This is a genomic window from Bordetella ansorpii (assembly GCF_900078315.1).
GTDB classification, from domain to species: Bacteria; Pseudomonadota; Gammaproteobacteria; order Burkholderiales; family Burkholderiaceae_B; genus Bordetella; species Bordetella ansorpii.
This window is the reverse complement of sequence record NZ_FKBS01000012.1, coordinates 1-41,449: the sequence shown is the minus strand read 5'-3', so window position 1 is coordinate 41,449 and position 41,449 is coordinate 1. Positions and strand designations below refer to the sequence as shown.

At 68.0% G+C, this 41,449-nt stretch carries 36 protein-coding genes; 16 read left to right on the top strand and 20 right to left on the bottom strand.

Going from position 1 to position 41,449, the window contains the following annotated elements; all coding sequences use genetic code 11:
* From A7W11_RS28510 to A7W11_RS05350, 4 genes are all read right to left on the bottom strand, one after another.
* On the bottom strand, nucleotides 1-1,872 hold a 1,872-nt coding region (locus tag A7W11_RS28510; RefSeq protein WP_218188573.1), incomplete at its 3' end, for a two-partner secretion domain-containing protein.
* 144 nt (nucleotides 1,873-2,016) lie between these two features.
* On the bottom strand, nucleotides 2,017-3,018 hold the full coding sequence (locus tag A7W11_RS05360) for a FecR family protein (protein WP_066409653.1): 1,002 nt from the start codon (nucleotides 3,016-3,018) through the stop codon (nucleotides 2,017-2,019).
* Nucleotides 3,019-3,134: 116 nt separating this feature from the next.
* On the bottom strand, nucleotides 3,135-3,644 hold the full coding sequence (locus tag A7W11_RS05355; RefSeq protein ID WP_066409649.1) for an RNA polymerase sigma factor: 510 nt from the start codon (nucleotides 3,642-3,644) through the stop codon (nucleotides 3,135-3,137).
* A 2-nt stretch (nucleotides 3,645-3,646) separates the two neighbouring features.
* Entirely contained in the window at nucleotides 3,647-4,366 is a 720-nt protein-coding gene (locus tag A7W11_RS05350) for an STN domain-containing protein (protein WP_066409645.1), read from the bottom strand.
* Between the two features lie 422 nt (nucleotides 4,367-4,788).
* On the opposite strand from A7W11_RS05350, the gene A7W11_RS05345 reads away from it, so the two are divergent.
* Nucleotides 4,789-5,274 (top strand): nuclear transport factor 2 family protein, encoded by a 486-nt coding sequence (locus A7W11_RS05345; RefSeq protein ID WP_066409642.1) that lies wholly within the window; start codon nucleotides 4,789-4,791, stop codon nucleotides 5,272-5,274.
* A gap of 220 nt (nucleotides 5,275-5,494) precedes the next feature.
* Here A7W11_RS05345 and ntrC read toward each other — a convergent pair whose 3' ends face one another.
* The 5 genes from ntrC to rdgB all read right to left on the bottom strand — a co-directional run bounded on the left by ntrC (nucleotide 5,495) and on the right by rdgB (nucleotide 11,694).
* Nucleotides 5,495-6,985 (bottom strand): nitrogen regulation protein NR(I), encoded by a 1,491-nt coding sequence (gene ntrC / locus A7W11_RS05340; protein WP_066409637.1) that lies wholly within the window; start codon nucleotides 6,983-6,985, stop codon nucleotides 5,495-5,497.
* Nucleotides 6,985-8,049 carry a nitrogen regulation protein NR(II) gene (glnL, locus tag A7W11_RS05335; RefSeq protein ID WP_066409633.1) on the bottom strand — a complete coding sequence of 355 codons (1,065 nt, stop codon included), beginning with the start codon at nucleotides 8,047-8,049 and terminating at the stop codon, nucleotides 6,985-6,987. Before glnL ends, ntrC begins: the two co-directional genes overlap by 1 nt.
* Nucleotides 8,050-8,245: 196 nt before the next feature.
* The gene (gene glnA, locus A7W11_RS05330; RefSeq protein WP_066409630.1) at nucleotides 8,246-9,658 is read right to left on the bottom strand and encodes a type I glutamate--ammonia ligase; all 1,413 of its coding nucleotides are present in this window, start codon (nucleotides 9,656-9,658) and stop codon (nucleotides 8,246-8,248) included.
* 173 nt (nucleotides 9,659-9,831) lie between these two features.
* Nucleotides 9,832-11,061: a radical SAM family heme chaperone HemW gene (gene hemW, locus A7W11_RS05325; RefSeq protein ID WP_066409627.1), complete on the bottom strand. Its 1,230-nt coding sequence runs from the start codon at nucleotides 11,059-11,061 to the stop codon at nucleotides 9,832-9,834.
* A gap of 9 nt (nucleotides 11,062-11,070) precedes the next feature.
* Complete coding sequence (rdgB, locus tag A7W11_RS05320; RefSeq protein ID WP_066409616.1) at nucleotides 11,071-11,694, bottom strand: RdgB/HAM1 family non-canonical purine NTP pyrophosphatase; 624 nt, start codon at nucleotides 11,692-11,694, stop codon at nucleotides 11,071-11,073.
* Nucleotides 11,695-11,804: 110 nt separating this feature from the next.
* Between rdgB and A7W11_RS05315 the strand changes: the two genes are divergently transcribed.
* Entirely contained in the window at nucleotides 11,805-13,634 is a 1,830-nt protein-coding gene (locus A7W11_RS05315; protein ID WP_412778702.1) for a GGDEF domain-containing protein, read from the top strand.
* A 51-nt stretch (nucleotides 13,635-13,685) separates the two neighbouring features.
* Here the strand turns inward: A7W11_RS05315 and A7W11_RS05310 are convergent, their stop codons facing one another.
* Nucleotides 13,686-14,300 carry a short chain dehydrogenase gene (locus A7W11_RS05310; protein ID WP_066409609.1) on the bottom strand — a complete coding sequence of 205 codons (615 nt, stop codon included), beginning with the start codon at nucleotides 14,298-14,300 and terminating at the stop codon, nucleotides 13,686-13,688.
* A gap of 193 nt (nucleotides 14,301-14,493) precedes the next feature.
* Here A7W11_RS05310 and A7W11_RS05305 point away from each other — a divergent pair, with 193 nt between their 5' ends.
* Nucleotides 14,494-15,273: an AraC family transcriptional regulator gene (locus tag A7W11_RS05305; RefSeq protein ID WP_066409598.1), complete on the top strand. Its 780-nt coding sequence runs from the start codon at nucleotides 14,494-14,496 to the stop codon at nucleotides 15,271-15,273.
* Between the two features lie 82 nt (nucleotides 15,274-15,355).
* Here the strand turns inward: A7W11_RS05305 and A7W11_RS05300 are convergent, their stop codons facing one another.
* Entirely contained in the window at nucleotides 15,356-16,972 is a 1,617-nt protein-coding gene (locus A7W11_RS05300) for a methyl-accepting chemotaxis protein (protein ID WP_066409592.1), read from the bottom strand.
* Between the two features lie 168 nt (nucleotides 16,973-17,140).
* Entirely contained in the window at nucleotides 17,141-18,064 is a 924-nt protein-coding gene (locus tag A7W11_RS05295; protein ID WP_066409589.1) for a LysR family transcriptional regulator, read from the bottom strand.
* A gap of 150 nt (nucleotides 18,065-18,214) precedes the next feature.
* Here A7W11_RS05295 and A7W11_RS05290 point away from each other — a divergent pair, with 150 nt between their 5' ends.
* The 4 genes from A7W11_RS05290 (at nucleotide 18,215) to A7W11_RS05275 (ending at nucleotide 22,792) form a co-directional block, all read left to right on the top strand.
* Entirely contained in the window at nucleotides 18,215-19,378 is a 1,164-nt protein-coding gene (locus A7W11_RS05290) for an acyl-CoA dehydrogenase family protein (protein ID WP_066409585.1), read from the top strand.
* 8 nt (nucleotides 19,379-19,386) lie between these two features.
* The gene (locus A7W11_RS05285) at nucleotides 19,387-20,784 is read left to right on the top strand and encodes an MmgE/PrpD family protein (RefSeq protein ID WP_066409581.1); all 1,398 of its coding nucleotides are present in this window, start codon (nucleotides 19,387-19,389) and stop codon (nucleotides 20,782-20,784) included.
* A gap of 221 nt (nucleotides 20,785-21,005) precedes the next feature.
* On the top strand, nucleotides 21,006-21,467 hold the full coding sequence (locus tag A7W11_RS05280; protein WP_066409577.1) for a DUF2844 domain-containing protein: 462 nt from the start codon (nucleotides 21,006-21,008) through the stop codon (nucleotides 21,465-21,467).
* Entirely contained in the window at nucleotides 21,464-22,792 is a 1,329-nt protein-coding gene (locus tag A7W11_RS05275; RefSeq protein WP_082887105.1) for a DUF3443 domain-containing protein, read from the top strand. The genes A7W11_RS05280 and A7W11_RS05275 overlap by 4 nt, the downstream gene beginning before the upstream one ends.
* A 116-nt stretch (nucleotides 22,793-22,908) precedes the next feature.
* Here the strand turns inward: A7W11_RS05275 and rph are convergent, their stop codons facing one another.
* On the bottom strand, nucleotides 22,909-23,652 hold the full coding sequence (rph, locus tag A7W11_RS05270; protein ID WP_066410128.1) for a ribonuclease PH: 744 nt from the start codon (nucleotides 23,650-23,652) through the stop codon (nucleotides 22,909-22,911).
* Nucleotides 23,653-23,768: 116 nt separating this feature from the next.
* Here rph and A7W11_RS05265 point away from each other — a divergent pair, with 116 nt between their 5' ends.
* Entirely contained in the window at nucleotides 23,769-24,716 is a 948-nt protein-coding gene (locus tag A7W11_RS05265) for a YicC/YloC family endoribonuclease (protein ID WP_066409574.1), read from the top strand.
* 344 nt (nucleotides 24,717-25,060) lie between these two features.
* Nucleotides 25,061-26,677: a methyl-accepting chemotaxis protein gene (locus A7W11_RS05260; protein ID WP_459562132.1), complete on the top strand. Its 1,617-nt coding sequence runs from the start codon at nucleotides 25,061-25,063 to the stop codon at nucleotides 26,675-26,677.
* Between the two features lie 79 nt (nucleotides 26,678-26,756).
* Here A7W11_RS05260 and A7W11_RS05255 read toward each other — a convergent pair whose 3' ends face one another.
* The 4 genes from A7W11_RS05255 to A7W11_RS05240 are packed head-to-tail and all read right to left on the bottom strand — an operon-like array spanning nucleotide 26,757 to nucleotide 30,860.
* Nucleotides 26,757-27,866 (bottom strand): VWA domain-containing protein, encoded by a 1,110-nt coding sequence (locus A7W11_RS05255; RefSeq protein WP_066409561.1) that lies wholly within the window; start codon nucleotides 27,864-27,866, stop codon nucleotides 26,757-26,759.
* Complete coding sequence (locus tag A7W11_RS05250; protein ID WP_082887103.1) at nucleotides 27,863-28,942, bottom strand: DUF58 domain-containing protein; 1,080 nt, start codon at nucleotides 28,940-28,942, stop codon at nucleotides 27,863-27,865. Before A7W11_RS05250 ends, A7W11_RS05255 begins: the two co-directional genes overlap by 4 nt.
* Entirely contained in the window at nucleotides 28,920-29,933 is a 1,014-nt protein-coding gene (locus A7W11_RS05245; protein WP_066409559.1) for an AAA family ATPase, read from the bottom strand. The genes A7W11_RS05250 and A7W11_RS05245 overlap by 23 nt, the downstream gene beginning before the upstream one ends.
* A gap of 12 nt (nucleotides 29,934-29,945) precedes the next feature.
* Nucleotides 29,946-30,860 (bottom strand): S1C family serine protease, encoded by a 915-nt coding sequence (locus A7W11_RS05240; protein WP_066409557.1) that lies wholly within the window; start codon nucleotides 30,858-30,860, stop codon nucleotides 29,946-29,948.
* Nucleotides 30,861-30,930: 70 nt separating this feature from the next.
* Between A7W11_RS05240 and A7W11_RS05235 the strand changes: the two genes are divergently transcribed.
* Entirely contained in the window at nucleotides 30,931-31,986 is a 1,056-nt protein-coding gene (locus A7W11_RS05235) for a VWA domain-containing protein (protein ID WP_066409555.1), read from the top strand.
* Between the two features lie 20 nt (nucleotides 31,987-32,006).
* On the opposite strand, the gene A7W11_RS05230 is transcribed toward A7W11_RS05235, so the two are convergent.
* Together A7W11_RS05230 and A7W11_RS05225 are read right to left on the bottom strand one after the other, a co-directional pair.
* Nucleotides 32,007-33,623: an FAD-dependent oxidoreductase gene (locus A7W11_RS05230; RefSeq protein WP_066409552.1), complete on the bottom strand. Its 1,617-nt coding sequence runs from the start codon at nucleotides 33,621-33,623 to the stop codon at nucleotides 32,007-32,009.
* Nucleotides 33,623-35,134: a polyamine aminopropyltransferase gene (locus tag A7W11_RS05225; RefSeq protein WP_066409550.1), complete on the bottom strand. Its 1,512-nt coding sequence runs from the start codon at nucleotides 35,132-35,134 to the stop codon at nucleotides 33,623-33,625. The genes A7W11_RS05230 and A7W11_RS05225 overlap by 1 nt, the downstream gene beginning before the upstream one ends.
* 86 nt (nucleotides 35,135-35,220) lie before the next feature.
* Between A7W11_RS05225 and A7W11_RS05220 the strand changes: the two genes are divergently transcribed.
* From A7W11_RS05220 to A7W11_RS05200, 6 genes are all read left to right on the top strand, one after another.
* The gene (locus tag A7W11_RS05220) at nucleotides 35,221-35,607 is read left to right on the top strand and encodes a DUF350 domain-containing protein (RefSeq protein ID WP_066409548.1); all 387 of its coding nucleotides are present in this window, start codon (nucleotides 35,221-35,223) and stop codon (nucleotides 35,605-35,607) included.
* A gap of 24 nt (nucleotides 35,608-35,631) precedes the next feature.
* Complete coding sequence (locus A7W11_RS05215; RefSeq protein WP_066409546.1) at nucleotides 35,632-36,654, top strand: SPFH domain-containing protein; 1,023 nt, start codon at nucleotides 35,632-35,634, stop codon at nucleotides 36,652-36,654.
* A gap of 10 nt (nucleotides 36,655-36,664) precedes the next feature.
* Nucleotides 36,665-38,152 carry a DUF4178 domain-containing protein gene (locus A7W11_RS05210; protein ID WP_066409545.1) on the top strand — a complete coding sequence of 496 codons (1,488 nt, stop codon included), beginning with the start codon at nucleotides 36,665-36,667 and terminating at the stop codon, nucleotides 38,150-38,152.
* Nucleotides 38,152-38,301, top strand: coding sequence for a hypothetical protein (locus tag A7W11_RS28345; RefSeq protein ID WP_173678808.1), 150 nt, complete (start codon nucleotides 38,152-38,154; stop codon nucleotides 38,299-38,301). The genes A7W11_RS05210 and A7W11_RS28345 overlap by 1 nt, the downstream gene beginning before the upstream one ends.
* A complete protein-coding gene (gene speD, locus A7W11_RS05205; RefSeq protein WP_066409544.1) occupies nucleotides 38,298-38,675 on the top strand; it encodes an adenosylmethionine decarboxylase in 378 nt (125 codons plus the stop codon). The genes A7W11_RS28345 and speD overlap by 4 nt, the downstream gene beginning before the upstream one ends.
* 564 nt (nucleotides 38,676-39,239) lie before the next feature.
* Nucleotides 39,240-40,394, top strand: coding sequence for a substrate-binding domain-containing protein (locus A7W11_RS05200; RefSeq protein WP_066409539.1), 1,155 nt, complete (start codon nucleotides 39,240-39,242; stop codon nucleotides 40,392-40,394).
* Nucleotides 40,395-40,481: 87 nt separating this feature from the next.
* On the opposite strand, the gene A7W11_RS05195 is transcribed toward A7W11_RS05200, so the two are convergent.
* Nucleotides 40,482-41,449: phosphate acyltransferase (locus tag A7W11_RS05195; protein ID WP_268874726.1), on the bottom strand; the 968-nt coding region annotated here is incomplete at its 5' end.

Here is a 41,449-nt window from a genome sequence, read left to right as displayed (position 1 = left end):
CCACGTCATGTTGATGCGGCCGGACTGCACGTCCAGCGTGCCGCCCGACAGGTTGATGATCGAGCCCGCCTGCGTCACCACCTCGCCGCCGTCGAAGCGCACGATGCCGCCCTGCGCCAGCCAGTGGCTGGCCGGCACCGAACGGTTGCTCAGGTAGCCGCCGACCTCCAGCAGGCCGCCCTTCGTGTACCAGCGCGCGCTGTCATAGCCGCCCGTGCCCGCCGGCACGTAGACCAGATCACGAATGTCCACCCACACATCGCTGTTGGCCAGCTTGCCGCTGTCGCGGTTGCCCGGCGCGTCGCGCTGTTCGTTGCCCTGGATGTTGATCTTGAGGTTGTTCGACTCCATGGCCACCGGCACGCCGATCGCGCCCGACACGTCGATCTGCGCGCCATCGCGCACCAGCGTGCGCGTGCCGGCGCGCGCGGCCACCTGGCCGCCCGTGGCCAGCGTCAGCGTGCCAGCCTGGAAATCCACCGAACCCGCGCTGTCGATCTGCACCAGCGACAGGTCGCGGCGATAGCGGTCCGCGGCCTGGATGTCGGCGCTGGACACCTGAGACGGCGCCAACAGGCTCTCGCGCTGGCCGTCCAGCGCCGTGGCCGTGCTGGCGTCCAGCAGAATGGCGTTGACCGCCCCCTCTCGCAACGTAATGGCGCTACCCGTGCCGCTGGCCGCCAGGTGGATCGTGCCCCGGGCATCCACCGAAGTCGTGGCCGCCAGCACGCCGGCCTGCTCGACCTGATTGGCGCTCAATGTCACGTCGCCCAACGGGGATTGGATCAGGCCGGTGTTGCGCACCGTCCCCATGCCCGACACCAGCACTTCGCTGCCGCGCGTGGTCGATTCCAGGTTCCCTTCGGACCCCTGGCCGCGTCGAATGACGAAGCTGTCGCCCGCCGCCAGCAGGGCCTGTCCACGAGGCGCGTGGATCGTGCCGGCCTGCTCCACTTCCTTGCCCAGCAGCAGCGTGTAACCGCCACCCTGCGTGACCGTCGTCGGCACGGCGGTGCGTATCTGCGCGCCCTGCTTCACCTCGATCTTGCCCAAGGCCTCGGTGAACGTGGACATGGTGCTGTCGAGGCCATAGATGCCGCGGTCGATGAACTGCTGGTCGCCGATCTTGGCCGCCGCCGCCACCAGGTTGCGCACGTCCACCTGCGAACCGCCGCCGAACACGATGCCGTTGCGGTTGACCACCATGACCGTACCGTCGCCACGGATCGCGCCCTCGATCTGCGAGGGCCGCGCCTGCGGGTCGTTGACGCGGTTCAGCACCGCCCAATCGGCCTGCTGGCGAAAATCCACCGTGGTGTTGCGGCCGACGTTGAAGGTTTCCCAGTTCAGGATGGCGCGGTCGCCGGTCTGCTGCACCGTCACCGTGGTCTTGCCGTTGGCCACGCTTTGCGCCGGCGCCTGCGCGTTGCGCCAGCCGGCGGTCAGCGCGTTGCCGTCGACCTTCAGGCCACCGTCGTGCAGGCCATCGGGCACGCCGCCACCCGCCGCCACCGCCGCGTCACGCGCAGCCGCCTGCGCGGCCTGCTGCGCGGCAATCGCCTGCGCCGCCACGTTCAGGTTGCCGATCGAGCGGTCCAGCTTCTGCCGCGCCGCCGCCTGCTGGGCCGCCGTGCCATTGCCCACGCCGACGCCGGCCGATTGCGCCCGCGCCCGCGCATCCGTGCTGAACCCCGCGCCCTTGCTGGAACCCGACGCCGCGAACCAGGCCTGCGCCTGCGCATCGCCGTGGCCGATGAAGCCACCCGCGGCCACCGCCAGGGCCAGCGCCCGCGCCACCGGAGCCAGGCGCAACGCGCCGCCTCCCTTCACTACGGATTGATGCTTCGCGTCACGCCCGACCATGCTGCCCATGTGCCTTTCCCGCCGAAAGTTGAGGCGGCCGATGCGGGCCGCCGTATCCATCCGGATCGTCAGCCCCACCCCACGGCGCCGGCATGTCGATCCCCTTACCTGGAAAGACACGCGGGCTTTCGCAAACCCGTAAACTTTTTTACGTCAGCTCAGCAGCAACACGCCCGCCGGCAGTTCACGCGCATGCAGTCCGAAGGTGTGCTGCAGTTGCAGGATGGCCTCGTCCAGCACCGCCGTGCGGAAACGGCCGGACACCGGCGTGTCGCGCTTGGCGTCGTTCATCAACACCACGCGGCCCGGCCGGTAGCGGTTGATCTCGTCCACCACCTGCGCCAGCGGCGTGCGATGGAACAGCAATTCGCCACGCCGCCACGCGGACACGTCATCGGGTTCGATACCCGCCGTGCCGCTGACGGAGTGATCGTCATAGACCAGTTGCTGGCGGGCCTGCAACGTGCGCGCGCCCAGCGGATGTTCGACACGCACCGCGCCGTCCAGGCAACTGACGCACACCTGCCCGTCCAGATAGCGCACCTGGAAATGCCCGGTCTCGGCCCATGCCTGGCCGGCCCCCGCCTGCACGCCGAAGGGCTCGCCCGTGCCGGCGAGGTCGATGGCCGCCTCGCCGCCCAGCAGGTCGATGCCCCGCGCGCCGTCGCCCTGCGCGCGCCGGATACGGGTATCCGTGTTCAGCACCACGTTGACGCGCTCGGCCAATGCCACCGCGCGCTGCTCGCCGGTGGCGGTACGGTAATCGGCGCCCCACAGCCCCGGCGCGGGCCACAGCCCCAGGGGCGGATGGAACACCGCCACGCCGGCAGCCGTGGCCATCGCGCCCGCCGCCGCGCCCAGGAAGGCGCGCCGGCCGCGCCTCTGCGGCCCATCCCGCAGGCGCTCGTGCCGCGCCGCGGCGCGCGCGTCGGTGCGCAGCAGTTCGCCGGCCACGGGTTTCATGGCATGCCATTGGCGCCTGGCCGCCTCGAAAGCCGCCGCATGCGCATCGCTGGCGCCTTGCCAGCGGCGAAACGCGCGCATTTCCGCTTGCGTGACCTCGCCCAGCACCAGGCGGTTGAGCCAGATGCCCGCTTCTTCACGCAACGCGTCGGGGTCGAGCCCCGCGCCGGGATAAGACGAGGATGCAGTCATGCGAGGGTTACCTTGGCCGGCGGCGCCGGCGGGCGTGCGTGGCGGATTCGATGCCGCCGCACGGAAATATTCGGGTTTTCATAAGGAAGACACATGAGCATGCTGAAACCCGCAAATTATTTTTTCGCGCCCAGGCGGGCGGCGAAGAAATCGTTGGCCCGCTTCAGCTCCAGCTCGACCGTGCGCAGCGACACGCCCAGGCGCTCGGCCACCTCTTTCTGCGTCAGCCCTTCCCAGCGCACCAGCAGCACCACGTCGCGGCGGCGCTGCGGCATGCGCTGCATGGCGGCCACCAGCTCGGCCACGTCCGAGCGCGCGGCGGCGATGTGCTCTGGTCCCGGCCCGGGATCGGCCATCTCCAGCACCGAGTCCAGTTCGCTCTGCGGCACCATGGGGCTCTGGCTGCGGATGTCGTTCAACGCCGAGTTGACGGCCATGCGCAGCAGGAAGCCGCGCGGATTGAGCACCGTGGACTGGTTCTCCAGCCGCTTCACGCGCAGCCAGGTATCGTGCAGCGCGTCGTCGGTCAGATCGGGGCTGCGCAGGAAACGCATCAGCCGGCGCCGCAGGTCGCCGTAGTTCTTGGACAGGAAGTCCAGCAGCAGGAGCCTGACTTCTTCGGACATGGCTAGCCGCGCGCTCCCGGGCAATGGCCGCGGTCGGCGCGGCCGGGCAGGATCAGCAGGGTGACGGGCTGGGCCAGTTCCGCAGGCGGCGGATGGCCGATGCGCACGCTGCCCAATGCATCCAGCAAGGCCGAGTCTCGCCGCGGATCGCCGGTCGAACCGATCAGCCGCGGATTGGCCAGGCGCCCGGATTGCGTGACCTCGAAACGCAGCACCGACTGGTAGTTCGACGCCGCCGTCAGCGGCCGGGCGCACAAGGCCACCCAGACGCGTTTCTGCAGCAGTTCGTCGTAGGCCGCCAGGCGCGCCTGCGCCACGGGATTGCGGCCGGCCACGTCGCTCGCCTCGTGCGCCGGGTCCGCGGGGCGGATGACGAAGGCGGCGACCTTGCCCGCCACGGCTTCCTGCGCGGCCAGGCCGGTGCCCGCCAGCATGTGGCGCAAGGCGCGCTGGGGCGTGTAGCGGCCGCGCAGCGGCGCGGACCTGCGGTCCGCGACCATGGCGCTGCTGAACAGGGCCGAACGGCCCGTCACGACGGCGAACTGATCCAGTGCGGTCTCCAGGGGCTGGGCGGGAATGTCGAAAAGGAAGAGCGCCTCATCGGCGGACTGCGCGGCATCGGCGATTGCGCCGCCCGCCGGCCATGCGCACACGGGTGCGGCCAGTCCGGCAACGCCCAGCGCCCACGCGGCGGCCCGATGACGGTTCAGGGGGGCGTGCATGCCTGCCGCGTTGACGCGCCGCGTCCTGCGGCGCCGATGAGCCAAGGGCATGCTGACGCTGCGAACGGTCGCACCGGCAATGTTCTTACCCCACCCTGAAAAACATCGCATTGTGCGGGCGAGTAATGACGGTTTTGTTACGGCTCGACGTGCGGCCATGCGCGAGCCCGAGTCCAGCCGATCCCGCGGGAGCCCCGGAAGGCTGGACCGTGCGCCGCGGCGCCAGGGCGTCCCGCGAGCCCTGTCCCCTCGCGCACGGCCCGCCCGTTACGGCATTGCCCCGCGTCATCGCTCCATGGACGGCCAGCCATCGTTTTGGGCAAGAACGGAAGAGAAACTTGCCTTCGCGGCGAACCCGACGCTTCCTACCATGGCTACGGTACGGCGCACGCCCGCGCCATCCCCCCCGAAGGAGATCCGGCATGGCAATTCGCACCTTTCCCCTGGCCCTGGCATCGGGCCTGATGCTGAGCATGGCGATGACCGTCACCGCCCACGCCGAACCCGCGCGCGGCGGCCAGGCGCAAGCCAACGAGAAGCTGGTCAGGCAAGCCTTCGAGCGCTGGCGGCTGGGACAAGGCACCGTCTTCGACCTGCTGCACGATGACGTGCGCTGGACCGTGGCCGGCAACAGCCCGGTCTCCGGCGTCTATCGCTCGAAGAAGGACCTGATGAATGCCGCGGTGGCCCCGATCACCGCGCGGCTGTCCACGCCCATCGTGCCGCAAGTGCAGCAGGTGCATGCCCTGGGCGACGCGGTCATCGTGGTCTGGCAGGGCCGCGCCACGGCCAGGGACGGCAGCACCTATGACAACCGCTACGCCTGGCACATGGTGCTGCAAGACGGCAAGATCGTGGACGTCCTGGCATTCCTGGACACCTGGCGGCTGGCCCGGTTGCTGGACTGAACCCGCGTGCGGTTGGCGCCGCGCACGCACGACGCGTTGCCCGCGGCGTCCTCGCTGGACGCCGCTGCTGCTCCATGGCCTCGTTGCCACTGGCCTGGGCGGCTCCGGCGCTGCCACCCGGTGCGCCGACAGCCCGCCGGATCACAGGCCGACGCCATGAAAAAGGCGGGCCCCGAAAGGCCCGCCCACACCAGAACGAACAGACGACCGGCGTGTACGCCTATTCGTCCTCGATGCCCAGTTCGCGCAGCTTGCGCGTGATCGTATTGCGTCCGATGCCCAGGCGCGACGCCGCTTCCACGCGGCGGCCGCGGCTGGCGTCCAGCGCGCTTTGCAGCAGGATCTTCTCGAACTGCCGGGTCAGCGTGGCCATGACGGCCGGCTCGCCGCGCTCCAGGCGGCGCTGGGCGTCGCGCAGCAGCGCGTCCTGCCAGCTGCCGGCGGGAATCGGTTCATCCGGATAGACCACGCCACCGCCCGTCACGGGCGACTCGGCCAAGGCCACTGCGCGCGCCGGCGGCGCCACGGCGGGCGAGTGCTCCACCGCGCGGATCTCGGGCGGCAGGTCGTTGCGGTCGATGGTCTGGCCCGGCGCCATCACGGTCAGCCAGTGGCAGAAGTTCTCCAGCTGGCGCACGTTGCCCGGAAAATCGAAGCGGGTCAGCACCGCGGTCGCCTCGGGCGTCAGGCGTTTCACCGGCACGCCCAGCGAACGCGCGCTGACGCCCAGGAAATGATTGGCCAGCGCCGGGATGTCTTCCACGCGCTCGCGCAGCGGCGGCAAGCGCAGGCGGATCACGTTCAGGCGATGGAACAGATCCTCGCGGAACAGGCCCTGCTCGACCCGCTGCTCCAGGGGCTGGTGGGTGGCGGCCACGATGCGCACGTCCACGCGCACCGGCTGCGCGCCGCCCACGCGGTAGAAACTGCCCTCGGCCAGCACGCGCAACAGGCGCGTCTGCAGTTCGATCGGCATGTCGCCGATTTCGTCCAGGAACAGCGTGCCGCCGTGCGCTTCCTCGAAGCGGCCGCGGCGCAGCGTATTGGCGCCGGTGAAGGCGCCGCGTTCATGGCCGAACAGCTCGGCTTCCAGCAGGTCGCGCGGGATGGCCGCGGCGTTCAGGGCCACGAACGGCCCGTTGGCGCGCGCGCCATGGCCGTGCAAGGCCCGTGCCACCAGCTCCTTGCCGGTGCCGGACTCGCCGGTGATCAGCACCGTGACCTTGGACTGCGCCAGGCGGCCGATCGCGCGGAACACTTCCTGCATGGCCGTGGACGAGGACTGCGTCATCATCCAGCGCTCGCCGGTCTGCTGGCCTTCGGCCTGCGCCGGCGACTCGTCCTGCGGCTCGGATTCCTGCATGGCGCGCTGGATCAGCGCGACCGCTTCGTTGATGTCGAAGGGCTTGGCCAGGTAATCGAACGCACCGCCCTGGAAGGCGGACACGGTGCTGTCCAGGTCGGCGAAGGCCGTCATCACGATGACGGGCAGCCCGGTATCGTTTTCCTTGATCTGGCGCAGCAGCTCCAGGCCGTTGCCGCCGGGCATGCGGATATCGGACACCAGGACCGAGGGCGTCTCGCGTGTCATCGCGTCGAGCACGTCCGAGGCCTGGAAGAAACTACGGGTGGCGATACCGGCGCGCGCCAGGGCTTTTTCGAGCACCCAGCGTATGGCCTGATCGTCGTCGACAATCCAGACGGGTTTCATCAGAGTGGGGGCTCCATCGGTAGGACCAGGCGAAATTCGGTATGCCGCGGCCGCGACTCGAATTCGATGATGCCGCCGTGCTGTTGCACGAAATCCTGTGCCAGGCTCAGGCCCAGGCCGGTACCGCCCGGCCTGGCGGTGACCAGGGGATGAAAGATGCGGTCGCGGATGTGCTCGGGCACGCCGGGACCGTTATCGATGATGGACAGCACCAGCGCCAGCCGGTGGTGCCGGTGCGCCAGCATCACCTGGCGCGCCACGCGCGTGCGCAGCGTGATCTGGGCCGGCGGCACGTTGGGGCCGGGCTTCTGCAGCACCAGCTCCTGCGCGGCATTGCGCGCCACGTTCAGCACCGATTGCATCAGGCGCGCAGCATCGCCGTGCAGGTCGGGCACCGAGGCGTCGTAGTCGCGCACCAGGCCCAGGCCATCGCGGAACTCGGCCTGGATCAGGGCGCACACGCGCTCGCAGATCTCGTGGATGTTGACCGGCTTGGCGTTCAGGGGCACGCGTTGCGGACCGCTCAGGCGGTCGACCAGGGCCTGCAGGCGGTCGGCTTCGGAAATGATGACTTGCGTATATTCGGTCAGGGCCGCGCTGGGCAGCTCGGCCTCCAGCAATTGGGCGGCGCCACGCAGGCCGCCCAGGGGATTCTTCACCTCATGCGCCAGGTTGCGCAGCAACTCGCGATGCGACTCGATCTCTTCGACCAGGCGATGGTTGCGGTCGGCCAGCGTGCGCTGCTCGATCTCGCGGGTTTCTATCATCACGGGCCAGGGCTGCCCGGTAAGCGCCACGGTGGTGACGGTGACTTCGACCGATTCGGTGGCGCGACGCAGGGAGGTCAGCTGCCGCACGTCGGCGAACTTGCCCGCGACCGCTCCGTCGATGGAGGATTGCAGGTCTTCGGGATGATCGTACATGCCTACCGCGGAAAGCCCGCGCAACTGCTTGCGCGATCTGCCGAACAGGTCTTCGGCGGCGGCGTTGGCGTATTCGATGTGGCCGCGCTCGTTCACGAGGAAAACGGACGTGGCGAGCAAATCAAAAGCGTCTACATTCATCGCTGAAGCACCAGAGCCGTGAGGCGGGCATCCGACCGGCCAGGCCAGCCGGATACCGCGGGAAACCACGGGCAGACGCGAGGCCTGCCCGCGGGCAACGGCTTGCCGCGAGGTGGCCACGCCACCTCGCGCGCCGGCGAGACGAACCTGCCGGCCGTGCCGTGGGGGCTGGCCGCCAGGCCCGCCCCAGAGCCCATTACAGGCTGTAGTACATGTCGAATTCGACCGGGTGCGTCGTCATGCGCAGACGCTGCACGTCGGCCTCCTTCAGGGCCAGGTAGGCGTCCAGCATTTCGTTGCTGAACACGCCGCCGCGGGTCAGGAACTCGCGGTCCTTGTCCAGGGCTTCCAGGGCCTGGTCCAGCGACGCGCAGACGGTCGGGATCTTCGCGTCTTCTTCGGGCGGCAGATCGTACAGGTTCTTGTCGGCGGGATCGCCGGGATGAATCTTGTTCTGCACGCCGTCCAGGCCGGCCATCATCAGGGCCGAGAAAGCCAGGTACGGGTTGGCCAGGGGATCCGGGAAGCGCGTCTCGATGCGGCGGCCCTTCGGGTTGCCGACGTACGGGATGCGGATCGAGGCCGAACGGTTACGGGCCGAGTAGGCCAGCTTGACCGGGGCTTCGAAGTGCGGGACCAGGCGCTTGTACGAGTTGGTGCCGGGGTTGGTGATGGCGTTCAGCGCGCGGGCGTGCTTGATGATGCCCCCGATGTAGTACAGCGCGAATTCCGACAGGCCGGCGTAGCCGTTGCCCGCGAACAGGTTCTGGCCGTCCTTCCAGATCGACTGGTGGACGTGCATGCCGGAGCCGTTGTCGCCGACGATGGGCTTGGGCATGAACGTGGCGGTCTTGCCGTAGGCGTGGGCCACGTTGTGCACGACGTACTTCAGGATCTGGTTCCAGTCGGCGCGGCGCACCAGGGTGCTGAACTTCGTGCCGATTTCCAGCTGGCCGGGAGCGGCCACTTCGTGGTGGTGCACTTCGACGGGCACGCCCATCTGTTCCAGCACCAGGCACATTTCCGAGCGCATGTCCTGGAACGAATCGACCGGGGGCACGGGGAAGTAGCCGCCCTTGACGCCCGGACGGTGGCCCATGTTGCCGCCTTCGAATTCCAGGCCGGTCGACCACGGGGCTTCTTCGGACTTGATCTTGACGAAGGTGCCCGACATGTCGGTGTTCCACGTCACGCCGTCGAACACGAAGAATTCGGGTTCCGGACCGAAGTAGGCGGTGTCGCCCAGGCCGGAGGACTTCAGGTAGGCTTCGGCGCGCTTGGCCAGCGAGCGCGGGTCACGGTCGTAGCCCTTCATGTCCGACGGTTCGACCACGTCGCACGACAGGATCAGGGTCGATTCTTCGCGGAACGGATCCAGGTTGGCCGTTTCCACGTCGGGGATGAGCAGCATGTCGGACGCTTCGATGCCCTTCCAGCCGGGGATCGACGAACCGTCGAAGGCCTGGCCGCTTTCCAGCTTGTCCTCGTCCACCGTGTGGGCGGGCACCGACACGTGGTGCTCGCGGCCAACGGTATCGGTAAAGCGGAAGTCAACGAACTTGACTTCGTTGTCGGCGATCAGTTTCAGAACGTCTTGGGGGCTTGCCATGTCATCTCCATTGATAAAAACGTCGTTGGGCAAAGTCAGCCCGACTGGCAATGGCATTCAAAGCAATAACCGTGCCAGGGCTGAACCTCGGGATTCCCCGCAAGCGAGGGCGAATCGGCCAAAACAAAGCACCAATTTAGTGCAAAACGTGGTGCACGATGCACCAATATAGATCAATCGGCGGACAGGAACATTTCCTGCAAATCGTTCAGGAAGCTCCAACCCAGGGCAGTGGCGCGCAACCGGGTGGGGTCGGCGTCCAGCAGGCCCCGGGACGAGGCTGCTTCCAATTGGTGCGCGATGGCGGCAAGCGACAAACCGGTGCGCTCGGCGAACAGGCTGGCGGCCACCCCGTCTTTCAGGCGCAGCGCGTTCAGCATGAATTCGAACGGCAGTTCATCGGCCTGCACCACGCGATCCTCGGCGATGTGGCTGCCGTCGTGGCGCCCTGCCCGCTCCATCCAGGACTCTGGCTGGCGGGCGCGGGCCTGCCTGACGATACGGTCGTGAAATGACAGCTTGCCGTGCGCCCCCGGGCCCAGGCCCAGGTAATCGCCGAACTCCCAATAATTGACGTTGTGCCGGCTGCGCGCGCCCGGGCGGGCGTACGCCGACACTTCGTAGCGCTGCAGGCCGGCGGCGGCCAGCTCGGCCTCGACCGCGTCCTGCATGGCCGCCCCCAGGTCGTCGTCGGGCAGGCCCTCGGGGGGATACTTCGCGAACACCGTATTGGGTTCGAGCGTCAGGTGATACATGGACAGATGCTCGGTGCCGAACGACAGCGCCTGGCGCACGTCTGCCAGACAGGCCTCCAGGCTTTGATGCGGCAGCGCGAACATCAGGTCCAGGTTGACCCGCTCGGTGGCGCGCTGGGCCATCTCGATGGCGGCGCGCGCCTGGCCCGAATCGTGGATGCGGCCCAGGCGCTTCAACTGCGCGTCGTCGAAACTCTGGATGCCCAGCGAGAAGCGCGTGACGCCGCTGGCGGCATAGTCGCGCAGGCGGGAGGCCTCGGCGGTGCCGGGATTGGCCTCCATCGTGATCTCCGCATCCGGCAGCAGGTTCAGACAGGCGCGCAGCATGGCCAGCAGCTCGTCCAGTCCGGCGGCCGACAGCAGGCTGGGCGTGCCGCCGCCCAGGAACACCGACACCACCTGCCGCCCCCAGATCAAGGGCAGCGCCTGCTCCAGGTCGGCGCGCAACGCGTCCAGGTACGCGCGCTCGGGCATCTCGGGCGCGGCGTGCGAATTGAAATCACAGTACGGGCATTTGCGCACGCACCAGGGCACGTGCACATAGACCGACAGCGGCGGCAGGCTGGTCAGGGTGGCCGGGCCGGCCGGCATCACCGCGCGCGGACGCGCGACGGTGCCTTCGGGATGCAGGATGATGGTGCGGGACATGCGAAGAAATCAGGAGAGTGCGAGCTTGTCCAGCAACTGGCGCAGCGCGCGGGCGCGATGGCTGACGCGGTTCTTCTCGTCCGGGTCCAGCGAGGCGGCGGTGGCGCCCAGCTCGGGCAGGTAGAAGTGGGGATCGTAGCCGAACCCGTGTTCGCCCTCGGGCGTATCCAGGATCTCGCCGTGCCAGACCCCCTCGCCGATCAGCGGCTGCGGATCGTCGGCGCTGCGCACGTAGACCAGCACGGCCACGTACCAGGCGCGCCGGTCGGCGCGGCCCGCCAGGTTGCTCACCAGCAGCGCGTTGTTGGCGGCGTCGCTTTTCTCGCCGCCGGCGCGCTGCGCATAGCGTGCCGAATAGACGCCCGGGGCGCCATCGAGCGCGGCCACACACAGGCCGGAGTCGTCGGCCAGCGCAGGCAGGCCCGTCTGCCGGCTGGCGTGGCGGGCCTTGGTCAGCGCGTTCTCGACGAAGGTGACGTAGGGTTCTTCGGCGTCGGCCACGCCGAGCTGGCCCTGCGGCACCAGCTCGATACCCAGGGGAGAAAACAGGGCCGCGAATTCGCGCAGCTTGCCAGGGTTGCCCGAGGCCAGCACCACGCGGCGGGACGCAATGGAGTCAGAAGAAGCTTTCATCGGTCCGATTGTATTAGCTATGCTGCAACACTCTTGCGCACGGCCACACTATGGACACAATGTGCGGCCAACATGAGGGCCGCACCGAATCGTCAAGGCCTGCAAGACCCATTATGCAACCACCCCCAGCCGATCCCGGCCGCGCGGAAGATCTGTCAAAGATTCTGCGGCAGGGGTTGCTCACCCCCCACTACCAGCCGGTGGCTGACCTGTTCCATGGCCGCATCCACGGCTACGAGAGCCTGATCCGAGGCCCCGCCGGGCATCCCTTGCAGATGCCCGATTCCCTGTTCGGCGCGGCCCGCGCCGCCGGGCGCTACCGCGAGCTCGAAATGGCCTGTCTGCGCGCGGGCCTTGCCGGCTATGCCGAGGGCGGGCTGCGCGGCAAGCTGTTCCTGAACATGTCGGCCGGCGGCCTGATCCAGTACTGGCACGAATCTGGCCGCCGGATGCCCGGGTTCCTGCTGGGCGACAGCGGCGTGTCGGCCAACAGCATCATCATCGAGCTGTCCGACTACGACCCCGCCCAGGACGACATGCACACGCTCATCCAGGCGCTGGATTGCCTGCGCGAAGGCGGCATGCGTATCGCGCTGGACGACTACGGCGTGGGCCACGCCAGCCTCAGGCTGTGGGCCGAGCTGCGTCCCGACCTGGTCAAGATCGACCGCTATTTCTTCAACGGCATCAGCAACGACGCGCCGCGCCAGCAACTGGTGCGCTGCATGCTCAGCGTGGCCCAGTCCCTGGGCACCCCCGTGCTGGCCGAAGGCATCGAAACCACCGAAGACATGGCGGTGGTGCGCGACCTGGGCATCCGCTATGCGCAAGGCTGGCTGCTGGGCCGTCCCACCACCCGCGCCGTCACCGAACTGCCCGAATCGGTGCAGGGCATCCTGAACCTGCGCCGGCCCGCCCCCGACCTGTCGGGCGCCACGTACGACACCGTGGCCAGCCTGCGCGTCGAAGCCCCCGCCGTGCGGCGCGACGGACACACCAACGACGACGTGCACCGTCTGTTCCTGGAACGCGCCGACCTGCACGCGGTTGCCGTGCTGGATGGCGAAGGCTATCCCATCGGCCTGATCAACCGGCGCGACTTCTCCGAGCAGTACGCCATGCGCTACACGCGCGAACTGTTCGGCCGCGACCTGTGCTCGTCCTTCATGAACCCCGAGCCGCTGCTGGTCGACCTCGACACCTCGGTCGACCGCCTGGCGCCGGTGCTCATCTCCGAAGACCAGCGCTACCTGCGCGACGGCTTCATCCTGACGCGCCACGGCCGCTACGCCGGCCTGGGCACCGGCGAGGCCCTGGTGCGCGCCGTCACCGAGATCCGCCTGGAGGCCGCGCGCTACGCCAACCCGCTGACCGCCCTGCCCGGCAACATCCCCATCAGCCGCCACATCGGCACGCTGCTGTCCGGCACCGAAGACTTCGTGGTGGGCTACTGCGACCTGGATAATTTCAAGCCGTTCAACGACGTCTACGGCTACTGGCGCGGCGACGACATGATCCAGCTGGTGGCCGAGATCATCAAGCGCCACTGCGATCCGCAGCGCGATTTCGTGGGCCACGTCGGTGGCGACGATTTCGTGGTGCTGCTGCGCAGCCGCGACTGGCGCGAGCGCATCGAGCGCCTGATCACCGAGTTCAACGAACGCGCCCGTGGCCTGTACGACGACGCCGGACGGCGCAACGGCGGCATCGAAACCGAGGACCGCTACGGCGTGCCGCGCTTCTTTCCCTTCGTCACGCTGGGCGTGGGCTCGCTGATGGTGCGGCCCGTGCTGTGCGGCGGGGTGCGGCCGCAGGACATCGCCTCGGCCGCCGCGCAGGTCAAGCACCGCGTCAAGCATGGCCGTACGGGCATGATCGTCGAGGACTACCCGCCGGTGCTGATGCCCGAGACGGTGCTGGAAAGCGATCGCAACGCGTAGGTGCTTCCAGGGCCGAGAAGCGCCGACGAGGACCAATCACCCCGGCGGCGCTCAGGTATCGCGCGACCAGCCGATGCGATAGACGCGGCCGGTCTGCGCGCCCTCCACGCTGCGGGCATAGCCCAACGCGGCCTCGGCGGCCGGCACCGCCTTCACGCCGCGAAAGAATGGCGCATAGCCGGGCAGCGCCTCTTCGATCACCGTGGGGCTGACCAGATTGATGCGCACGCCTCGCGGCATTTCGATGGCCGCGCCGCGCACGAAGCCTTCCAGCCCGCCGTTCACCAACGCCGCAGACACGCCCTGGCGGATCGGATCGTCGTTCAACAGGCCGCTGGTCAGCGTGAACGACCCGCCGTCGCGGATCCGCGCCAGGCCCTGCATCACCAGATTGACCTGCCCCATCAGCTTGTTACGCAGGCCCAGTTCGTACTGCTCGGGCGTGAACTCGGCAAGCGGTCCGAAATGCACCTTGCCCGTCGTGCTGACCAGGGCGTCGAACGCCCCCACCTGCTCGTACAGGCGGCGGATCGAGTCCGGATCGGCGATGTCCACCTGGAAGTCGCCGCTGCGCTGGTTGACGCGGACGACCTCATGACGCTGCGCCAGTTCGGCGTCGACGGCACGGCCGATGGTGCCGCTGGCGCCGATCAGAAGAATCCTCATTGCATTGCTCCTTGGATGACGAGGCGATGGAAGGCCGGAGTGCGTTCACGATGGTCCTGGTTTGCCAGCCCCTCGTGCGGGGCGGGGTCAGGATACTCACGGCGCCATCTCGGTAACAGGGATGGAGGTACTCTACGCGCTCTCCTTCTGCTGAAATAGAGAAGGACTGACAATAAATCGCTAAATTGTGACAATGATTACGCACTCGCTCTGCCACTACGATGCCGACGGCGACACCTTGCCCGCCGTGGCCCTGCGGGTCGAAGTGGCGCAACGCGACGCCGAGCAGCCCATCCACCAGCATCGCAAGGGCCAACTGGTGCTGGCGTTGCGCGGCGGCGTCACGTGCTCGGTCTCGCAGGCGATGTGGATGGTGCCGCCGCATCACGCAGTGTGGATTCCGGGTGGCATGCCGCACAGCAATCGCGCCACCGACAACGCCAGTATCTGCTTCCTGTTCGTCGAACCGGAAGCTGCGTCCCTGCCCGCCCAATGCCGTACCCTGGCCATCAGTCCCATGGTGCGCGAGCTGATCCAGCATCTGGCTGACCAGGGCCAGGCCTACGATCCCGATGGCCCCACGGCGCGGCTGGCCCGCGTATTGGTCGAGCAACTGGGCGCGATGCCGGTGGAAATGCTGCATCTGCCGATCTCGCACCATCCCAAGATCCGGCGCATCGCGCACGTGCTGGCGCGCGACCCCGCCGATCGCACCACGCTGGCCGAATGGGCCGGTCAACTGGCGCTGAGCGACCGGTCGCTGGCCCGTCTGGTCAAGCGCGAAACGGGCCTGACCTTCGGGCGCTGGCGCCAGCAGTTGCACATGATCGTGGCCATGCAGCAGCTATCCGGCGGCGCCACGGTGCAACAGGTGGCGGGCAACCTGGGATACGACTCGGTGACGGCGTTCATCACCATGTTCAAGAAATCGACGGGGCAGCCGCCCGGAAAATACTTCGCGGCGTTGCGATGAACGGTGGCTGCGCCGCCTGCGGCCACGGACGCTCGGCTACGGCGGTGGGATTCATCTGGCAGGCATCGCGCCTGCAGGGCGCTCAGGCCGGCAGATATTTGGGCTGCACCGCCAGGCGCGGCGCGCCCACGTAGTGCGGCACCTCGGCCGGCTCCTGCCCGGCCGCCACGTCGTCTTCCAGCGTGAAGACCGACACGGCCTTGCGCAGCACGATGGCCTGCTCGGCCAGCGACGCCACCGCGGCGGCGGTTTCTTCCACCATTGCGGCGTTTTCCTGCGTATTGCGCTCGATCTCGGCCACGGCCTGGTTCACCGCGGCCACGCCTTCGGCCTGCTGCGTGCTGGCGTCCGAGATACCCGCCACGATGCCGGTGATGCGGTCCACCGACTCGACCACCTGCTTCATGGTCTGGCCGGCGTTGCCGACCTGGCGCACCCCCGAATCGACGCGCTGGCTGGCGTCGTCGATCAGTTCCTTGATCTCGCGCGCGGCTTGCGCGCTGCGCTGGGCCAGCGTGCGCACTTCACCCGCCACCACCGCGAAACCACGGCCCTGCGCGCCGGCCCGGGCCGCCTCGACGGCGGCGTTCAGGGCCAGCAGGTTGGTCTGGAAAGCGATGCCATCGACCACGCCGACGATTTCCGCAATGCGGCGCTGCGCCGTGGCGATGCCCTGCATGCTGCTGACGGCCTCGTCGACCGCCGAGCCACCGCGCCGCGCCAACTGCGAGACGTCCAGCGCCTGCTGGTTGGCCGTGGCGGCATCCTGCGCGTTGCCCGTCACGGTGGCGGCCAGCTCGGTCAGGCTGGCCGAGGCTTCCTGCAGCGCGCCGGCCTGGCGCGAGCTGCGATCGGACATGTCGTTGCCGGCCTCGGCGATCTCGGTGGAGCCCGCGTGGATTTCCTCGACGCTGTGGCGCACGGCGGCCACGGCATTGGTCAGGCCGCTCTGCATGCGGCCCATGGCGGCGTACAGCACGCCCACTTCGTTGTTGCCGCGCGCGGCCAGCTTGCCGGTGAGGTCGCCGTCGGCGATACGGTCGAACTGCTTGCCGGCCTCGGTAAGCGGACGCAGGATGGCGCGGCGAAAGCCCAGGCGCACCAGCAGCGCGATGACGAACACGCCGACCAGCATCATCACGGCGGCGGTGATGGCGCGCTCCTGCGTGCGGGCGGCTTCTTCCACGGCGGCGCGGCCGACGTCGCGCGAATAGGCCTGGTACTTGTCCACGGCGGCGATATAGCGCGTGCTGATCTTGGACATCGCGTTATCGGCCAGCATGTTGGCCTGGATGCCGTTCCAGCCCGTGATGGCCTTGTGCAGCGGCATCATCACCTCGACGTCCAGCGCCTTGCTGGCATCTATCACTTCCTTGTACAGGACCGCCCCGTCCTCGGCCGTATCGGGGTTGTCGGCCAGGCGCTTGAGACTGGCGCGCGCCGCCTCCAGCAACTTGTCGGCGCTGGCCAGCGCCGCGTTGCGGGGCTCTTCCTGGCCGCCTTCCATATAGGTCTTGGCCACGGCCAGATCGGCGCGCGCCTGGAACAGCCGGCTGTTCAGATCGCTGAGATCGCTGGCGCGCTCGATGTTGGCGCGGCCCAGTTGTTCGATGGCCTGCCGGTCGGCCCGGAGCGTCCAGATGGCGGCCGCCGCGGCGATGGCGAACAGCGCCACGAACATGACCAGGGTGGCCGTCAAAGCCGTACTGACTTTCAGACCATTGAGACTTTTACGCATTAGATACCTGCCAGAGCCCGCTCAGAGCGCGGGGATGCGCACGATTTTGCAGTGCAACTTTGGCAGTTTCTTGACATTTGTTTACGCTTCTCGCTTATGGCAAACAAAAACGTAACTTAATGCTTCACCTCAGTCGGAAATGGCCCGTTCGTCGGGAGGAACGTCCTCTACCAACTCCTTGACCAGATCGCGGGCAAATGCCGGCAAGGCGTCCAGATCCTTCACGCAGATGTGCAGCCGGCGCAGGGCCCAGGCATCGGTCAGCGGCACGATGGCGATGCCCAGGCTGCGCGCGTAGCGCAGCGCCACCGATTCCGGGATCACCCCGATGCCGACCCCGCTTTCGATCATGCGGCAGACGGCTTCGAAATTGCCCACTTCGACGCGAAAGCGGAAGATCCGGCCCAGCGCGGCCGCGGCCTGCACCAGGAACGGATGAATGGCGCTGGCCTCCGACAGCCCGACATAATCGTCGCCCAGGGTGTCGGCAAACGCCACGGACGGCTCGCCGGCCAGCGGATGGCCACGCCCGGTGACCAGCACCAGCCGGTCGTTGCGGTACGGGATGAACTGCACCTTCGGGTCCGCGCCCTGCCCGGCCGCGGCGATGCCGATGTCGGCCGAGCCCTCGGCCACCGCGCGCACCACCAGATAGCTCAGCCGCTCGCGCAATTCGACGTTCACGTCGGGATGGCCGGCCAGGAAGCGGCTGAGCACGGCCGGCATGAATTCGGTCATGGCCGTGGTGTTGGCCAGCACGCGCACGTGGCCCTTGATGCCGCGCGCGTACTCCTGCATGTCGCCGCGCAGCTGCTCGACCTGCTGCATCACCGTGCGCGCGTGGCGCAGCAGGGCCTCGCCCGAGGGCGTCAGCGTGGCGCCCTGGCTGGACCGGTACAGCAGTTGCGTGCCGAAGTATTCCTCCAGGTTCTTCACGCGCGTGCTGGCGGCCGGCAGCGACAGATGCGACTTCTCGGCGCCTCGCGTCAGGCTGTGCCAGTCGCCGATGTGGACGATCAACTGCAGGTCGGTCAGGTCGAAATGCGCAGCCATCCGGGCCGGTCTCCTATGTTCTCTTCGGGAATCGATAACCCGGTATTCGGCAATCTTAAATTGGCAGTGCGGCGGGGCTGCGGCAAAGTTGAGGCGTACCAGCCCGTGCTGGGCGCCATCATAGAAGATCGCTGCACACAACCATTCCCCATGTCCGATACCTCTCCCTACGCCTTTGATGACATCCGCAGCGCGGTGCGCGACCTGTGCGCGCAGTTCCCCGCCGAATATTTCCGCAAGGTCGACGAAGAACGCGGCTATCCCGACGCCTTCGTGCGCGCCCTCACCGAGGCCGGCTGGCTGGCCGCGCTGATCCCGCAGGAATACGGCGGCTCGGGCCTGGGCCTGACCGAAGCCTCGGTCATCATGGAAGAGATCAACCGCAGCGGCGGCAACTCGGGCGCCTGCCACGGCCAGATGTACAACATGGGCACGCTGCTGCGCCACGGCTCCGACGAACAGAAGCGCAACTACCTGCCGCGCATCGCCAGCGGCGAACTGCGCCTGCAATCCATGGGCGTCACCGAGCCCACCACCGGCACCGACACCACGCGCATCAAGACCACCGCCATCCGCCGCGGCGACCGCTACGTCATCAACGGCCAGAAGGTCTGGATCTCGCGCATCCAGCATTCCGACCTGATGATCCTGCTGGCGCGCACCACGCCGCTGGAACAGGTCACGCGCAAGGCCGACGGCATGTCCATCTTCATCGTCGACCTGCGCGAAGCCATCGGCCACGGCATGGAAGTCCGTCCCATCGCCAACATGGTCAACCACGAGACCAACGAGCTGTTCTTCGACAACCTCGAAATCCCCGTCGAGAACCTCATCGGCGAAGAGGGCAAGGGCTTTCGCTACATCCTCGACGGCCTGAACGCCGAACGCGCGCTCATCGCCGCCGAGTGCATCGGCGACGGCTACTGGTTCGTCGACAAGGTCACCGCCTATGCCAAGGAACGCGTGGTGTTCGGCCGCCCCATCGGCCAGAACCAGGGCGTGCAGTTCCCCATCGCGCGCGCCTTCATCAACGTCGAGGCCGCCAGCCTGATGCGCTACGAGGCCTGCCGCCTGTTCGATGCCGGCCAGCACTGCGGCACGCAGGCCAACATGGCCAAGCTGCTGGCCGCCGACGCCTCGTGGGAAGCCGCCAATGCCTGCCTGCAGTTCCACGGCGGCTTCGGCTTCGCCAACGAGTACGACGTCGAACGCAAGTTCCGCGAGACGCGCCTCTACCAGGTCGCGCCCATCTCCACCAACCTGATCCTGTCGTACGTGGCCGAACACGTGCTCGGATTGCCCCGCTCCTTCTGAGGTCCTCCATGTCGGCATCGCCCAGCGCCGTGGCGCCCGCTTCCCACGTCCCGGCCCATCCCAGCGCCGAACTCGCGGCCTTCGCCGCCAACCTGCGGTTCGAACAGATCCCCGCGGCGGTCCTGCGCCGCACCGAAGACCTGCTGCTCGACGGCCTGGCCTCGATCCTGGCCGGCGCGCGCGCCCGTCCCGTGCAGGCCATCGAACGCTACGCCCTGGCCATGGGCCCGCAATCCGGCCCGTCCGAGATCCTCACCGCGCGGCGCGGCTCCTCGCCCCTGTTCGCTGCCATGGTCAACGCCGCCGCCTCGCACGTGGTCGAACAGGACGACGTGCACAACGGCTCGGTGTTCCATCCCGCCGCCGTGGTCTTCCCGCCCGTGCTGGCCCTGGCGCAGGCGCTGGGCAGTTCCGGCCGCGACGTGCTGACGGCCTCGGTGGCCGGCTACGAAGTCGGCATCCGCGTCGGCGAATTCCTGGGCCGTTCGCACTACAAGATCTTCCACACCACCGGCACGGCGGGCACCATCGCCGCCGCCGCCGCCGCGGGCCGCCTGCTGGGCCTGGACGCCGCCCAGATGCTGCACGCGTTCGGCTCGGCCGGCACCCAGGCCGCCGGCCTGTGGGAATTCCTGCGCGACGCGGCCGACTCCAAGCAGTTGCATACCGCCAAGGCCGCGGCAGATGGCCTGATGGCCGCCTGGCTGGCGCGCGAAGGCTTCACCGGCGCGCAGCACATCCTCGAAGGTCCGCAAGGCATGGCGGCCGGCATGTCGCGCGACGCCGATCCGGCCCGCCTCACCGACCGCCTGGGCCAGCGCTGGGCGCTGGCCGAAACCTCGTTCAAGTACCACGCGTCATGCCGCCATACGCACCCCGCGGCGGATGCCCTGCAGGAAGCCATGCGCGCCAACGGTCTGCGCGCCGACGACATCGCCCGTGTGGTCACGCACGTGCACCAGGGCGCCATCGACGTGCTGGGGCCGGTCACCGATCCGCGCACGGTGCACCAGTCCAAGTTCTCGATGGGCACCGTGCTGGCGCTGATCGCGCGTGGCGGGCGGGCCGGCCTGGCCGAGTTCGACGCCGCCCTGCAGGATCCCGCCGTGGCCAGCTTCCGTGATCGGGTCGAAATGCAGCTCGACGAAGAAGTCGACAACGCCTATCCCAACCGCTGGATCGGCAAGGTCACCGTGCACACCCACGATGGCCGCACGTTCGAGGCGCGCGTCGACGAACCCAAGGGCGATCCGGGCAACACGCTCAGCCGCCCCGAGATCGAGGACAAGACGCTGCGCCTGGGCGTCTATGCGGGCGCCGCCTCCGAAGCCGAGGTGCGCACGCTGATCGACACCATCTGGAACCTCGAGCGCCTGGAACGCGTGGGCACGCTGATGCCGGCCTGAATCATCCCTGAAATTAATAACAATCTTGCGATAAATATCCACAAATCAATCGATTATTTGTGAATATTTAAAATGTAGGAATATCCGGAAGTTAATGCAACCTCCGGATATATCTACACTTTATTCGTCAGTTCGTCGCATTTTCGTCAAGAAATACCCTTATTATTCGCCCCACGTCGCCGCTGGACATCAAAAGACGGCGCAAGTAAATAAGGACTTTCATGGCGAAATGGCATTACGCAGCGCTGGCGAGCATCGCCTGCGCTGCACTGCCGGCGCACGCCGAGCTGGGGGGCACCCCGACTTGGCCGGCGCCGCAGATCAGTACGTTCCAAGCCCGCGCACTGGCGGCCACCACCACCCCGTTCAACGTCATCCAGACCCTGCTGCCCAGCGGCACTACGGTCCGCGAGTACGTCACGCCTAGCGGCACCGTGTTCGGCATCGTCTGGGACGGCCCCGACATGCCGCCCCTGAATACGCTGCTGGGCGCCTACTTCCCCACCTATCGCCAGGCCCTGGACGCGCGTCGCGCGGCCCGGCGCGGCGGCGCACCCGGTCCCGTTCAAGTCGAAGAAGCCGGCCTCACCGTACAAAGCGGCGGCCACATGGGCTCATTCATTGGCCGAGCCTATCTGACCGACTCCATTCCCTCTGGCGTTACCGCAGCCGACATACGATGAACACGAAGAACCTGATGCACAAGGCGCGCTGGATCACCGCGGCGTGCCTGATGATGCTGCTCGCCGCTTGCGGCGGAGGCGGCGGCGATGACGGCGCAAGCGCCGACAGCGGCAGCTCCAAATCCGGCGACAATGCCGTGACGGCGCCCGCGGTCGATCCCAACGCGCCCCTGCCCGGCTCGCCCTCTGCCCAACCCACCGACAGCAACGCCGTCAACGCCATTCCCGTCACGGTCAGCAATGGCGCGGACAAGCCGCGCAACTTCCCCACGGCCAGCGTCACGATCTGCGCGCCGGGCTCCAACGCCGCGACCGCCTGCGCCACCATCGACAATGTCCTGGTGGACACCGGCTCGTACGGCCTGCGCCTGTTCGCCTCGGCCGTGCCCTCCGCCACGCTGGCCACGCTCACCGCCCAGCGCGACGGTGCGGCGCGCATCGCCGAGTGCACGCTGTTCGTCGACAGCAATGCCTGGGGCGGCGTGCGCAACGCCGACGTTCGCCTGGGCGCGCAGACCGCCCAGAACGTGCCGATCCACATCTGGGGCGATCCCGCCATCGGCGGCGCCGTGCCGGACGCCTGCGTGCAGAACAGCTATCTGGGCAAGGTGTCCGACCTGGGCGGCAATGGCATCCTGGGCGTGGGCGTGGCGCCCGCGGATTGCCCCGCATGCAGCACCACGGCCAACCCGCGCTTCTACTATTCGTGCAACGGCGCGGCCTGCACGCCCATCACGCAAGCGGTGGCCAACCAGGTCGGCAATCCGGTCAGCCGCTTCGCGCAGCACAACAATGGCGTGGTACTGCAGATGGAACCCATCGGCCCCAATGGCAAGAACGTCGCCACGGGCACGCTGGTGTTCGGCATCGACACGGCGGACAACAACACCTTGCAGGGCAAGGGATCCCCCGTGTTGCGCACCAACTCGGCGGGCGACTTCGACGTCATCTACAAGGGCAACCGCATCCGCGGCTTCACCGATTCGGGTTCGAACGGCTATTTCTTGAGCGACACGTCCATCGCGCACAGCCGCAACAGCCCCGATTTCTATGCGCCCTCGACCACCCAGTCGATTTCGGCCACGCTGCTGGACCGCAGCGCGCCCGCCGATGCGGTCGGCACCGCCCTGACTTTCGACGTGGCCAACGCCGATGCGCTGTTCGGCACAGGCAATGCCGCCTTCAACAACCTCGGCGGCGAAATCGCCGGGCTGTTCGATCTGGGCCTGCCGTTCTTCTACGGCCGGCACGTGTACTACGGGCTGACGGGCATGGTCTCGGCCGGTGGGGGTACCGGGCCGTACGTGAGCTACGTGTCGAACTGACCGTGTCGAACTGACCGTGCCGCACTGCCCCAAGGGACGGGCCCCAGCGGACTGGCGCCTGCTATCGGGCGGGGCCTGGCGGCAACGTCCGCCAGCCCCCTGCCCGACCGGGAAGATCAGGCGCCCAACGCCCCGCGCTGCATCTGCACCAGTTGAGCGATGCCGCCTTCGGCCAGCGCCAGCATGCCGTCCAGTTCGGCTCGGGTGAAGGTGGCTTCTTCGCCGGTGCCCTGCACCTCCACGAAGGCGCGGCTGCCGGTCATCACCACGTTGACGTCGGCCTGGCAGGCCGAGTCTTCCTCGTAATCCAGGTCCAGCACCGGACGGCCGCCCACCAGGCCCACCGACACCGCCGCCACCGCATCGCGGATCGGATTGGCCTGCAGATCGCCGCGCTGCATCAGCAGTGCGATGGCGTCGGACGCCGCCACCCAGGCGCCGGTGATGCTGGCGCAACGCGTGCCGCCATCGGCCTGCAGCACGTCGCAATCCAGGTGCAGCGTACGCTCGCCCAGCGCCTTCAGGTCGAACACGGCGCGCAGGCTGCGGCCGATCAGGCGCTGGATTTCCTGCGTGCGGCCGCTTTGCTTGCCGCGCGCGGCCTCGCGGTCGCCGCGGGTATGGGTGGCGCGCGGCAGCATGCCGTACTCGGCCGTCACCCAGCCCTCGCCGCGGCCCTTCAGGAAGGGCGGCACCTTCTCCAGCACGCTGGCCGTGCACAGCACATGCGTGTGCCCGGCCCGCACCAGGACGGAGCCTTCCGCATAGCGCGTGTAGTGGCGTTCGAGCGAAAACGGGCGCAGTTCGTCGGGGCGGCGACCGGACGGACGAGCGGCGGACGTGGCGGGTTCAGGGTTCAGGCTCACGGCGGGCTCCGGAAAAGTTGGCAAATGGGGCCATTGTACGAGGGGCGCCAGTGGTATCCTGCTCGTTTGCAAGCGGCGCCGCAGAGCGCCCGGCTTTACCAGGACACGCCATGATCCGTAGCATGACCGCCTTCGGCAACGCCCGAGCGGACCTCGAACAAGGCTCGCTGGCGCTCGAATTGCGCAGCGTCAACAGCCGTTATCTCGATCTTTACTTTCGCCTGCCCGACGAGCTGCGTCATGCCGAAACGCCGCTGCGCGAACTGCTGACCAGCAATCTGGCACGCGGCAAGGTCGAAGTGCGCGTCTCGTACACCCGTGCCGCCGGTGCCGACCTGAACACGCTGGATACCGCCTGGCTGCAACGCCTGGCCACCCAACTGGAAGCCGCGCGCCAGATCCTGCCCGAAGTGGCCGCGCCGCGCCTGGCCGAACTCTACAACTGGCCCGGCCAGCGCAACGCCGACGCGCTCGATCCGCAAGCCTGGGGCGCCGCCTGCCTGCAGGCCGCCCAGCAAGCCCTGACCCAGATGCAGGAAGCTCGCGCCCGCGAAGGCGAGCGCCTGGCCGGCATGATGCGCGAGTGCGCCGATGGCGTGGCGCGCATCGTCGACAGCGTCGACACCCACCTGCCCCAACTGCTGGCCGACCACCGCGAGAAACTGGCCACCAAGCTGCGCGAATCGGTCGAGGCGGCCTTCCCCGGCGGCTTCACCCACATCAGCGGTCCCGAACTGTCCGAGCGCCTGGCGCAGGAAGCCAACCTGTTCGCCTTGCGCATCGACGTGGCGGAAGAACTGTCGCGCCTGCGGTCGCACCTGGAAGAACTGCGCCATCTGCTGGGCGCCGGCAGCGGCGGCGGCAAACAGGCTGCCGGCAAGCGCGGCGGCCCGGCCGGCGGCAGCGCCGGCAAGCGCCTGGACTTCCTGTTCCAGGAAATGAACCGCGAAGCCAACACCCTGGGTTCCAAGGCCGGCAGCATGGAAGTCACGCGCGCGGCCATGGACCTGAAGCTGCTGATCGAGCAGATGCGCGAACAGGCGCAGAACATCGAGTAGATCGCGATCCGTGTCCTATCCAACACCCGCCCCGGCGGGTGTTTTGTTTTGGGCACCCGGGGCACGCAGAACGATCCCCGCCCCCCCGATTGCGCATGCCCCGGCATTGCTGCCAACCCCTGCGGAGTATTGCGAATGGCGCGATATTCGCAATTGAGATAAAACTTCGACGTCCGGCCACATCCGCCGCCGATCAGGGAACGCGTCCCGTCTCGCGTCCTGGATTGCGGTCACGATGGACCGCATTCGCCAGACCTTGCATCACCCATAACCAGACGCGGCCTCAAGGCTGCGCACACCTGTTGCAGCGTAGAAGCACCTGGAGGGGACTATCCGTGACAGCAATAGGCCATCTTGCCGCCCGGCGCCTGGCGGCCGGCGGCGCCTGCGCGCTGTGCGGCGTTGCCGCCGCGGCCGCGGCGGGCGCCACCACCACTCACACCCTGTTGCCGGCCGCGCTCGCGTCGGCCGTCACGCTGACCGTCAGCCTGTGGTGGCGCAGCGGCAACCGCCGCGCCGACGCGCATCGCCTGGAACAGGCCGGCGCCGAGATCGATCACATCGTCATCGGCGCGGCCGAGACCTCGCACTTCATCGACGCCATCAAGCGCCAAGTCGACCGCGACCTGCACGCCACCGAGCAGATCGCGGCGCGGGCGGCGCAGACCGCGCAGGCCACCGAACAGATCGCCCAGAGCGCCGCCGATGCTTCGCGCGTGGCCGCCGAAGTGCGCGGCCAGAGCGCGGCGGGCCGCGCCGAAGTGGATCAGGGCTGGCAACGGATCGAGCAGGCGCGCGAGGATGCCCAGTCGGCCAGTGCGCGAATGGCATCGCTGCAGGAGAAGTCGCGTCACATCCACGGCATCACCACGACGATCAACGAGATCGCCATGCGCACCAACCTGCTGGCGCTGAACGCCGCCATCGAGGCCGCGCGGGCCGGCGAGCACGGCCGCGGCTTCGCGGTGGTGGCCAGCGAGGTGCGCCAACTGGCGCTGCGCACCAAGGAGGCGACCGACGACATCGGCGCCATGGTGCGCGAGATCGCGCAACAGGCCGAGCATGCCGCCGACGGCATGGCCGCGCTGACGGGCAAGGTGGTGGACGCCGCCCGCAACGTGCAACGCGTCAATGCCCTGCTGGGCGACATCGAACACTCGGCGGGCGCGTCGCAGCAGGCCGTGCAACAGATCGCCGACGCCTCGCACGAGCACGTGGCGACCACCCGCGCCATCGCCGAGACGGTCTCGCACATCCGCGACGGCATGCTCGCCACGCACGACGAGCTGCCGCGCGCCACGGGCTCGGCCATGCTGCTCAGCGAACGCGGCGAGACGCTGCTTGGCGCCATGGCCGACCTGGGCGCCCGCACCGCGCATGACCCCGTGCGCGCCGCCGCGCAACGCGCCGCGCAGGCCGTGGGCGCCCTGTTCGAGCGGGCCATCGCCGAAGGCCGCATCACCGAAGCCGCCCTGTTCGACCGCCACTACGTGCCGATTCCCGGTACGAATCCCCAGAAACACGCCAGCGCGTTCGACGCCTATACCGACCAGGCGCTGCCGCCCATCCAGGAAGCGGTGCTGGAAGACCTGCCGTGGCTGGCTTATGCGGGCGCGGTGGACGACCGCGGCTACTTTCCCACGCACAACCGGAAGTTCTCGCAACCGCTGACGGGCGACTACGACTACGACCTGGTGCACAACCGCACCAAGCGGATCTTCACCGACCGCACGGGTTCCCGCTGCGGCAGCAATACCCTGCCCTTCCTGTTGCAGACCTACAAACGCGACACCGGCGAAGTGATGCATGACCTGTCAGCTCCCATCTACGTGAACGGCAGGCATTGGGGCGGCTTCCGCATTGGATACCGGTCGGCGGAAGCGGTCCGTCGTACGGTCGGCGAGTCCGCCGTTGCGGCACCTCACGCTCGCGGCGCCGCAGCGATGGCCGCGCAGAAATAGGCCTGCCTGCATGCGCTGCCCGCGCTGGCAGGCAGGCCTCGAAGCAAGACGGCCCGCGCGAGCGGGCCACCGCGCAACGCTACACCACCCGGCCGAACCACCACAGCGACAGCATGGCCGCGCAGGCCGCCAGCAGAGCCCCCAGCGCAGTGAAGAAGGCCGTGATCTCGACCATGTTCGTACGGTCGTAGGCCAGGCGGTCGCTCAGCGACTGGTAGACCTGTTTCAGCCCCTTGGCGTCGTCCACCCGGTAGTAGGACGCGCCGGTCACGTCGGCAACCTTTTTCAACACGGTATCGTCCAGCCGCACGCGCGCGGACCAGCCCTCGACGGACAGCACCGCCCCCTCCGTGGTGCCGATGCCCACGGTGTAGATTCGCACCCCATGCCGAACCGCCAGATCGGCCGCCTGCAGGACGTCCCGTCCGGCATTGCCTTCGCCGTCGGACATCAGCACGATCGCGCCCGACGCATACGAACCCGGCGCGGCCTCCTGGCGGATCGGCGGCGGGCCTTCGTAGCCGGCGCCCTCGCCCGGCCGGGCGGCGCCCGCGCTGGCGCCAGCGGCCGGCTTGCGCGGCGAACTGCCGGGCGGTCCCGCCTCCGGGTTCAGGAACTCGGAGGTGTCTACCGTGCCGCGCGGCAGCAGCGTGCCCAATGCGATGGCCAGCCCGTTGCCCAACGCGGAACCGCGCTGCGGCTGCAGGCGGTCGATGGCGGCGGTGACCTCGTCCTTGCGACGGCTGGGCGGCTGGGCCACGGCCGCCGTGCCGGCCACGGCCACCACGCCCACGCGTACGCCGGCGGGCAGCTCCGCCACGAAGGCCTTCGCCGCCTGCCGGGCGACCTGCATGCGGCTGGGTTTGACGTCCTCGGCACGCATGCTGCCGGACATATCCAGGGCCAGGATCACGGTCTGCACATTCGACGGCAGCCGCAGCATGGCTTGCGGCCGCGCAGTGGCCACCAGCAACGCCGCCACCGCCAGCAATGCCAACACCGGCGGAACATGCCGCCGCCAGCGCGATCCCCCCTGCACGACCAGCCCCGCGGCCTGCAAGGCAGGATAGCGTGCCGTCTGGCGATTGCGCCGCGCCTGCCACCCATACAAGCCGGCCAGCACCGGCACCAGGCACAGCAGCCACAAGAGGCGCGGCCAGATGAAACTGAATTCGGGCAGCGTATTCATGGCCGGCGCCCCTCGGCCGGCCGCGCCCAGGCTTGCCCGCCAGCCACGGCGGCGATCGGCGCCCGGTCGGGAACGCCCGCTCCGGGCGCCGCGGCGCCGCGCCTGCGCGCCCTGCTGCGCTCGCGCGCGAATCGCAGCAAGGCCAGATCCAACCGTGCGTCGGTCGGCAGCACCAGGCAGTCCACCCCCGCCCGCGCGAAGGCCTGGCGCAATCCGGCTTCGCGTGATTCGGCCGCCGCCTCGAAGCGCCTGCGAAAGCCTGCGTCGTGCGTATCGACGAACATCTGCTCGCCGCTCTCGGCGTCCTGCAACACGACCAGCCCCAGGTCGGGCAGGCTGAGCTCCAGCGGATCGACCAGACGCACCGCCACCACCTCATGCCGCCGCGACAGCATGCCCAGCGGCGCCTCCCAGCCTGGCTCGCTGATGAAATCGGACACCACGAAGACCACGCCGCGCCGCGTAGCCGCCGCCTGCGCATGGGCCAACAGATCCGCCAGGCGCGTGCCGCCCTCGGCATGCGCTTCTCTCTTGTCCTTTGACGCCGCCGCCCGCGTGGCGCGCATGCGCGACAGCAGATGCAGCAGATGGCGGCGCCCCGCGCGCGCCGGCACCACCGATGGCGGCTGACCCGCCCCGCCATACAGTACGGCACCGATGCGATTGCCATGCTTGACCAGCAGCCGCGCCATCACCGCGGTGAAATCATCCAGCATGGCGCGCTTGCGCACCGCGCCCGAGCCGAAGTCCACCGATCCGCTCAGGTCCAGCAGGAACCAGGCCGCCACCTCGCGGTCTTCCTGGAATTCGCGCACGTGCGGCGACGGCAGGCGCGCCGTGGCATTCCAGTCGATGTGGCGCACATCGTCACCGGGGCGGTACTCTCGCAGGTCCGCCACGTCCAGCCCGAAGCCGCGCAACAGCGTGCGGTAGTCGCCCTGCAGCAGTCCGTCCAACCGACGCACCACCGTCCATTCCAGCCGTTGCAGCAAGGCGTCGGCATCCGCGGCCGATGCGCTCCCGGCCGGGGCCTGTGGCGCGGGCGCCGCCCGCTTATTCCGCCGCCACCCGAACATGGGATTCCAATGGACGTTCCGGCACGGGCACGGCCCGCAGGATGCGCGCGATCAACAGGTCGGCATCGATGCCTTCCGACAGCGCCTCGTAGGTCAACACCAGCCGGTGGCGCAGTACGTCGGGCACCAGATCGACCACGTCCTCCGGCAACGCATACTTCCGGCCACGCAGCAGCGCCAAGGCTCGCGCCCCTTCGATCAGGCCGATGGTGGCGCGCGGGCTGGCGCCGTACGACACATAGCGCGCCAGTTCGTCCAGCCCGTACAACGCCGGCTTGCGCGTGGCCGCCACCAGCCGGACGGCGTACTGCACCAATTCCGGATCCACATAGACCTGCCGGCACTCGGCCTGCAACGCCGCCAGTTGGTCCGGCGTGGCCAGCGCATTGACCATGATGCGCGGTCCCGTCACGCGGTTGACGATGACAACCTCTTCTTCCTCGCTGGGATAGCCCACCAGCACCTTCATCATGAAGCGGTCGACCTGCGCCTCGGGCAAGGGATAGGTGCCCTCGGTCTCGATGGGATTCTGCGTGGCCATCACCAGGAATGGCGACGGCACCGCGTGCGTCTCGCCCGCAATGGTCACCTGGCGTTCCTGCATGACCTCCAGCAAGGCGCTCTGCACCTTGGCCGGCGCCCGGTTGATCTCGTCGGCCAGCAGCAGATTGGCGAACACGGGCCCCAGCACCGTCGAGAACTCGCCGGTGCGCTGGTTGTACATGCGCGTGCCGACCAGATCGGCCGGCAGCAGGTCGGGCGTGAACTGGATGCGCTTGAACACGCCGCGCATGGTCTGTGCCAGCGTGTTCACGGTCAGCGTCTTGGCCAGGCCCGGCACGCCCTCCACCAGCAGGTGCCCGCGTGCCAGGATGGCCACCAGCACCCGCTCCAGGAAGTGATCCTGCCCGACCACCACGCGCTTGACCTCGAACAACACCCGCTCCATCAGGGGGTCGCCGCCAGCGGCGTTGAAAGCTGTGTCGTTCATGGGACTCCGTGTCTAGAAGGGAGAGAAACCGACGGCGCTGCCGGCGCTTTCGATGGTGGTGGCGAAACCGATGCCGATGAAAGTGCCGCTCTGCGTGGGATTGAGAATGGCGGTGACGATGCCCACCACCTCGCCGTTCATGTCGACCAGCGGCCCTCCTGAATTGCCCGGGTTGGCCGCCGCGTCGAACTGGATCAGGTCGGACAGGTTCTGCTTGTGCTCGGCCGAGACGAACTCGCGGTTCAGGCCCGACACCACGCCCGCCGACACCGACGGCCCGATGCCGAACGGAAAGCCGATCGCCACCACCTCGTCGCCCGGCGACAGATTGCGGCTGGAGCCCAGCGTGGCCGCCGGCAGATCGTCGGGAATGGATTTGGGCCGCAGCACGGCCAGGTCTTTCTCGGGCGTGGCGCTGACCAGCGTGGCCTCGGACTCCTGGCCGTCGTGGAACGTCACCAGCAGCCGGTGGGCCCCGGCCACCACGTGATAGTTGGTCAGGATCATGCCCTCTTCCGTGACGACCACGCCGGAACCCACGTTGCGCATCTGGGGCTTGGGGGCTTCGGGAGGCTTGTCGCCCGCGCCGGCCTTGTCCGCGCGCTCGTTCTTCGCGTTGGCCTGAGGTTTGCGCGGGGGCTTCTTTTGAGGCGTGGGTTTGTCCGCGGTGCGCGGGGCCTCGGCCTTGGGCGGATCTTCATCGGGAAAACCCTGGATCTCCACCACCGATTGCCGGACCACGGCCGCGGCGCGCGCAGTGCGCGAGGGCAGGCTTTTGGTCTGCAGGGTATGCAGCACCGCGGTGTCGATATCGTCCTGCGTGAGGGTGTGCGGCGCCGGCTGCACCAGCCAGGTGCATGCAAGACCGGCTGCGAAGGCCAGGGCAAGGCCTGCTGCCGCCCATCCGAATTTCGCAACCCGTTTCATCGATGCCGAAGCTCCGCGCCGCCGTCGAACTACAGTACCATCGTCCTACCCCTGCGCCAAGGAGCACTGCATGCAGTTTCTCTGGCCCGACATGCTCTGGCTGCTGCTGGTGCTTCCGGCGCTGGCCGCGGCATACGTCTACGTGCTGACCCGGCGCAAGAAAGCCGCCGTCATCTACGCCAGCCTGGCGTTGCCGCGCGCGGCCATGGGTCCCGGCCAGCGGCTGCGCCGCCACATTCCTCCCGTGCTGTTCCTGCTGGCCCTGGGCGCCGCCCTGCTGGCCTGCGCTCGGCCCAGCGCCACGGTCACCCTGCCGTCCGATGCCTATACGCTGGTGCTGGCCATGGACGTGTCGCGCAGCATGGACGCCTCCGACATTCCGCCCACACGCATGGTCGCCGCGCAGGAAGCCGCACGCGCCTTCGTGGCCCAGTTGCCGTCCAGCGCCCGCGTGGGCATCGTGTCCTTCGCGGCCGCCGCCACGCTGGTGCAGGCGCCCACCGAGTTCAAGCAGGACATGCTCGACGCCATCGACCGCTTCGAACTGCAACGCGGCACGGCCACCGGCAGCGGCCTGCTGATGGCCCTGGCCACGCTGTTTCCCGATGACGGCATCGATGCCAGCGCCATGCGCTTCGAAAGCGTGTCGCCGCAATGGAACGGCAAGCCCATGCCGCTGGGCCAGGCCCAGGCCGCGCGCGAACGCCAGGCCCAGCGCGAGCCCGTGCCTCCCGGTTCGTACACCAATGGCGCCATCATCCTGCTGAGCGATGGCCGGCGTACCACCGGCCCCGATCCGATGGAGGCCGCGCGGCTGGCGGCCGACCGCGGCGTACGCGTGTACACCGTCGGCTTCGGCACCCCGAAGGGCTCGGCCGTCATGGACGACGGCTGGTCGTTCTTCATGCAACTGGACGAAACCACCTTGCGCGCCGTGGCCAAGCTGACGGGCGGCGAGTACTTCCAGGCAGGGTCGGCGGCGGATCTGGGCCAGGTCTACAAGCAACTGACCACCCGGCTGGCGCTGGAAAAGCGCGAAACCGAGATCGGCGCGTTGCTGGCGGGTCTGGCGGCCCTGCTGATGGTGCTGGCCTGCACGCTGTCGATCCTGTGGTTCAGGCGCTGACGGCGAACACGGCCAGGGCCCTAGGCTTCGCCCAGGATCCGCGCAGCCGCCCTTACACCCCACCACGCGGCTTCCTCGAACACCGAATACCCCGACAGATCCGCGTGCGCGAACAGCACGCGCCCATTGGCCTGGCGCAACGCCGCCAAGCCCTCATTGGACAGGAATCCCGGCGTGGGCGTGGCCATCGCGTGGCCGCGCACCGTGATGTCCAGCGCCGTCGCGTGCCGCCAGAATTCCGGGCCGTAGGCGGCCAGCAGGTCCACGGCGGCATGTTCGCGCAGTTCCTCGGGGCTGGCCTTGGCCAGCCATTGCCGCGCCTGTGTAGGCGACAGATGCGACAGCGCCTCGTAGGCCGTGAACACCGTGCGCGGCGACGGCGCCACGCGCAGCAGTTGGTGCGTGGACACCACATAGCCCAGCGCCGACCCTTCGTACACCACGTTGTCCCACGCCAGCGGCGCGCCCGCCGCTTCGGCCGGATAGCCGTTCAGCGAAAAATTGGACACCATCCACGCCGCATGCTCGGGCTGATGCCGCTGCGGGTCGAAGCCGTGCCCCGACAGATCCAGCAGGCGCGACGCCACGAACAGCGGCATCGCGCACACCACCCGCTGCGCGCGCAAGGTGCCCGCCGCGCCCGACGGGTCGGCCACCAGCACCCGCACCGCGTCTCGCGCGCGCTCGTCCACGTGCAGCGCGAAACCGGGCGCCAGCCAGTCCGCATGGCCCAGGCGGCGCGTGATGGAATCTCGCATCCTGCGCACCAGGGGCGCCAGCCCATCGGGCCAGGTCATCACCGCGCCATCGGGCGCATTGTCGGCATGCCCGTCGCGCGCGCAGAAATAATGCAGGCCGGCCCATGCCGAGACCCGCTCGTACGACGCGCCGTAGTCGTCGCGGCAGCAGTAGTTCAGGTACCAGTGCAGCCTCGGCGAGGTATAGCCCTGATCCAGCAGCCACTGCTTGAACGTCATCCGGTCCAGCGCCAGCCACTCCGGATCGCGCGACGACAGTTCCAGCGGAATGCTGAACACCTTGCGTCCATCCGCCCCCTGCGCGCCATGCAGGCTGTCCACATAGCGGAAGAACGCCTCGTGCTGTGCCTGCTCGGCAGGCGTATCGCCGTGCGGCACCACCCCGTCTTCCCAGTGGCCGTGGCGCATCAGGCGCTCGTCCAGGCCATGCACGATCACGGCTTCGTCGAAGTACGGCCGCGCATCCTGCGCGCCATGCAGGATCACGCCGAACTCGGCCAGCATCTCGCGCACGTGCGTGCTGGCCAATGACGGCAGCGGCAGATAGTGCGCCCCGCGCGGATAGGCCAGTTCGCCACTGCCGCCGCCCGACGCGTTGCCGCCGAACTCCGGGCCTTGCACCACCACGAAATCACGGAACCCCGAGCGCGCCAACTGCCACGCGCACGACAACCCGCCCACGCCCGCGCCCAGGATGGCGACGCCCACCGCGCGTTCGCCAGACGGCACAGGCCGCGCCGCGCCGTCACGCAAGCCATGCCCCTCGCGCATGCCGGGATACGAGATCGCGGGTTCGACCTCGCGCACGCCCGCGCGCCAGGCGATGCCCAGGCCCGTGGCCACGGCGGCGCCGCCCAGCAGGAACTCGCGGCGCAGCATCAGCGGATGACCTTGCGCCAGTCCTCGTCGAAATACCGCACCAGCGACTGCTCGTTCAGGCGGTTGGGCGGCATGGACAGGGCCGGCATGTCGGCGGGAAAATGAAACAGCTCGGCCATGGTGGACGAATCCAGGTAGCGCGTGGGCACGCCCACCTTGTCGGGCACCGTGTAGTCCGCCCGCTTGCCGGCCAGGATGAACCCCCAGTCGCCGAACGACGGCACGTAGCAGTGATACGGCCAGGTATGGAGGCCCGCTTCCTTCAGGGTGGCGTCGATGCTCCAGAACGAGCGCGGCGCGAAGTACGGCGAGGTCGACTGCACCACCATGTAGCCCTGCTCGGCCAGGTGGCGGGCCATCAGCCGGTACACCGGCACCGAATACAGGCGGCCCAGGCCGAAATTGGTGGGATCGGGAAAATCCACCACGATGAAGTCGAACACCTCGGCGTTGTCTTCCAGCCAGCGGCCCGCGTCGGCGTTGATCACCCGCACGCGCGGGTCTTTCAGCGAGCCCTTGTTCAAGGCCACCAGGGGCTGCGAGGTCGAGAACAGGCGCGTCATGGCCGGATCGAGATCGACCAGCGTGACCTGCTTCACGCTGGGATGCTTCAGGATCTCGCGCACCGCCAGGCCGTCGCCGCCGCCCAGCACCAGGACGTGGCGCGCCCACGGCACCGCGCCCAGCCCTGGATGCACCAGCGATTCGTGATAGCGGTGTTCGTCGCGCGACGAGAACTGCAGGTTGCCGTTGATGTGCAGGCGCAGGTCGTCGTGCCATTGCGTCACGGCCAGGCGCTGGTAAGGCGTGGTCTCGGCGTGGATGATCTCGTCGCCATACAGGCCCTTCTCGGCCCAGCCGGTCAACTGGCCCGAGAACACGAACCCCGTGCCCAGCAGTCCCAGCACCAGCACGGCGCGCAGGGTCTGCTCGCGAGGCCGGTGCAGGTCCGCGCGGAACAGGTGGATCATCCACAGCGCCACGCCCGCGTTCAGGATGCCGAACAGGAAGCCCGTGCGCAGCAGCCCCAGGCGCGGCGCCAGCAACAGCGGAAAGACCAGCGACACGGCCAGCGCGCCGAGATAATCGAACGCCAGCACGCGGCTGACCAGTTCCCGGAATTCGGTGCGCTGGTGATTGAAGATGCGCATGACCAGCGGGATTTCCATCCCCACCATCATCCCGATCAGAAAGATGGTCATGTACAGCGACGTGCGAAACGGCACCGCCACCCACGCGTAGGTCAGGAACAGCACGGCGGCCGATATGCCGCCCAAGAGGCCCACCATCATCTCGACGTCGACGAAGCGGTCGAGCACGTCTTCGTCGGCCACGTAACGCGACAGCCACGACCCCACGCCCATGGCGAAGAGGTAACAACCGATGACAGTTGAAAACTGAAGTACGGAGTCGCCCAGCAGATAACTGGCCAGTGCGCTGCCGATCAACTCGTATCCCAGCCCGCACGAGGCCACGATCAATACCGACAGTATCAACGCGCGGTCGCGCATGAATGGTTTCCCGGGCAATAAATCGGTGGCAGTATATCGGACGCTCTTGCCTATACTCACGCCGTAGCGCAATCCACGGGAACCTCATGCCGCAAGCCTATGCCTACCTGATCTACCTGGTGTCCGCCCTGGCAATACTGGGCGTCTTTGCCATGGTGTATTCGAAGATCACCCATTTCGACGAAATGGCGCTGATCCGCAAGGGCAACAGCGCGGCCGCCCTGTCCTATTGCGGCGCGCTCATCGGCTTCAGCCTCACGCTGTTCTCCAGCATCGCCTCGCACGCCACCTGGCCGATGTTCATCTCATGGGCGCTGGGCGCGATGGCCACGCAGGTGCTGGTCTACCTGGTGATCTCGCGCGTCATCCGCGCCATGAACCAGGCCATCCACGACAACAACGTCGCCATGGGTGGCCTGATGGGCGGCATCTCACTGGCCGTAGGCATCGTCAACGCCGCCTGCCTGACCTGATAACACACCGAACAGGAGCCGATCATGGGTCTCGGATCGTTCATCAGTAAACAGTTCATCGACGTCCTCCAATGGAACGAAGACACCGACGGCGTGCTCGCCTGGCGTCATCCCATGGAGGGCTTCGAAATCCAGTACGGCGCCAGCCTGACCGTGCGCGAGTCGCAGATGGCGGTGTTCGTCAACGAAGGCAAGGTCGCCGACGTGTTCGGCCCCGGCATGCACAAGCTCACCACGCAGACGTTGCCGGTCCTCACCTACCTGAAGAACTGGGACAAGCTCTTCGAATCGCCCTTCAAGTCGGACGTGGTGTTCTTCAGCACGCGCCTGCAGTTGGGCCGCCGCTGGGGCACCGCCCAGCCCGTCACGGTGCGCGACAGCGAATTCGGCATGGTGCGCCTGCGCGCCTACGGCATCTATTCGTACCGCATCGCCGACCCGGGCCTGTTCTACCGCGAGATCAGCGGCACGCGCGAAAGCTACACGGTCGACGACCTGGAAGAACAACTGCGCAACATGGTGGTCGCCTCCCTCAGCACCACGCTGGGCGGCTCGCAGGTGCCCTTCCTCGACATGGCCGCCAACCAGGGCCTGATGTCGCAGAACATCGCGCAGGCCTTGAAGCCCGTCTTCTCGCGCTATGGCGTCGAACTCGACAACTTCACGGTCGAGAACGTCTCGCTGCCCGAGGAACTGCAGAAGACGCTGGATACCCGGATCTCGATGGGTATCGTCGGCGACATGAGCAAGTACACGCAGTACCAGACCGCCACGTCGATTCCCGTGGCGGCGGCCAACGAAGGCGGCATCGCCGGCATCGGCGCGGGCCTGGCGGCCGGCGCGGCGCTGGGCCAGACCATGGCGGCCGGCCTGGCGGGCGCGGCGCCTGCGGCCGCGGCGGCGGGCAGCCCCGCGGCGCCTGCGCCCGCGGGCGATCCCACCCAGCGGCTGACGCAACTGAAGACGCTGCTGGACCAGAACCTGATCACGCAGCAGGACTACGACACCGCCAAGGCGGCCGTGCTCAAGCAGCTCACGGGCGGTTGACACGACGTCCATGCAGCAGATCCTGTGTCCCCAGTGCGGCGCGCCGGTCAAGTTCCAGTCCGCCGCCTCCGTCATGGCGGTGTGCGGCGCCTGCCGCAGCACGCTGCTCAAGGATGCCGAATCGGTCCGGCGCATCGGCACCATGTCCGAGGTGCTGGAAGACTACTCGCCCATCCAGATCGGCACCGCCGGCCAGTTCGACGGCAAGCGCTTCGACGTCATCGGCCGTCTGCAACTGCAATACGACGACGGCTTCTGGAACGAGTGGTACCTGTTCTTCGATGACGGCAGCGACGGCTGGCTGTCCGATGCGTCGGGCCAGTATGCCGTCACCCGCCCGCGCAAGATCAGTGAACTGATGAGCGGCCCGCCCGCCTTCGATGCGCTCAAGCCCGACGACAAGGTCAACCTGACGGGCCGCCTGTTCAGCGCCGCCGACGTGCGCACGGCACGCAGCACCGCCGGCCAGGGCGAACTGCCCTTCGCGGTGCCCGAAGGCGGCTGGACCGCCCGCGTGGCCGATTTCCGCTTCGGCGACGAATTCCTTACGCTGGACTATTCCGACGGCGGCACGCCCACGGCCTATCTGGGCAAGTCCATCGGACTGGACGCGCTGCAACGCGCCACGCTGCGCCCGACGCACCTCATCGAGGAGGCCTCCGGCGTGTTCCAGGGCACCATCGAGGCGCTGGACTGCCCGAACTGCGGCGCGCCCATCTCGTTCGCCGCGGCGGTGGCCACGCAGGTCAATTGTCCTTCGTGCCAGGCCATCGTGGATTGCAGCGGCGACACCGCCCTGGTCATCCAGAAGCAGCGCGAGGTCTCGGCCTTCAAGACCACGCTGGCCCTGGGCGAGAAGGCCACCATCAACGGCAGCGCCTACACGCTGATCGGCCTGATGCGCTGCACCGATTCCGATCCGGAAGAGCCCTACGTCTGGATCGAATACCTGCTGCACAGTCCGCAGGCCGGGTTCCTGTGGCTGGTCGAGACGCCAGACGGCTGGAGCCGCGCCCGGGTGTGCGACCAGTGGCCCCACCAGCCCGACCCCGCCAGCGCGGTGCTGGACGGCAGGAAATACACCCTGGACGAGCGATACACCTCGACCGTCGAGGTCGCGCTGGGCGCTTTCAACTGGCGCGTGCACCAGGGCTACCTGACGCGCTGCGCCGACTTCACGAGCGCGTTCCCCAAGGGCTTCACCACGATCACGCGCGAAGAGACCGATACCGAGCTGGGCTGGTCCGGCTCCAATACGGTCCGTCCCGCCCAACTGGCCGAATGGTTCAAGCGTCCCGAACTGGCGCAACCCTCGCGCTCCACCGCCAAGAACAAAAGCCCCTACGGCAGCCTGGGCTGGATCGCCACCATGGCCATGCTGTTCCTGAATTTCGAACAGATCTTCAGCGCCGGCCTGCCCTTCCTGCTGGCCGGCCTGTTCCTGATCTGGATGCCGCTGGGCGCGATCAAGCTGCTGTGGAAGGGATCGAAGGAATAATGGGCCGCATCCTGTACATCATCTATCTGATCGCGGTGGTCGGCACCGTCACGGCGAACAGCTACAGCGCCGCCAATAGCGGCGGCTCCAGTTGGGGCGGCTCCAGTTCCGGCCGCTCGGGGTGGTCCTCCAGCGGTTCCCACAAATGAGCGCCCACAGCCCGGCCGCATCGGGACGGCACCTGCTGGCCGACCTGCATGGCGTACAGGCCGGCGTGCTGCGCGACCCGGTCCGCATCGAAACCATCCTGACCGCGGCCGCCCACGCCGCGGGCGCGCACGTACTCAGCGCGCACTTCCACCACTTCGGCGGCCAGGCCGGCGTGACCGGCGTGGTCGTGCTGGGCGAGTCGCATCTGAGCATCCATACCTGGCCTGAACATGGCTTTGCTGCGCTGGACGTCTTCATGTGCGGTGACGCCCGGCCCGAGCTGGCGCTGGAATATGTGAAGACGGGGCTGTCGCCGCAACATGTGGCGCTGACGTCGATCGAGCGCGGCGCGCGAACGGCGCTGCCGGCCTGAAGGCGGCGCCGGGAATCGGCGCCATCGGCAGGGGCGTTGCCCAGGGCTCCGAGTTCCGGAACATTCAACGACGAGATTGTCGGAACATTCGCATCCATTGCTTCAAGCCTGGTTGCGTCTGCATGAATCGACAAGAATCGGAGTAAGCCGGCACTCTCCGTGCCGCACCGGCAGGCCGTGGAACCCCATTCCCGATGGAATAGGCCGAGCCGCGACACGACGGCAAAGCCGGCCAGGACGGCCCCGAATCTTCCGGTAGATGACACGCGGCCGCTACCCGGAATCGCTTCATCCGGCCGTCAATCGGATAGCGCACGATTTCTGGGAAAAGAAGCGAGCGTCGCACCCACTCGCCCATCAGAAAAAGAACAGAGCACGCCGATCGCTGCCCGCATCGACGCAGCGGATAGCTCATGGCCTCGTCCCGGCGCCAGATCGATGCCCTCTTGCTCACCATGACGGCCCTTCCCTGCAGGGGAGTCCGTCCAGTCGCGTCGCCTCGGCCAAACCCGGCACGACAGCAGGCGCGCACCGCCCACCGCCATCCCACATCCGGAGTTCACCATGCTCATCGATCGATCGGCCCGCACCGCGGCGCTTACCGCTTGCCTGGCTGCAACAGCCTGGGCCTCCCCCTCATCCGCGCAGCAGTTCATCCAGGGCGGCGGCACCTTCGCCGCACGCCCGACTTTTCAGCAGGCGATGGATTCGGACGCTTTATTCGACACCTACGCCACGGGTTCCGGCGACCAGCCCTCGCGCCAGGCATTCCTGCAGAACAATCCAGCGCTGCTGGACCCCTGGTTCCCTCATCCCGAGATCCACTTCTCGAACGCCGTCATTTCGATGACGGCTACCGAGGCGGCCACGTATCCGACGAGCGCGCCCGGCTCCAACAGCGGACGGCTGATCCAGTTTCCGGCCGGTGTCATGATGCTGGGTCTACACGTCAACCTGCCCGGCCACAGTGGCCCGCTGGCGCTGACCACTCATCAGGTCTGCCGTATCTATACCGGTAGCTATACCCACTGGAACACGCTCGACCCATCGCTGCCCGCGACGCCTATCACCGTCGGCTACCTGACCACAAATTCATCGCTGACGTACATCCTGAGCCGGTTTCTGATGACGAACTGCAATCCGGGCGAACAACCTCCCAACCCGGTCGTCACGCACATGTTTTCCGACATGTACGGCACGGTTCCCATGCATTTCGCCGCGGTGACCTCCAACACGGCCATGGCGATTCTTGTCAACGGCCATCCCGACACCATCGGCTACAACACGGTCGACATTCCGTCCCCGGCTCTCGTGTCGATAGACGGTTTCGCTCCCACGCCTGCGAATGCGACCGCCGCCATGAGCGCCTTCGCCCCGCCCGGTGGAACCGTCATTACCAATCCATCGAGTCCTGGCTATGGAAGCGGCAACAATCCAGGCAACCCCCTGAGCTGGGGAGTCAGCCCGCCCGTCACGCAACCCTATTCAGGTTATCCGCTGGTGCATTACGTCTTCACGCTGGCCAGCCAGTGCTATCAATCGGCGACCGTGCGCGCCGCGATGAAGTCCATGCTCAATCGTGTCCTGACGCTGCCCTACGCAGACCCGCTGGCCCCCCTGCCCAACGCCACCCGAGCCGCGGTCGCCAGCCGGTTCCTGGGCAGCGGAACCCTCGCGATCGGCGATCCCACGTATTGCGCGACGGTAGTGGGCCGCTGAAACAGAACGGGCCCCGCGCCGGTATCGCGCGGGGCCCGTTCCTGACATTGAATTCGGATTGCCGGCCGGTCACGGCCGGCAAACTCGTCAAGCTGCCGGCTGTTCGACCCGGTTCGCATCGATGACGGTCAGCGCCGCCATGTTCACGATACGCCGCACCGTGGCGCTGGAGGTCAGGATGTGCACCGGCGCGTTCACGCCCAGCAGGAACGGGCCGATGGCCACGTTCGCGCCGGCCGTGGCCTTCAGCAGGTTGTACGCGATGTTGCCCGAATCCACGTTGGGGCAGACCAGCAGGTTGGCCTCGCCCTTGAGCGTGGACGACGGCAGGATGCGCAGGCGCAACGCCTCGTCCAGCGCGCAGTCGCCGTGCATCTCGCCGTCGATCTCCATCTCGGGCGCGGCTTCGCGCACGCGCGCCAGCGCCTCGCGCATCTTGGTGCCCGAGGTCGAGCTGCCGGTGCCGAAGTTCGAGCGCGACAGCAGCGCCACCTTGGGCGCCAGGTTCAGTTGCGCCATCTGGCGCGCGCCGGCCACCGTGAATTCCGCGATCTGCTCGGCGGTGGGGTTGTCGTTGACGTGCGTGTCCACCAGGGCCACCGTGCGCTCGTTCAGCAGCAGGATGTTCATGGCGGCGTAGGTCTTGGCGCCCGGGCGCTTGCCGATCACTTCGTCGATGAAGCGCAGGTGCTCGTGGTACTCGCCCACCGTGCCGCAGACCATGCCGTCGGCATCGCCCAGGTGCAGCATCATCGCGCCGATCAGCGTCAGGCGGCGGCGCATTTCCACGCGCGCCATTTCCTTGGTGATGCCGCGGCGGCACATCAGCTCCCAGTATGTCGTCCAGTACTGGTGGAAGCGCTCGTCGTACTCGGGGTTGGTCACCTCGACGTCCTGGCCCAGGCGCAGGCGCAGGCCGTACTTCTCGATGCGCGACATCAGCACCTGCGGGCGGCCCACCAGGATGGGGCGCGCCAGCTTCTCGTCGACGATCACCTGCACGGCGCGCAGCACGCGCTCGTCCTCGCCCTCGGTGAACACGATGCGCGACTTCG

Coding starts and splice junctions, on each gene's coding strand:
- A7W11_RS05360 (WP_066409653.1), bottom strand. CDS start 3,018: ATGACTGCATCCTCGTCTTATCCCGGCGCGGGGCTCGACCCCGACGCG.
- A7W11_RS05355 (WP_066409649.1), bottom strand. CDS start 3,644: ATGTCCGAAGAAGTCAGGCTCCTGCTGCTGGACTTCCTGTCCAAGAAC.
- A7W11_RS05350 (WP_066409645.1), bottom strand. CDS start 4,366: ATGCACGCCCCCCTGAACCGTCATCGGGCCGCCGCGTGGGCGCTGGGC.
- A7W11_RS05345 (WP_066409642.1), top strand. CDS start 4,789: ATGGCAATTCGCACCTTTCCCCTGGCCCTGGCATCGGGCCTGATGCTG.
- ntrC (WP_066409637.1), bottom strand. CDS start 6,985: ATGAAACCCGTCTGGATTGTCGACGACGATCAGGCCATACGCTGGGTG.
- glnL (WP_066409633.1), bottom strand. CDS start 8,049: ATGAATGTAGACGCTTTTGATTTGCTCGCCACGTCCGTTTTCCTCGTG.
- glnA (WP_066409630.1), bottom strand. CDS start 9,658: ATGGCAAGCCCCCAAGACGTTCTGAAACTGATCGCCGACAACGAAGTC.
- hemW (WP_066409627.1), bottom strand. CDS start 11,061: ATGTCCCGCACCATCATCCTGCATCCCGAAGGCACCGTCGCGCGTCCG.
- rdgB (WP_066409616.1), bottom strand. CDS start 11,694: ATGAAAGCTTCTTCTGACTCCATTGCGTCCCGCCGCGTGGTGCTGGCC.
- A7W11_RS05310 (WP_066409609.1), bottom strand. CDS start 14,300: ATGAGGATTCTTCTGATCGGCGCCAGCGGCACCATCGGCCGTGCCGTC.
- A7W11_RS05305 (WP_066409598.1), top strand. CDS start 14,494: ATGATTACGCACTCGCTCTGCCACTACGATGCCGACGGCGACACCTTG.
- A7W11_RS05295 (WP_066409589.1), bottom strand. CDS start 18,064: ATGGCTGCGCATTTCGACCTGACCGACCTGCAGTTGATCGTCCACATC.
- A7W11_RS05290 (WP_066409585.1), top strand. CDS start 18,215: ATGTCCGATACCTCTCCCTACGCCTTTGATGACATCCGCAGCGCGGTG.
- A7W11_RS05285 (WP_066409581.1), top strand. CDS start 19,387: ATGTCGGCATCGCCCAGCGCCGTGGCGCCCGCTTCCCACGTCCCGGCC.
- A7W11_RS05280 (WP_066409577.1), top strand. CDS start 21,006: ATGGCGAAATGGCATTACGCAGCGCTGGCGAGCATCGCCTGCGCTGCA.
- A7W11_RS05275 (WP_082887105.1), top strand. CDS start 21,464: ATGAACACGAAGAACCTGATGCACAAGGCGCGCTGGATCACCGCGGCG.
- A7W11_RS05265 (WP_066409574.1), top strand. CDS start 23,769: ATGATCCGTAGCATGACCGCCTTCGGCAACGCCCGAGCGGACCTCGAA.
- A7W11_RS05255 (WP_066409561.1), bottom strand. CDS start 27,866: ATGAATACGCTGCCCGAATTCAGTTTCATCTGGCCGCGCCTCTTGTGG.
- A7W11_RS05250 (WP_082887103.1), bottom strand. CDS start 28,942: ATGTTCGGGTGGCGGCGGAATAAGCGGGCGGCGCCCGCGCCACAGGCC.
- A7W11_RS05245 (WP_066409559.1), bottom strand. CDS start 29,933: ATGAACGACACAGCTTTCAACGCCGCTGGCGGCGACCCCCTGATGGAG.
- A7W11_RS05240 (WP_066409557.1), bottom strand. CDS start 30,860: ATGAAACGGGTTGCGAAATTCGGATGGGCGGCAGCAGGCCTTGCCCTG.
- A7W11_RS05235 (WP_066409555.1), top strand. CDS start 30,931: ATGCAGTTTCTCTGGCCCGACATGCTCTGGCTGCTGCTGGTGCTTCCG.
- A7W11_RS05230 (WP_066409552.1), bottom strand. CDS start 33,623: ATGCTGCGCCGCGAGTTCCTGCTGGGCGGCGCCGCCGTGGCCACGGGC.
- A7W11_RS05225 (WP_066409550.1), bottom strand. CDS start 35,134: ATGCGCGACCGCGCGTTGATACTGTCGGTATTGATCGTGGCCTCGTGC.
- A7W11_RS05220 (WP_066409548.1), top strand. CDS start 35,221: ATGCCGCAAGCCTATGCCTACCTGATCTACCTGGTGTCCGCCCTGGCA.
- A7W11_RS05215 (WP_066409546.1), top strand. CDS start 35,632: ATGGGTCTCGGATCGTTCATCAGTAAACAGTTCATCGACGTCCTCCAA.
- A7W11_RS05210 (WP_066409545.1), top strand. CDS start 36,665: ATGCAGCAGATCCTGTGTCCCCAGTGCGGCGCGCCGGTCAAGTTCCAG.
- A7W11_RS28345 (WP_173678808.1), top strand. CDS start 38,152: ATGGGCCGCATCCTGTACATCATCTATCTGATCGCGGTGGTCGGCACC.
- speD (WP_066409544.1), top strand. CDS start 38,298: ATGAGCGCCCACAGCCCGGCCGCATCGGGACGGCACCTGCTGGCCGAC.
- A7W11_RS05200 (WP_066409539.1), top strand. CDS start 39,240: ATGCTCATCGATCGATCGGCCCGCACCGCGGCGCTTACCGCTTGCCTG.